At 68.7% G+C, this 54,883-nt stretch carries 60 protein-coding genes and 2 tRNA genes (1 of these 62 only partly in view); 30 read left to right on the forward strand and 32 right to left on the reverse strand.

The window, feature by feature from the left end; all coding sequences use genetic code 11:
- Positions 1–570 precede the first annotated feature (570 nt).
- Positions 571–993, forward strand: coding sequence for a VOC family protein (locus tag BLT62_RS10145; RefSeq protein ID WP_083363949.1), 423 nt, complete (start codon positions 571–573; stop codon positions 991–993).
- Positions 994–1,026: 33 nt separating this feature from the next.
- On the opposite strand, the gene BLT62_RS10150 is transcribed toward BLT62_RS10145, so the two are convergent.
- Complete coding sequence (locus BLT62_RS10150; RefSeq protein ID WP_083365410.1) at positions 1,027–1,464, reverse strand: VOC family protein; 438 nt, start codon at positions 1,462–1,464, stop codon at positions 1,027–1,029.
- A gap of 75 nt (positions 1,465–1,539) precedes the next feature.
- Between BLT62_RS10150 and BLT62_RS17675 the strand changes: the two genes are divergently transcribed.
- Positions 1,540–1,689 (forward strand): hypothetical protein, encoded by a 150-nt coding sequence (locus BLT62_RS17675; protein ID WP_156786306.1) that lies wholly within the window; start codon positions 1,540–1,542, stop codon positions 1,687–1,689.
- Between the two features lie 117 nt (positions 1,690–1,806).
- On the opposite strand, the gene BLT62_RS10155 is transcribed toward BLT62_RS17675, so the two are convergent.
- The 3 genes from BLT62_RS10155 to BLT62_RS10165 form a co-directional block, all read right to left on the reverse strand.
- Positions 1,807–1,890 (reverse strand) — tRNA-Leu (locus BLT62_RS10155).
- 98 nt (positions 1,891–1,988) lie between these two features.
- The gene (locus BLT62_RS10160; RefSeq protein WP_172829682.1) at positions 1,989–2,768 is read right to left on the reverse strand and encodes an alpha/beta fold hydrolase; all 780 of its coding nucleotides are present in this window, start codon (positions 2,766–2,768) and stop codon (positions 1,989–1,991) included.
- 263 nt (positions 2,769–3,031) lie between these two features.
- Positions 3,032–3,115: transfer RNA gene (locus BLT62_RS10165), tRNA-Leu, on the reverse strand.
- Between the two features lie 132 nt (positions 3,116–3,247).
- On the opposite strand from BLT62_RS10165, the gene BLT62_RS10170 reads away from it, so the two are divergent.
- The 4 genes from BLT62_RS10170 (at position 3,248) to BLT62_RS10185 (ending at position 7,699) form a co-directional block, all read left to right on the forward strand.
- Positions 3,248–4,576, forward strand: coding sequence for a M20/M25/M40 family metallo-hydrolase (locus BLT62_RS10170; protein WP_083363951.1), 1,329 nt, complete (start codon positions 3,248–3,250; stop codon positions 4,574–4,576).
- 17 nt (positions 4,577–4,593) lie between these two features.
- The gene (locus BLT62_RS10175) at positions 4,594–5,448 is read left to right on the forward strand and encodes an undecaprenyl-diphosphate phosphatase (RefSeq protein ID WP_083363952.1); all 855 of its coding nucleotides are present in this window, start codon (positions 4,594–4,596) and stop codon (positions 5,446–5,448) included.
- A 123-nt stretch (positions 5,449–5,571) separates the two neighbouring features.
- Positions 5,572–7,008 carry an amidase gene (locus BLT62_RS10180; protein ID WP_083363953.1) on the forward strand — a complete coding sequence of 479 codons (1,437 nt, stop codon included), beginning with the start codon at positions 5,572–5,574 and terminating at the stop codon, positions 7,006–7,008.
- 40 nt (positions 7,009–7,048) lie between these two features.
- Entirely contained in the window at positions 7,049–7,699 is a 651-nt protein-coding gene (locus BLT62_RS10185; protein ID WP_172829683.1) for a TetR/AcrR family transcriptional regulator, read from the forward strand.
- Here the strand turns inward: BLT62_RS10185 and BLT62_RS10190 are convergent.
- Complete coding sequence (locus tag BLT62_RS10190) at positions 7,696–8,607, reverse strand: proteasome assembly chaperone family protein (RefSeq protein WP_083363955.1); 912 nt, start codon at positions 8,605–8,607, stop codon at positions 7,696–7,698. The two genes, BLT62_RS10185 and BLT62_RS10190, sit on opposite strands and share 4 nt — an antisense overlap.
- Before the next feature lie 106 nt (positions 8,608–8,713).
- Between BLT62_RS10190 and BLT62_RS10195 the strand changes: the two genes are divergently transcribed.
- From BLT62_RS10195 to BLT62_RS10245, 11 genes are all read left to right on the forward strand, one after another.
- Complete coding sequence (locus tag BLT62_RS10195; protein ID WP_231919093.1) at positions 8,714–9,403, forward strand: HAD family hydrolase; 690 nt, start codon at positions 8,714–8,716, stop codon at positions 9,401–9,403.
- Positions 9,400–10,464 (forward strand): tRNA (adenine-N1)-methyltransferase, encoded by a 1,065-nt coding sequence (locus BLT62_RS10200; RefSeq protein WP_083363957.1) that lies wholly within the window; start codon positions 9,400–9,402, stop codon positions 10,462–10,464. The genes BLT62_RS10195 and BLT62_RS10200 overlap by 4 nt, the downstream gene beginning before the upstream one ends.
- 67 nt (positions 10,465–10,531) lie before the next feature.
- Positions 10,532–11,497 carry an FKBP-type peptidyl-prolyl cis-trans isomerase gene (locus BLT62_RS10205; RefSeq protein ID WP_156786307.1) on the forward strand — a complete coding sequence of 322 codons (966 nt, stop codon included), beginning with the start codon at positions 10,532–10,534 and terminating at the stop codon, positions 11,495–11,497.
- 19 nt (positions 11,498–11,516) lie between these two features.
- Positions 11,517–12,512 carry a helix-turn-helix transcriptional regulator gene (locus tag BLT62_RS10210; RefSeq protein WP_231919094.1) on the forward strand — a complete coding sequence of 332 codons (996 nt, stop codon included), beginning with the start codon at positions 11,517–11,519 and terminating at the stop codon, positions 12,510–12,512.
- A complete protein-coding gene (locus tag BLT62_RS10215) occupies positions 12,509–13,516 on the forward strand; it encodes a WYL domain-containing transcriptional regulator (protein WP_083363960.1) in 1,008 nt (335 codons plus the stop codon). Before BLT62_RS10210 ends, BLT62_RS10215 begins: the two co-directional genes overlap by 4 nt.
- Before the next feature lies 1 nt (position 13,517).
- On the forward strand, positions 13,518–13,859 hold the full coding sequence (locus BLT62_RS10220) for a hypothetical protein (protein WP_156786308.1): 342 nt from the start codon (positions 13,518–13,520) through the stop codon (positions 13,857–13,859).
- A complete protein-coding gene (gene tatA, locus BLT62_RS10225; RefSeq protein WP_083363962.1) occupies positions 13,852–14,061 on the forward strand; it encodes a twin-arginine translocase TatA/TatE family subunit in 210 nt (69 codons plus the stop codon). Before BLT62_RS10220 ends, tatA begins: the two co-directional genes overlap by 8 nt.
- Positions 14,062–14,064: 3 nt before the next feature.
- Positions 14,065–14,856 carry a twin-arginine translocase subunit TatC gene (gene tatC / locus BLT62_RS10230; RefSeq protein WP_231919095.1) on the forward strand — a complete coding sequence of 264 codons (792 nt, stop codon included), beginning with the start codon at positions 14,065–14,067 and terminating at the stop codon, positions 14,854–14,856.
- 4 nt (positions 14,857–14,860) lie between these two features.
- Complete coding sequence (locus tag BLT62_RS10235) at positions 14,861–17,299, forward strand: DEAD/DEAH box helicase (RefSeq protein WP_083363963.1); 2,439 nt, start codon at positions 14,861–14,863, stop codon at positions 17,297–17,299.
- A 12-nt stretch (positions 17,300–17,311) separates the two neighbouring features.
- On the forward strand, positions 17,312–18,880 hold the full coding sequence (gene lnt, locus BLT62_RS10240) for an apolipoprotein N-acyltransferase (protein WP_083363964.1): 1,569 nt from the start codon (positions 17,312–17,314) through the stop codon (positions 18,878–18,880).
- A complete protein-coding gene (locus BLT62_RS10245; protein ID WP_197675126.1) occupies positions 18,873–19,619 on the forward strand; it encodes a polyprenol monophosphomannose synthase in 747 nt (248 codons plus the stop codon). The genes lnt and BLT62_RS10245 overlap by 8 nt, the downstream gene beginning before the upstream one ends.
- 27 nt (positions 19,620–19,646) lie before the next feature.
- On the opposite strand, the gene BLT62_RS10250 is transcribed toward BLT62_RS10245, so the two are convergent.
- The 4 genes from BLT62_RS10250 to BLT62_RS10265 form a co-directional block, all read right to left on the reverse strand.
- Complete coding sequence (locus BLT62_RS10250) at positions 19,647–20,012, reverse strand: RNA polymerase-binding protein RbpA (protein ID WP_067227200.1); 366 nt, start codon at positions 20,010–20,012, stop codon at positions 19,647–19,649.
- 125 nt (positions 20,013–20,137) lie between these two features.
- Complete coding sequence (locus BLT62_RS10255; RefSeq protein ID WP_083363965.1) at positions 20,138–20,905, reverse strand: glycerophosphodiester phosphodiesterase family protein; 768 nt, start codon at positions 20,903–20,905, stop codon at positions 20,138–20,140.
- The gene (locus BLT62_RS10260) at positions 20,902–21,849 is read right to left on the reverse strand and encodes an SPFH domain-containing protein (protein WP_407937565.1); all 948 of its coding nucleotides are present in this window, start codon (positions 21,847–21,849) and stop codon (positions 20,902–20,904) included. Before BLT62_RS10260 ends, BLT62_RS10255 begins: the two co-directional genes overlap by 4 nt.
- Before the next feature lie 26 nt (positions 21,850–21,875).
- On the reverse strand, positions 21,876–22,355 hold the full coding sequence (locus BLT62_RS10265) for an NfeD family protein (protein ID WP_083363967.1): 480 nt from the start codon (positions 22,353–22,355) through the stop codon (positions 21,876–21,878).
- A gap of 184 nt (positions 22,356–22,539) precedes the next feature.
- Between BLT62_RS10265 and BLT62_RS10270 the strand changes: the two genes are divergently transcribed.
- Positions 22,540–23,298 (forward strand): SDR family oxidoreductase, encoded by a 759-nt coding sequence (locus BLT62_RS10270; RefSeq protein ID WP_083363968.1) that lies wholly within the window; start codon positions 22,540–22,542, stop codon positions 23,296–23,298.
- A 67-nt stretch (positions 23,299–23,365) separates the two neighbouring features.
- On the opposite strand, the gene BLT62_RS10275 is transcribed toward BLT62_RS10270, so the two are convergent.
- Positions 23,366–23,974: an HdeD family acid-resistance protein gene (locus BLT62_RS10275; RefSeq protein WP_083363969.1), complete on the reverse strand. Its 609-nt coding sequence runs from the start codon at positions 23,972–23,974 to the stop codon at positions 23,366–23,368.
- A 289-nt stretch (positions 23,975–24,263) separates the two neighbouring features.
- Positions 24,264–24,803, reverse strand: coding sequence for a hypothetical protein (locus BLT62_RS10280; RefSeq protein ID WP_083363970.1), 540 nt, complete (start codon positions 24,801–24,803; stop codon positions 24,264–24,266).
- A gap of 79 nt (positions 24,804–24,882) precedes the next feature.
- Between BLT62_RS10280 and BLT62_RS10285 the strand changes: the two genes are divergently transcribed.
- The gene (locus BLT62_RS10285) at positions 24,883–25,509 is read left to right on the forward strand and encodes a Pr6Pr family membrane protein (RefSeq protein ID WP_231919096.1); all 627 of its coding nucleotides are present in this window, start codon (positions 24,883–24,885) and stop codon (positions 25,507–25,509) included.
- Positions 25,510–25,540: 31 nt separating this feature from the next.
- Here BLT62_RS10285 and BLT62_RS10290 read toward each other — a convergent pair whose 3' ends face one another.
- The 4 genes from BLT62_RS10290 to BLT62_RS10305 are packed head-to-tail and all read right to left on the reverse strand — an operon-like array spanning position 25,541 to position 27,842.
- Positions 25,541–26,215: a DNA alkylation repair protein gene (locus BLT62_RS10290; RefSeq protein ID WP_083363971.1), complete on the reverse strand. Its 675-nt coding sequence runs from the start codon at positions 26,213–26,215 to the stop codon at positions 25,541–25,543.
- A 17-nt stretch (positions 26,216–26,232) separates the two neighbouring features.
- Complete coding sequence (locus BLT62_RS10295; protein ID WP_083363972.1) at positions 26,233–26,691, reverse strand: VOC family protein; 459 nt, start codon at positions 26,689–26,691, stop codon at positions 26,233–26,235.
- 40 nt (positions 26,692–26,731) lie between these two features.
- Positions 26,732–27,298, reverse strand: a complete 567-nt coding sequence (locus BLT62_RS10300) for a dihydrofolate reductase family protein (protein ID WP_083365414.1) — start codon at positions 27,296–27,298, stop codon at positions 26,732–26,734.
- 49 nt (positions 27,299–27,347) lie between these two features.
- Positions 27,348–27,842 carry a GNAT family N-acetyltransferase gene (locus BLT62_RS10305; protein WP_083363973.1) on the reverse strand — a complete coding sequence of 165 codons (495 nt, stop codon included), beginning with the start codon at positions 27,840–27,842 and terminating at the stop codon, positions 27,348–27,350.
- A 60-nt stretch (positions 27,843–27,902) separates the two neighbouring features.
- Between BLT62_RS10305 and BLT62_RS10310 the strand changes: the two genes are divergently transcribed.
- Positions 27,903–28,295 (forward strand): HsmA family protein, encoded by a 393-nt coding sequence (locus BLT62_RS10310; RefSeq protein WP_083363974.1) that lies wholly within the window; start codon positions 27,903–27,905, stop codon positions 28,293–28,295.
- On the opposite strand, the gene BLT62_RS10315 is transcribed toward BLT62_RS10310, so the two are convergent.
- Genes BLT62_RS10315 through BLT62_RS10325 form a run of 3 tightly spaced genes read right to left on the reverse strand, consistent with a single transcriptional unit; the run spans position 28,288 to position 29,683 of the window.
- Positions 28,288–28,647 carry a VOC family protein gene (locus BLT62_RS10315; RefSeq protein WP_083363975.1) on the reverse strand — a complete coding sequence of 120 codons (360 nt, stop codon included), beginning with the start codon at positions 28,645–28,647 and terminating at the stop codon, positions 28,288–28,290. The two genes, BLT62_RS10310 and BLT62_RS10315, sit on opposite strands and share 8 nt — an antisense overlap.
- 2 nt (positions 28,648–28,649) lie before the next feature.
- Positions 28,650–29,270, reverse strand: a complete 621-nt coding sequence (locus tag BLT62_RS10320) for a dihydrofolate reductase family protein (RefSeq protein ID WP_083363976.1) — start codon at positions 29,268–29,270, stop codon at positions 28,650–28,652.
- Positions 29,267–29,683 (reverse strand): RidA family protein, encoded by a 417-nt coding sequence (locus BLT62_RS10325; RefSeq protein ID WP_083365415.1) that lies wholly within the window; start codon positions 29,681–29,683, stop codon positions 29,267–29,269. Before BLT62_RS10325 ends, BLT62_RS10320 begins: the two co-directional genes overlap by 4 nt.
- A 97-nt stretch (positions 29,684–29,780) precedes the next feature.
- On the opposite strand from BLT62_RS10325, the gene BLT62_RS10330 reads away from it, so the two are divergent.
- The gene (locus tag BLT62_RS10330; RefSeq protein ID WP_083363977.1) at positions 29,781–32,159 is read left to right on the forward strand and encodes an ATP-binding cassette domain-containing protein; all 2,379 of its coding nucleotides are present in this window, start codon (positions 29,781–29,783) and stop codon (positions 32,157–32,159) included.
- Here the strand turns inward: BLT62_RS10330 and BLT62_RS10335 are convergent.
- The 7 genes from BLT62_RS10335 to dhaK all read right to left on the reverse strand — a co-directional run bounded on the left by BLT62_RS10335 (position 32,156) and on the right by dhaK (position 36,499).
- The gene (locus tag BLT62_RS10335; RefSeq protein WP_083363978.1) at positions 32,156–32,584 is read right to left on the reverse strand and encodes a MarR family winged helix-turn-helix transcriptional regulator; all 429 of its coding nucleotides are present in this window, start codon (positions 32,582–32,584) and stop codon (positions 32,156–32,158) included. The two genes, BLT62_RS10330 and BLT62_RS10335, sit on opposite strands and share 4 nt — an antisense overlap.
- A gap of 33 nt (positions 32,585–32,617) precedes the next feature.
- Positions 32,618–33,373, reverse strand: coding sequence for a YidC/Oxa1 family membrane protein insertase (locus tag BLT62_RS10340; protein WP_083363979.1), 756 nt, complete (start codon positions 33,371–33,373; stop codon positions 32,618–32,620).
- A gap of 86 nt (positions 33,374–33,459) precedes the next feature.
- The gene (locus BLT62_RS10345) at positions 33,460–33,756 is read right to left on the reverse strand and encodes a DUF6412 domain-containing protein (protein WP_083363980.1); all 297 of its coding nucleotides are present in this window, start codon (positions 33,754–33,756) and stop codon (positions 33,460–33,462) included.
- A 33-nt stretch (positions 33,757–33,789) separates the two neighbouring features.
- Positions 33,790–34,119 (reverse strand): hypothetical protein, encoded by a 330-nt coding sequence (locus BLT62_RS10350; RefSeq protein ID WP_083363981.1) that lies wholly within the window; start codon positions 34,117–34,119, stop codon positions 33,790–33,792.
- A 42-nt stretch (positions 34,120–34,161) separates the two neighbouring features.
- Entirely contained in the window at positions 34,162–34,854 is a 693-nt protein-coding gene (gene dhaM / locus BLT62_RS10355; RefSeq protein WP_231919097.1) for a dihydroxyacetone kinase phosphoryl donor subunit DhaM, read from the reverse strand.
- Complete coding sequence (gene dhaL, locus BLT62_RS10360) at positions 34,851–35,498, reverse strand: dihydroxyacetone kinase subunit DhaL (protein ID WP_083363982.1); 648 nt, start codon at positions 35,496–35,498, stop codon at positions 34,851–34,853. The genes dhaM and dhaL overlap by 4 nt, the downstream gene beginning before the upstream one ends.
- Positions 35,498–36,499 carry a dihydroxyacetone kinase subunit DhaK gene (gene dhaK / locus BLT62_RS10365; protein WP_083363983.1) on the reverse strand — a complete coding sequence of 334 codons (1,002 nt, stop codon included), beginning with the start codon at positions 36,497–36,499 and terminating at the stop codon, positions 35,498–35,500. The genes dhaL and dhaK overlap by 1 nt, the downstream gene beginning before the upstream one ends.
- 265 nt (positions 36,500–36,764) lie before the next feature.
- Between dhaK and BLT62_RS10370 the strand changes: the two genes are divergently transcribed.
- Both BLT62_RS10370 and glpK read left to right on the forward strand, forming a co-directional pair.
- The gene (locus BLT62_RS10370; protein WP_231919434.1) at positions 36,765–37,490 is read left to right on the forward strand and encodes an MIP/aquaporin family protein; all 726 of its coding nucleotides are present in this window, start codon (positions 36,765–36,767) and stop codon (positions 37,488–37,490) included.
- An 84-nt stretch (positions 37,491–37,574) separates the two neighbouring features.
- Positions 37,575–39,089 (forward strand): glycerol kinase GlpK, encoded by a 1,515-nt coding sequence (gene glpK / locus BLT62_RS10375; RefSeq protein WP_083363985.1) that lies wholly within the window; start codon positions 37,575–37,577, stop codon positions 39,087–39,089.
- Positions 39,090–39,120: 31 nt separating this feature from the next.
- On the opposite strand, the gene trpD is transcribed toward glpK, so the two are convergent.
- On the reverse strand, positions 39,121–40,173 hold the full coding sequence (gene trpD, locus BLT62_RS10380; protein WP_083363986.1) for an anthranilate phosphoribosyltransferase: 1,053 nt from the start codon (positions 40,171–40,173) through the stop codon (positions 39,121–39,123).
- Positions 40,174–40,296: 123 nt separating this feature from the next.
- On the opposite strand from trpD, the gene ctaE reads away from it, so the two are divergent.
- The 5 genes from ctaE (at position 40,297) to BLT62_RS10405 (ending at position 45,505) form a co-directional block, all read left to right on the forward strand.
- The gene (ctaE, locus tag BLT62_RS10385) at positions 40,297–40,971 is read left to right on the forward strand and encodes an aa3-type cytochrome oxidase subunit III (protein ID WP_083363987.1); all 675 of its coding nucleotides are present in this window, start codon (positions 40,297–40,299) and stop codon (positions 40,969–40,971) included.
- Between the two features lie 24 nt (positions 40,972–40,995).
- A complete protein-coding gene (gene qcrC, locus BLT62_RS10390) occupies positions 40,996–41,808 on the forward strand; it encodes a cytochrome bc1 complex diheme cytochrome c subunit (protein WP_083363988.1) in 813 nt (270 codons plus the stop codon).
- A 38-nt stretch (positions 41,809–41,846) separates the two neighbouring features.
- Entirely contained in the window at positions 41,847–42,926 is a 1,080-nt protein-coding gene (gene qcrA / locus BLT62_RS10395) for a cytochrome bc1 complex Rieske iron-sulfur subunit (RefSeq protein ID WP_083363989.1), read from the forward strand.
- A complete protein-coding gene (qcrB, locus tag BLT62_RS10400; RefSeq protein ID WP_083363990.1) occupies positions 42,923–44,554 on the forward strand; it encodes a cytochrome bc1 complex cytochrome b subunit in 1,632 nt (543 codons plus the stop codon). The genes qcrA and qcrB overlap by 4 nt, the downstream gene beginning before the upstream one ends.
- A 99-nt stretch (positions 44,555–44,653) precedes the next feature.
- Positions 44,654–45,505: a putative RNA methyltransferase gene (locus tag BLT62_RS10405; protein ID WP_083363991.1), complete on the forward strand. Its 852-nt coding sequence runs from the start codon at positions 44,654–44,656 to the stop codon at positions 45,503–45,505.
- 304 nt (positions 45,506–45,809) lie between these two features.
- Here BLT62_RS10405 and BLT62_RS10410 read toward each other — a convergent pair whose 3' ends face one another.
- From BLT62_RS10410 to BLT62_RS10430, 5 genes are all read right to left on the reverse strand, one after another.
- Positions 45,810–46,226, reverse strand: a complete 417-nt coding sequence (locus BLT62_RS10410) for a cytochrome c oxidase subunit 4 (RefSeq protein ID WP_083363992.1) — start codon at positions 46,224–46,226, stop codon at positions 45,810–45,812.
- The gene (gene ctaD / locus BLT62_RS10415) at positions 46,226–47,953 is read right to left on the reverse strand and encodes an aa3-type cytochrome oxidase subunit I (RefSeq protein WP_083363993.1); all 1,728 of its coding nucleotides are present in this window, start codon (positions 47,951–47,953) and stop codon (positions 46,226–46,228) included. The genes BLT62_RS10410 and ctaD overlap by 1 nt, the downstream gene beginning before the upstream one ends.
- A 3-nt stretch (positions 47,954–47,956) precedes the next feature.
- Complete coding sequence (gene ctaC, locus BLT62_RS10420; protein ID WP_083363994.1) at positions 47,957–48,844, reverse strand: aa3-type cytochrome oxidase subunit II; 888 nt, start codon at positions 48,842–48,844, stop codon at positions 47,957–47,959.
- Between the two features lie 226 nt (positions 48,845–49,070).
- The gene (gene erpA, locus BLT62_RS10425) at positions 49,071–49,424 is read right to left on the reverse strand and encodes an iron-sulfur cluster insertion protein ErpA (RefSeq protein ID WP_083363995.1); all 354 of its coding nucleotides are present in this window, start codon (positions 49,422–49,424) and stop codon (positions 49,071–49,073) included.
- Between the two features lie 96 nt (positions 49,425–49,520).
- Positions 49,521–50,951 (reverse strand): dipeptidase, encoded by a 1,431-nt coding sequence (locus BLT62_RS10430; RefSeq protein WP_083363996.1) that lies wholly within the window; start codon positions 50,949–50,951, stop codon positions 49,521–49,523.
- A 38-nt stretch (positions 50,952–50,989) separates the two neighbouring features.
- Here BLT62_RS10430 and BLT62_RS10435 point away from each other — a divergent pair, with 38 nt between their 5' ends.
- Positions 50,990–51,577, forward strand: a complete 588-nt coding sequence (locus BLT62_RS10435; protein WP_083363997.1) for a DUF3043 domain-containing protein — start codon at positions 50,990–50,992, stop codon at positions 51,575–51,577.
- A 55-nt stretch (positions 51,578–51,632) separates the two neighbouring features.
- Here BLT62_RS10435 and BLT62_RS10440 read toward each other — a convergent pair whose 3' ends face one another.
- The gene (locus BLT62_RS10440) at positions 51,633–52,703 is read right to left on the reverse strand and encodes an alkaline phosphatase family protein (protein ID WP_231919099.1); all 1,071 of its coding nucleotides are present in this window, start codon (positions 52,701–52,703) and stop codon (positions 51,633–51,635) included.
- Positions 52,704–52,872: 169 nt separating this feature from the next.
- Here BLT62_RS10440 and BLT62_RS10445 point away from each other — a divergent pair, with 169 nt between their 5' ends.
- On the forward strand, positions 52,873–54,883 hold the 5' portion of the coding sequence (locus tag BLT62_RS10445) for a DNA gyrase/topoisomerase IV subunit A (protein WP_083363998.1). 470 nt of this gene lie beyond the right edge of the window; only the first 2,011 of its 2,481 coding nucleotides appear in the window; the start codon lies at positions 52,873–52,875; its stop codon lies beyond the right edge, outside the window.

The following is a 54,883-nucleotide window of genomic DNA, read 5'->3' on the forward strand; positions in this document are numbered from 1 at the left end:
CGGCCGTCGTTACCTGATTGTGACCTTTCGCGGGGAGAGCGTTGCGGGTTGGCTCCGGGGCTTCGCTCGTTCCTCGCTCAGCCGACGTGAGGAGGGGCGCTCAGCCGCCGTGGGACGGGGCATTCTGCCGCCGTGGGTCGGGCGTTCTGCCGACGCGGGGAAGGGAGTCCTGCCGACGTGGGGAGGGGCCGGTCGGCAGAGGGCGGAGGGGGCGAGGACAGGGTGGCGAGGTCGGGTCGCCGGGTCTCGATACGGCGCTGGCGCGCCTACTCGACCAACGGGGGTGGTGGCGGCCGGCCGCAGAGGCCGACCTCCTCACGTCGGCTGGAGGGGGCCGCGCCGCGAGGAACGAGCAGCGCAGCCCCCGAAGCCCTGGAGTCGGCGGGGTGCGGCCGCGCCGACATCCGACCGCGGACAACACCCGCGTTCCGCGGTCGCCACGACTATCGCGGAACGCGTCATCTGCCGCGTGGGCAGCGCCGGGGCGGTCGGCTGGTCGCTGGCGCTCCCTCGAGCCAACGGGGAGAGGAAAAGCATCCGCGCGGCAGCGCCGAGCCCTAAGGTACGAGCATGACCGCAGAGAAGAGAGCAACTCCTGCCGTGCGCCAGCTTCGCCTCGTCGTCGAGGCCGAGGATTACGAGACGGCGGTCGCCTTTTACCGTGATGTGCTCGGCCTCACCGAGGAGGCCGCATTCGACGGTGGCGATGGCGCCAAGGTCACCATTTTCGATGTGGGCCGAGCCACGCTGGAACTGTCCAACCCGGCCCAGGTCCGCATGATCGACACCGTCGAGGCCGACGGCACGCGGAGCGCACGGATGCGGGTCGCGTTCGAGGTCGACAATGCCACCGCCGCGACCGAGAACCTGGTGAGTGGCGGCGCCACCCTCATCGCCCCGCCGCGGGAAACCCCGTGGCGGTCGCTGAACTCCCGGCTATCCGCGCCCGCAGGACTGCAGATCACACTGTTCCAGGAGCTCGACGGGGGTTAGAGCGGGAGCTCAAGCGGGAGCTGGTGCGGGCTCTCAGCCCTTCTGCAGCTCTTCGGCGAGCATCACGAGGATTCCGCTCGGGCCGCGGAGGTACGTCAGTTTGTACACGTCCCGGTATGTCGCCACGCCACGCAGCGGGTGGCAACCGTGGCGCGCGGCAATCTCCAGCGCCTGGTCGATGTCGTCGACGGAGAACGCCACACGGTGCATGCCGATCTCGTTCGGGAGAGTGGGCTCCGTCTCGATCGCAGCAGGGTGGATGTACTCGAAGAGTTCCAGCCACCCCTGTCCGTCCGGAGTTTGCAGCAGCGCGATGTTGGCGTGGTTGCCGTCCAGGCCAACGGCCGTGTCCGTCCACTCGCCGCTGACCGTGTCGCGCCCCGCGACGGTGAGCCCGAGGTCGGTGAAAAAGGCGATCGCTGCGTCAAGGTCGCGCACGGCGATGCCGACGTTCTCCAGTTTTATGACCATGCGCTGCATGGTACCGAGTCGAGCTGCGCAGCGCTGCTGGCCGCATCCGCCCGTCAGGTGGCGCACACTGGGAGAGTGAACGACTTCGATGGCCTCTTCGATGGCCCGCCGTGCCCGGCCTGCGGCGCGGAAATGCAGGCGGATGGCGTCGACACCGCTGAGGGCCTCGAATCCTGCCACCGCTGCCCGCGCTGCAAGCTGGTGCTCGTGATTCCGGGCTACTAGGTTTCGACAAGCTCAACCAGCGGGCCAGGGACAAAACGGCAAAAGAAAAGGGCCGGATCTTTCGATCCGGCCCTTTTCTGCTCTATTTCCTACGAAACAGACTGTCTCAACACAGTGTGCGCGAAGGGGGACTTGAACCCCCACGCCCGTTAGGGCACTAGCACCTCAAGCTAGCGCGTCTGCCAATTCCGCCACCCGCGCATGTGTTTCTGCAGCTGATCTCTCAGCGGCACGTAGGAGAGATTAGCACGTAACTCTGGGAGGAGCCGCACCGTGCACCCATGCCGGGCGTGTCTCGGTCAGTGCTCATCACGCAGCCAGCCCAGCACATACGCCGGCGCCGTGTCGGCGGCCTCGAGACCGAACGCGAGGTGGGACCCATCCATCCAGTAGAGCTCAGAGCCGGCGATGTGCTCATGGGCGTACTCGGCGTTGGACGGCGGCACAGCCGTGTCCGAGCGCCCGTGCACGATCAGCGTCGGGCATGACACGCGCTCCAGCGGGGCGGGCGTGAACGGGGTGAAGTCGTTCTTCATGCCCTGCCGTCGTCGCGCCGAACCGAGCGACGAGCGAAACGTCGCCTCGAGCAGCGCCGTCCGCCCGGGAATCGCCGCGAGTTTGGCCGCCCGCTCGGATCTGACCGCCGTGGACTCGCTGCCGAAAAGCCGGAGCAGCACCCTGAGGGTCGGCTCCGTCGCATGGGCCAGGAGCCAGATCTGCGCCCGGAGGAGCGCGTCCGGCACGCCAATGCCTGCCAGCCCGCCCGGAATCGGGCCGGGGATGCACACGCCGTCGACCTGGACGAGCTTCGCCACGCGGTCGGGGTGCCTGGCAGCAAGCTCATACCCAGCGGGCCCGCCGCCCGAGACGGCGAACGCGATGATGCGGTCGATCTCGAGCGCGTCGAGCAGTGCCGCCAGGGCATCACCCTGCTCGGCGAAGGTGCGCCCCGTCGAGAGTGGGGTTCCCAGGTATCCGGGCCTGCTCGGCGCGATGATCCGAAACCCGTTCAGGCGCAGATACTCGCCCGCCACGAGCCCCTGGTCCCAGCCCCCGGGGGTGCCGTGGAGGGCAAGCACCGGCTCGCCGTTCCCACGCTCGGCACACTCAACCGGTCCTGAGCGCGTCGAAACGACGCGCGGTGACTCCGCCAAGCACCCACGGAGGTCCCCAGAGGTGGGCGATCGCGGCGAGATGGCCATGATCAATAATCGCAATGCGGATGCCTGCCGGCAACGGGGGAGCAGCCGCCGAAATGGGCATGAAAAAAGGCCGTACAACCAAACTTCGGTCATACGGCCTTTTCTCGCACCAAGCTCGAACTGAACCGAGCTTCACACTGTGCGCGAAGGGGGACTTGAACCCCCACGCCCGTTAGGGCACTAGCACCTCAAGCTAGCGCGTCTGCCAATTCCGCCACCCGCGCAGTGTTGTTTCCGGCTGCTGATCTCTCAGCGGCCGAAGACGAGATTAGCACGGATTCCGAGAGGGTTTTGAGCGTTCGCGACACCGGGCGCACGACACGCCGAGTGCGCGAGCGGTCGGGTAGCGTGAATCCATGCCCCAACCCGGTGATTCTTCTGCAGACAATATTTCTGAGCTCGACGCCACTGCCGTCATTGCGCGTGACCTCATCCGCTTCGACACCTCGAACTACGGCGAGGGCAGGGCGAACAGCGAGACAGAGGCCGCCGAGTACATGGCAGAGCACCTGCGCGCGCTCGGCTTGAAGCCGCAACTCTTCGACGCCGACCCCGGGCGCACCAGCGTCGTCGCACGGGTGCAGGGGCGCAACTCCGAGAAGCCGGCGCTCGTCGTTCACGGCCACCTCGACGTGGTCCCGGCAGATCCGGCCAATTGGTCCGTCGACCCCTTCGGCGGCGTCGTCAAGGACGGCATGCTCTGGGGTCGTGGCGCCGTCGACATGAAGAACATGGATGCCATGATCGTCACCGCGCTGCAGGACATCCTCGGCCAGGGGCAGCAGCCGGAGCGCGACCTCGTCGTCGCCTTCTTCGCCGACGAGGAGGCCGGGGGAGTCCAGGGCTCGCACCACCTGGTCAAGAACCACCCCGAGCTCTTCGCGGGGGCCACCGAGGCCATCAGCGAGGTGGGCGGCTACTCCATCACGATCGGCGACAAGCGCTCCTACCTGCTGCAGACGGGCGAGAAGGCCCTGCTCTGGATCAAGCTCGTCGCCCGCGGCCAGGCGGCGCACGGCTCACGGTTGATCCACAACAACGCCGTCACCAAGCTGGCTGAGGCCGTCGCCACCCTCGGCCGGCGCGAATGGCCGATCAAGCTCACCGACACCACCAGCCACATGCTCGCCGAGATCGCTCGGATCCTGGATGCCGACCCGCTGCGGGTCGGTCCGGACGAGCTCGCGCTGGCCACCGGCTCGGCCTCCGGCTTCCTGCTGGCGTCGCTCCGCACCACGACGAACCCGACCCTGCTGCAGGCCGGTTACAAGCACAACGTCATCCCGGACATGGCCGAGGCGCTCATCGACATCCGCACCCTGCCCGGCGAGGAGGAGGCCGTGCTGGCCGAGGTCCGCGAGCTCGTCGGCCCCGACATCGAGGTCGTCATCATGCACCGCGACATCGGGCTGGAGACGCCGTTCAGCGGCTCCCTCGTCGACGCGGTCACCGGCACGCTGCAGCGGCACGACCCGGGCGCCCCCGTTCTGCCCTACCTGCTCTCCGGCGGCACCGACAACAAGGCGCTCAGCCTGCTCGGCATCACCGGTTACGGCTTCGCCCCGCTGCGGCTGCCAGAGAGCATGGACTTCCCCGCGATGTTCCACGGGGTCGACGAGCGCGTTCCGCTGGACGCATTAGTCTTTGGCAGGCAGGTTCTCCGAGATCTGCTCATCACTTACTGACGCGGAGACTGCAGTACATGGATTTCATCAACGCCATCATCCTGGGCCTGGTCCAGGGACTCACCGAGTTCCTGCCGATCTCCTCGAGCGCCCACCTCAGCATCGTGGGGTCGTTCCTCGGCACCGGTGAGGACCCCGGCGCCCGGTTCACCGCGATCACCCAGATCGGCACCGAGCTCGCCGTCGTCATCTTCTTCTGGCGCGACATCGTGCGCATCATCAGCCGCTGGGCGCAGTCCCTGGTCGGCAAGCTGCCGCGCAACGACCCGGATGCCCGCATGGGCTGGCTGATCATCATCGGCTCGCTGCCGATCGCGGTCCTCGGGCTCGTCTTCAAGGACCAGATCGAGACGACGCTGCGCAATCTCTGGATCACCGCGACCATGCTGATCGTCTTCGGCATCCTGCTCGGCGTGGCCGACTACGTTGGCGCCAAGCGGCGCAAGCTCGACCAGCTGACCTACCCGCACGGCGTCGCGTTCGGCTTCGCGCAGGCCCTGGCCCTCATCCCCGGCGTCTCGCGCTCCGGCGGAACGATCACCATGGGCCTGTTCCTCGGCTACGAGCGCGCCGCGGCCGCCCGCTACGCCTTCCTGCTGGCCATCCCCGCCGTCTTCGGCAGCGGTCTCTACCAGGTGTACAACTCGATCACCGACCCCTGCGTCGCCGGGGCGAGCGGATGCCTGCCCGAGGTGTTCGGGCCGCTCGAGACGCTCGTGGCCACGGTCATCGCCTTCGGTGTCGGCCTCGTCGTGATCGCGTTCTTCATGAGCTACATCTCCAAGCGCAGCTTCCTGCCGTTCGTGATCTACCGGATCGCGCTCGGCTTCGCTCTGTTCGGCCTGCTGGCCACGGGAGTCATCGCCGCGTAGCCCCGAATGGAGTGGGCCCCGGGTGGGGCTCACTCCATATGTGAACACTGTTGACAACACGCATCACCTGTTTCTAAGCTGCATGTGCCCGCAGCCGGGCCCGCCCACGAACAGGAGTCAACGATGACGACGCCCCATGCCTACCTCTCCGCGACGGCGGTGCTCGCCCGCTTCCGGGACGGCAGTCTGACGCCCACCGCCTACGCCGCCGAGCTGATCGCGCACATCAACGCCACAGAGGGCACGATCAACGCGACGACGGGGGAGCGCCTCGGCATCGACGAGGCCCTCGCCGAGGCCGAGCGCCGCTACGCTGACGGCACCGCACGCCCGCTCGAGGGCCTGCCCGTCGTGCTCAAGGAGGAGCAGCCCATCCAGGGCCTGCCGGAGACCAACGGCAGCCCGCTGTTCAAGGACAACATCGCCGAGGTCACGCACCCGATCATCACGCGCATCGTCGAGGCCGGCGGCATCCCGCTCATCCGCGCGACGACGCCCGAGTTCTGCATCGCCGGATACACCCGCGGCAAGCTCTGGGGCATCACCCGCAACCCGTGGAACCCGGAGTTCGCCGTCGGCGGCTCCTCAGGCGGAACGGGCGCCTCGCTCGCGGCGGGCTACGCCCCCCTCGGCACGGGCTCCGACATCGGCGGGTCGACCCGCATCCCGGCATCCTTCAACGGCGTCGTCGGCTACAAGCCGCCCTACGGCCGCAACCCCGCGCTCGCCCCGTCGAACCTGGACAGGTACTGCACCGACGGCCCCATGGCCCGCACCGTCGCCGACGTCGCCCTGCTGCAGAACGTCATCTCCGGCCAGCACCCGGACGACCCGGTGAGCCTGCCGTCTGCCCCCACGATCGTGCCCAACGCCGACCTCACCGGCAAGCGCATCGCCCTCGCGCTCACCCTCGGCGACTACGGGGTCCAAGACGACGTGCGGGATGCCGTCGCGGCCAGCCGCGCCTGGCTGGAGGCCGCCGGAGCGACCGTGACCCAGATCACCGTGCCGATCGACCACGAGTTCGTCATGCAGACGGCGTGGACCCACTTCGGCACCATCTTCGTGCCCTGGATCGCCGAGATCACCGAGATGGGCGTCATGGACCAGCTCGAGCCGTACACCCGGCAGGCGATGGAGCTCGCCACCAAGTACATCAACCAGTACGGAGTGCTTGGCGGCATCGAGCGCGAGGTGCAGGTGCACGAGACGATTGCCACGGTGTTCGCCGAGTACGACGCGCTCGTCTGCCCCGTCGCCGGGATTCCCGCGTTCCGCGCCGACGACTACTACCTCGACGGCATCACGGTCAACGGCGTCGAGAACGAGTGCCACATCACGGCGGCCATGACCACCCCGTTCAACATCGCGAACCGCAACCCGGTGCTCGCGGTGCCGGTCGGCCGCTCTGCGGATGACGTGCCGATCGGCGTGCAGGTGGTCGGCGCCCCCTACGCTGAGCAGATCGTGTTCGACGTCGGCGCGGCCATCGAGGCCGGCCGCGGCGACTGGTACCAGGAGGACGCGCACCGCCCGGCATACGGGCTGCGCACGGCGTAGCCGGCCGCCGCAGCGGGCACGAGGAGCGAGGAGCATCGACATGGCAGCACAGAACACCACGCGGGCCAAGCTGTCCCAGGACAGCATCGTCGACGCGCTCCTCGCCCTCGCCCGGGAGGCCCCACGCGCCGAGGTGACATTCCGCATGCTCGGCGCGGAGCTCGGCGTCGCCGCGACGGCGATCTACCGCCACTTCCGCGACAAGGACGAGCTGTACCGCGCCGCCGTCGACCGGCTCTACGCCGAGGCGCTCTCCCGCGTCGACCGCGCGGAGCCGTCCTGGCGGCTGCGCCTTGCGCAGTACTCCGACGCGCTGGCCGCGACCTACCTGGAGGCGCCCGCGATCGGCCAACTCGCGCCACTGGTGGACGGCCGCGGCAGCGGCGAGCTCGCCTCGCTCGACTTCATCTTCGAGGCGCTGGAGCAGGCGGGCCTGTCCGGCCAGCGGCTCATCGACGCCTACGGGGCCTACGCCGGGCACACGCTTGCCTTCGCCGCAGGCATGGCCCTGGAGCTGAGCCGGGAGAGCACCCCCGGCTCGTCGGTGCCGTGGATCAGGATGCTGGACGCGGGATCGCTCGCCCAGTTCCCGCGACTCGTCCGGCTGCGGGGCGACCTGCTCGAGATGGACACCCTGGGCGTCTACCGCGCCGGGGTGCAGGCGATCCTCGATTCGATCGAGGCTGGCTAGCGGGGCCCGCCGGCCTTGCCGTCTTTGCCGTCCTTGCCGTCCGGGTTGGTCTTGCGCAGGTAGCGCTCGAACTCCTGGGCGATTGCCTCGCCGCTGGCCTCGGGGGAGTCCACCGTGTCGCGCGCCTGCTCCAGCTGGGCGATGTAGGACGCCATGTCCTCGTCCTCGCTGGCGAGCTCGTCGATGTTGGCCTCCCAGACAGCAGCCTCGTTGACGAGGTCGCCGCGGGGGATCGTGACGTCGGTCAGCTCCTCCAGCTTGTCGATCAGCGCCAGCATCGCCTTCGGCGACGGCGAGTGGTGCACGTAGTGCGGCACCGACGCCCAGATGGAGAGCGTCGGGATGCCGACCCGCTCGGCGGCGTCGGCGATGACGCTGAGGATGCCGATCGGCCCCTCGTAGTTGCTGCGCTCGATGTCGAGCTCCGCGCGCACCTGCGCGTTGTCGCTCGAGGTGAAGATCGAGATGGGCCGCGTGTGCGGAACGTCGGCGAGCATGGCGCCGAGGAACACGATCCCCCCGATATCGGCGGCGAGCGCCGCGTCGATGACCTCGCTCGTGAAGCCCTTCCACGTGCGGGACGGCTCGGTCCCGAGCAACAGGTAGATGTTGGAGTCGTTGGCGCCGCTCACCTGCATCTCGGCATCCGCGGCCAGCGAGGCGCTCGGCTCGCCGGGGGCGCTCGGGCCGTACATGACGGTGCTCGGCCAGGTCAGGGTGCGCTTGCCGTCGTCGTCGATGCCGATCGTCGGCCGGTTGAACTGGTAGTCGAAGTAGACCTCGGGGTCGACGGAGAAGATCTCGGTGAGCTCGAGTTCTTCCTGCAGTGAGCGCACGGCGCCGGATGCCGCCTCGCCGGCGTCGTTCCACCCCTCGAACGCCACCACCAGGATGCGTCCACTCAGCATTCTGCTGCTCGTCGTCACCGAAACGTCTCCGCTCTTTCTGCGACGGGCCCGTGCAGCCCGTCGTGCTAAGGATATGCCCGGCTCCGCACCTCTAGACTTGATCCCTGTGACTACTGACTCTCCTGCCGCTGTTCTCTGGGACATGGATGGCACCATCGTCGACACCGAGCCGTACTGGATGCAGGCGGAGGAAGAGCTCGTCGGAAGCTTCGGCGGCAGCTGGACGCACGAGGACGGTCTCCAGATGGTCGGCAACGGCCTGGCCGTGTCCGCCGCCATCCTGCAGGATGCCGGTGTGGCGCTCAGCACAGACGAGATCATCCAGCGCCTCACCGGCCGCGTGCAGGAGCTCCTCGAGACCGACGGCGTGCCGTGGCGCCCCGGCGCCCGCGAACTGCTCGCCGAGCTCAGCGAGCGGGGCGTGCCGACCGCCCTTGTCACGATGTCGATGTCGTCGATGGCCGAGCAGATCGTCGATCTGATCGGCTTCCCCGTGTTCCGGCTGATCGTGGCCGGCGATCACGTCGAGAACCCGAAGCCGCACCCGGAGGCGTACCTGCTGGCGGCCAGCAAGCTGGGCGTGCCCATCGAGCACTGCGTCGCCTTCGAGGACTCCGTCCCCGGGGTCGCCGCCGCGGCGGCATCCGGCGCCGTCACCATCGCCGTCCCGCACATCGTCGAGCTGCCGGAGCACCCCGGCTACACCCTGTGGCCGAGCCTGGCCGGCCGCACACTTTCCGACATCGCCACCGTGTTTGTCGAGACCTCACAGAACCAAGAAGTGGTGACCCCATGACTGACCAGTCCGCAGACTCCCGCCCGCAGCACGGCCGCCCGCAGAACAGCGGGCCGTTCCGCGCCGGCGACCGGGTGCAGCTCACCGGCCCCAAGGGCAAGCTGAACACCTTCATGCTCGAGCCGGGCAAGGTCTTCCACAGCCACCGCGGCCTCCTCGCCCACGACGACATCATCGGCCAGCCCGACGGCTCCGTCATCGCCAACAACGTCGGCATCGAGCACCTGGTGCTGCGCCCGCTGCTCAACGACTTCGTCATGGCGATGCCCCGCGGCGCCGCCATCATCTACCCCAAGGACGCCCAGGCGATCATCGGCCTGGCCGACATCTTCCCCGGCGCGACCGTCGTCGAGGCCGGCGTCGGCTCCGGGGCGCTCTCGCTCTGGCTGCTGCGCGCCATCGGCCCGGCCGGCACGCTCAAGTCCTTCGAGCGCCGCGAGGACTTCGCCGACGTCGCCCGCGGCAACGCGGCCACCTTCTTCGGCTACGACCCGGAGAACTGGTCGATCACCCTCGGCGACCTCTCGGATGCCCTGCCAGAGGTCACGGAGCCGGGCAGCGTCGACCGCGTCGTGCTCGACATGCTCGCCCCCTGGGAGTGCCTGCCGGCCGTCTCGACCGCGCTCAAGCCCGGCGGCGTGCTGCTCTGCTACGTCGCCACCGTCACCCAGCTCTCCCGCGTGGCCGAGGCGATCCGCGCCACCGGCGACTACACCAACCCGGACTCCAGCGAGACGATGGTGCGCGGCTGGCACGTCGAGGGGCTGGCCGTGCGCCCGGACCACCGCATGATCGGCCACACCGGATTCCTGCTCACCGCCCGCCGCCTCGCACCCGGAGCCGAGCTGCCAGAGCTCAAGCGCCGCCCGTCCAAGAGCGACTTCAGCGATGAGGACGTCGAGCTGTGGACGCCGGGCAGCCTCGGCGAGCGCAGCGTCAGCGCCAAGAGCCTGCGCAAGCGCGTCCGCGCCGCAACGGCCGGCGCCGAGCTCGCCAAGGCCCGCACCGACGACGACGCCGAGCCCGCCACAGACACTGAGCCCGCACCAGACACTGAGTAAACTGGCCGGGGCCACCAGGCCCACGGCATCCGAATACCTGACTTCCCCTGCATCGAAACGAGGACTCGTGCGCAAGCTTCCCGCACTGCTCATCACCGCCGGACTGCTCACCGTGGGCCTGACCGCCTGCGCCCCGAGCGCCGGCCCCGGCTGCGAGAGCCCCGTGCCGTCCGGCTCGTCCTCGTCGATCGTCGAGGTCACCGGCGACGCCGGCACCGCGCCGCGCGTCGAGTTCCCGACGCCGCTGAAGGCGGAGCACACCGAGCGCACCGTCGTGCGGGAGGGCGAGGGCCCCGGCACCGTCGAGGGCCAGCAGGTCGTGCTCGACTGGAGCGTCTACAACGGCACCAGCGGCGAGCTCATCGAGAAGTCGGCATACGACGGCTCCTCCGATCTGTCGTTCTCGCTGACGGAGGGCCAGCTCATGGCCGGCATGCAGCAGGGCCTGCTCTGCGCGACGGAGGGCTCGCAGATCACCTTGGTGATCCCGCCGGCCGATGCCTTCGGCGAGGCGGGCAGCCCGCAGCTCGGCGTCGCACCCGAGGACTCGCTCGTGTTCGTCATCGATGTCAACCGCGCCTTCCTGCCCAAGGCGAACGGCACCCCGCAGGCCGCCGTCGACGGCCTGCCGTCCGTCGTCCTGGACGCCGACGGCGTTCCCGGCGTGACCATCCCGTCCGCCGACGCGCCGACCGGCCTCGAGGTTGCCGTGCTGAAGCAGGGCGACGGCGCCACCGTGCAGGAGGGCGACCAGATCGTCGTCCACTACACCGGAGTGCTCTGGGACACGAAAACCGTCTTCGACTCCAGCTGGACCCGCGGCGCCCCGGCCCGCTTCGCCGCGGCCCCCGGCTCGGCGACCGTGCAGAACGGCGTCATCCCCGGCTTCGCCGAGGCGCTCGTCGGCCAGCAGGTCGGCTCGCAGATCATCGCCGTCATCCCGCCAGAGCTCGCCTACGGCGAGCAGGGCAACGGCAGTGTTCCGCCGAACGCGACGCTCGTCTTCGTCGTCGACATCCTCGGCATCGTCTAGTCGCATGGAAGCAGGGGGCGTGGTAGCGGTCTCGGTCGAGGAGCGGCTGTTCAGCCTGGTCCTCGCCCTCCTGGCGAGCGAGCAGGGTCTCGGCAAGTCCGAGATCCTCTCCACCGTTCAGGGCTACCGCCAGCGCTACGTGCTGGGCGGCGACAACGCCAGCCTCGACCGGCAGTTCGAGCGCGACAAGGACGACATCCGCGAGCTCGGCATCCCGCTGGAGACCATCGACGCCCCCGACCGGCCGGGCGACAGCCAGAGCGCCCGCTACCGCATCCCGCGGGCGCTCTACGAGCTGCCGGCCGACGTGACGTTCTCGCCAGCCGAGAACGCCCTGCTCGGCCTGGCCGCCGCGGTGTGGCGCGACGGGTCGCTCTCCGAGGACTCCCGGCGGGCCATCACCAAGCTGCGCTCGCTGGGCATCGAGACGGATGACGCCGTCATCGGCTACGCGCCGCGCCTGCGCGTGCGCGAGGCCGCCTTCGGCCCGCTCAAGCTCGCATTGGACCGCCGGCAGCGGGTGAGCTTCCTCTACCTGAAGCCCGGCCAGAAGAAGCCGCTGCTGCGCACCGTCGACCCCCACGCCCTCGTCGTGCACGAGAGCCGGTGGCACCTGAGCGGCTTCGACAAGCGGGCGCGCGCCCCGCGCACCTTCCTGCTCTCCCGCATCGTCGGGCCGGTGAAACCGCTGCCCGGCGAGACGTTCGACGCCCCGGCCGCCGGTGCCGCCGAGCGCTCCCTCGCCGACTTGCAGCGTGTCTGGCAGGGCAACGTCGCCGTGCTCGGCATCGTCGCCGGCAGCGACGCGGAGCTGCGCCTGCTGAAGCGCTCCGGCGTCAGCCCCACCGATTCCGGCAGCTACGAGCTGCACTTCACCGACCTCGACATCCTCGCCGACGAGCTGGCCGGCTTCGGCCCGGAGGTGCTCGTGCACGCACCGGCGGAGCTCCGCGCGGCCGTGCGCTCCCGCCTGCTCCAGGTGAGCGCGACGCACCAGGATGGAGGCAACGCATGAGCGCCCAGCCGTTCCGCGCCCAGGACAAGCTCGCCCTGCTGCTTGCCCTGGTGCCCTACCTGCTCGATCAGCGCCGGGTGAGCGTCGCGGATGCCGCAGCGCACTTCGCCGTCGCCCCCGAGCTGATCCGCGACGCGGTCTCCCTGATCGCCGTCTCCGGCGTGCCGGGGGAGACCAAGCAGTACCAGCACGGTGACCTGTTCGACATCGACTGGGACGCCTACCTCGAGCGCGACACGATCGTGGTCACCCACCAGGTCGCCATCGACGACACCCCGCGCTTCTCGGCCCGCGAGGCGGCCGCCCTCATCGCCGGCCTGCAGTACCTGGCCGCCCTGCCGGAGCACGACAACCGGGAGGCCATCGCTACCCTGATGGCCAAGCTCACCCGCGGCGCGTCCGCCGCGCCCAGCCAGCTGGCCGTCGCGGAAACCGCCACGGCGGGGGAGGCCAGCGCCGAGGAGATCGCGACGCTCCGGGCCGCCATCAGCGCCGAGACGCAGGTCGAGTTCGACTACCTGAACGCCCGCGGCGAGCGGGAGTCCCGCGTCGTCGACCCGCTCCTGATCGAGTCGATCGACCAGGACTGGTACCTGCGCGGCTGGTGCCACCTGCGCCACGCCGTCCGCACCTTCCGGCTGGACCGGATCAGCGCCCTGCGCGGCACCGACCGCCCGATCTCGACGCACGGCGACGACGTCGACGTGCCCAGCCGCCTGTTCGATGTGTCGGCCGACGACCTCCGCGTGCAGCTCGAGCTGCCGGCCGACGCCCTCCCGCTGATCAGCGACTACGTGACCCCGGGCGCGCGCACCGTCCGCCACGGCGACAAGGTGCGGCTCACCATCCGGGTCACCCACTTCCACGGTCTCAAACGCCTCGTCAGCGGCCTGCCCGGGCTGGTCGAGGTGCTCGCACCGGCCGAGGCGCGCGCCCTCGTCGCCGAGTGGGCCGCCGCCGGCGCCGCCCAGTACGCCGCGGATGACGCAGGGGCTGGCGCCTGACATGCCGTGGTGGAGTTGGTGGTTGATCTGGGGCGGGCTCGTGCTGGCCCTGGTCGGCATGCTCGCCTACTTCGGCGTCACCCTGTTCCGCAAGACCGTCGCGGCCGCCCACGAGCTCGGCGAGCTCGGCGACGCGCTCAGCATCCTGGACGCCCAGCTGGACGAGCTGGCGCCTGACCGCACGCCCTCCGCCGTGTTCCGCGACCAGGCCGAGCTCGCCCTCCTCGTTGAGGGCAATCGCAACTCGCGGATCCTCCACAGGCAGCAACGCCGCGATGCCCGACTTGCGCGGGGTAAACTACTCGTACGCTCGACCGAGAATTGGACTCCACCTCATGCTTAATGGACTCACCGGATGGCACGCAATCGTCATCCTCGTTATTGTCTTGCTTCTCTTCGGCGCACCCAAGCTCCCCGCTCTGGCCCGCAGTCTCGGCCAGTCGATGAAGATCCTGAAGTCCGAGATCAAGCCGGATGCCGCCAAGGACGCCGCGGGCGAGGCCACCCCGGCCAGCACCGACGGCGACGCGACGCCCAAGCCGTAACGAGTGACCGAACGCGACACGCGCCGCAGCCGCGAAGGCAAGATGCCGCTTGGCGCTCACCTTCTGGAGCTGCGCAAGCGGCTCTTCCTCGCGGCCATCGGCATCCTCCTCGGGGCGATCGTCGGCTGGGTGTTCTCTGAGTGGATCTGGGAGCAGCTGCGCGGACCGGTGACGGCCCTCGCCGAGAGCCGCCGGGCGGAGATCAACTACCCGAACATCACCTCGGCGTTCGACCTGCGCCTGCAGGTGGCGATCTACTCCGGCCTGATTCTCTCGAGCCCGATCTGGCTCTACCAGGTCTTCGCGTTCCTGACCCCCGGCCTCACCAAGACGGAGAAGCGCTACACCTTCGGCTTCTTCTTCACCGCCGTCCCGCTGTTCTTCGCCGGGTGCGCGGCCGGCTGGTTCGTGCTGCCGAACATCGTCAACCTGATGGCGAGCTTCGCCCCCGTCGACACGGTCACCTACTTCGAGGCCAACGCCTACTTCAACTTCGTGCTCAAGCTGATGCTCGCGATCGGCATCGCCTTCGTGCTGCCGGTGTTCATGGTGCTGATGAACTTCGCCGGCGTGCTGAGCGCGGCATCCATCATCAAGTCCTGGCGCATCGCCATCCTCGTCATCTGCCTGTTCACGGCGGTCGCGACCCCCGCAGCCGACGTCGTCTCGATGTTCCTGCTGGCCATCCCGATGGTCGTGCTCTATTTCGCCGCCTACGGGGTCGCCGCCCTGCACGACTGGCGCGCCGCCAGACGGGCGCGTGCACTCGAGGCCCAGTACGCCGATCTAGGCTGAGCCTGTGAGCACACTCTCCCCGGCCGAGCGGTACGCGGCCTCCCGCAGCAACCGCCAGACCCCACTCGTCCAGGCGTTCAGAGAACTGCAGCGCTTCGACCTGGACCCGTTCCAGCGGGCGGCCTGTGCCTCGCTGGAGGCCGGCCGCAGCGTGCTGGTGGCCGCACCCACCGGCGCGGGCAAGACGATCGTCGCCGAATTCGCCGTCTACCAGGCCATGCAGGACCCGTCAGCGAAGGTGTTCTACACCGCGCCGATGAAGGCGCTCAGCAACCAGAAGTTCCAGGAGTTCGTCGCCGACTACGGGCCGGAGAACGTCGGCCTGCTCACCGGTGACACCAACATCAACTCGGGCGCGCGCATCGTCGTGATGACCACCGAGGTGCTGCGCAACATGCTCTACGCCGACTCCGACCTGCTCGCCGACCTCGCCTTCGTCGTCATGGACGAGGTGCACTACCTGGCCGACCGCTTCCGCGGCGCCGTCTGGGAGGAGGTCATCATCCACCTGCCCAGCGAGGTCAGGCTGGTTGCGCTGAGCGCCACCGTCTCCAACGCCGAGGAGTTCGGCGACTGGCTGCAGGCCGTCCGCGGCGACACCGACGTCATCGTCTCCGAGGAGCGGCCGGTGCCGCTGGAGCAGCACGTGCTGGCGCGCGGCAAGATGCTCGACCTGTTCGACTCCTCCGGCGTCGCCGCCACGAACCGCGTCAACCCGGAACTCGTGCAGCTGGCCAAGGGCGGCTCCCGCTCCATCCACGCCCGCTCCACCCGCGGTCGGCGCGGCCACGACCGCGGCGGCTGGAGCCCGCAGCCGCCGGCCGCCAAGCTCGACCGCGCAGCCGTCGTCGCCATGCTCGACGGCAAGAACCTGCTGCCGGCGATCTTCTTCATCTTCAGCCGGGTCGGCTGCGACCAGGCCGTCCGCCAGGTGCTTCGCGCCGGCGTCCGCCTCACCCAGGCACACGAGCGCGACGAGATCCGCGCCATCGTCGAGGAACGCTGTCGCCCCCTGCTCGACGAGGACCTCGCCGTGCTCGGCTACTGGGAGTGGCTGGAAGGGCTGGAGCGCGGCGTCGCCGCCCACCACGCCGGCATGCTGCCCGCCTTCAAGGAGGTCGTCGAGGAGCTGTTCCAGCGCAAGCTCGTCAAGGCCGTCTTCGCGACGGAGACGCTCGCCCTCGGCATCAACATGCCCGCCCGCACCGTGGTGCTGGAGAAGCTGGAGAAGTTCAACGGCGAGGCCCGCGTGCCGATCACGCCGGGGGAGTACACCCAGCTCACCGGGCGCGCCGGGCGTCGCGGCATCGACGTGGAGGGGCACGCCGTCATCCACTGGCAGGACGGCCTCGACCCGCAGGCGGTCGCCGCCCTCGCCTCGCGGCGCAGCTACCCGATGAACTCCAGCTTCCGGCCGACCTACAACATGGCGGTCAACCTGATCGAGCAGTTCGGCCGGCAGCGCGCCCGCACCATCCTGGAGTCGTCGTTCGCCCAGTTCCAGGCCGACCGCTCCGTGGTGGACCTGGCCCGCACCGTGCGCCAGCAGCAGGAGTCCCTGGACGGCTACGAGGCGTCGATGCACTGCCACCTCGGCGACTTCGCCGAGTACGCGGGCATCCGCCGCGCCCTGACCGAGCTGGAACGGCGCGCCTCCCGCGCCGAAAACCAGGAGTCGCGCGCCGCGAAGGAGAAGGTGCAGCGCGAGCTCAACTCGCTGCGCAGGCAGAGGCGCGCCCACCCCTGCCACAACTGCCCGGACCGGGAGGCGCACGCCCGCTGGGCCGAGCGCTGGTTCAAGCTGCGCAAGCAGAACGACGCCCTCCGCGCCCAGATCCGCTCCCGCACGGGCGCCGTCGCCCGGGTCTTCGACCGGGTGACCGAACTGCTGCTCGGCTTCGGCTACCTGGAGAAGGACGCCAGCGGCAAGCTCAGCGCCAGCGCCAGCGGGCGGATGCTCCGCCGCATCTACGGAGAGCGCGACCTTCTCGTCGCGGAGTCGCTGCGCCGTGGGCTCTGGAACGAGCTGGACGCGCCGAGCCTCGCCGCCATGGCGACGACGCTCGTCTACGAGCCGCGCCGCGACGAGGGCAACCTCTCCGAGCGCTACCTGCCCCGGGGCGCCTTCGTGCGCGCCTTCGACGCCACCGGCACGCTGTGGAGCGAGCTCGACGACCTGGAGCGCTCGCACCGGCTGCCCGGCAGCGAGCCGCCGGCCACGGGCCTCGCCCTGGCCATGTGGAAGTGGGCCAAGGGCGCGCCGCTCGGCGAGGTGCTCGGCGACGCCGACATGGCCGCAGGCGACTTCGTGCGCTGGACCAAGCAGACGATCGACCTGCTCGACCAGCTCTCCGTCGTGGCCGACAATCCCGTGGCGGCCAACGCCCGCCTGGCGATGGACTCCGTCCGCCGCGGCATCGTTGCGTACTCCTCGGTCGCCTAGGCTGTACCGGTGATGTTGAAGGGGGTTGAGGGGCACTCTGCGCTGCGCCTCCCCATCTACCTTGCGGTCCCGCTCGCGGCGGCATCCGGCATCATCCTCGACGGCGCATTCCCCGACCGGGGCTGGTGGCCGTTGGCCCCGCTGGCCGTCGCGCTGCTCTTCCTCACCCTCCTCGGGCGCGGGCCGTGGGTGGGCGGGCTGCTCGGCCTGATCGCCGGGCTCAGCTTCTGGCTGACACACATCCACTGGCTCACGCTCTACCTCGGCGCACTGCCCTGGGCGGCCCTGGCCGTGCTGCAATCCATCTTCTTCTCGATCGGCGTCGCGCTCATCGCCGTCGTGCTGCGCTGGGGGCCGCGGCTCTGGCCGACCCCGCTCGGCCGGCTCGGCATGGTGCCCGTCGTCGTGGCCGGGCTGTGGACGGCAAGGGAGGCCATCTCGGCGGTCTGGCCCTACGGCGGTTTCGCGTGGGGGCGTCTGGCCCTCTCCCAGACGGAGGGGCCCTTCGCCGGGCTGCTCAGCCTCGTCGGCGCCTCCGGCCTCAGCTTCCTGATCGCGCTGCTGGCCGCGCTCCTCGTGCAACTCGCCCGGGAGCAGGCGGTGGCACTCGGCTGGCGCGCCGCCATCGCGGTCGCCACCGTCGCGCTCCTCCTCGCCGTCCCGGCCTGGCCGACGCTGCAGACCGGCACGACCCGCCTGGCCGCCGTGCAGGGCAACTCGAACGCCGGCCTGTTCGCCGAGTACGTGCCGGGCGAGATCCTCAACAACCACGTCGCCGAGACACTCCCGCTGATCGGCGAGGACGTCGACATGGTGGTCTGGCCGGAGAACGGCAGCGACATCGACCCGTTGCGGAGCCCGCAGGCGGCCAAGACCCTCGACTATGTGAGCACGCAGATGCGCGCCCCGCTGATCGTCGGTACCATCACGCTGCGGGATGACGAGTATTTCAACAGCTCCCTGCTCTGGAAGGCGGGGGAGGGTGCCGTGCAAATCTACGACAAGGTGCACCCGGTGCCCTTCGCCGAGTACATGCCCGACCGGGAGTTCTGGCGCCCATTCGCGCCCGACCTGATCGACCTGATCGGCCGCGACTACTCGATCGGCACCCAGCCGAACGTCTTCGACGTGAACGGGATCCTCGCCGGCATCGCCATCTGCTTCGACATCGCCGACGACCAGCTGGTCAAGGAGATGATCACCGGCGACGCCGAGATCATCCTGGCCCAGACGAACAACGCCGACTTCGGCAGTGCGGCGCACTACACCGACGAGAGCGCCCAGCAGCTGGCCATCGCCCGGATGCGGGCGATCGAGGCCGGCCGCACGGTCGTGAACATCTCCACCGTCAGCTCGAGCGCCATCATCCTGCCGGACGGCAGCACGCTGGCCTCCATCCCCGACTTCACGGCCGGCTCGATGCTGGAGACGGTGCCGCTCAGCGACACCGTGACCCCGGCCATGGCCGCGGGACGCGGCATCGAATGGCTGGTGTCCGGACTCGGCCTGGCCGGCCTGGCGCTGGCAATGACGTTCGCGGCCCGCTCCCGGCGCACGGCAGGGCGTGGCCCGCGTGGCTGAGCGCACGCTGGTCGTCGTGCCCACCTTCGAGGAGAGCGCCAGCATCCGCTCGATCCTCGCCCGGATCCGCTCCGCCGTGCCCGCCGCCGACATCCTCGTCGTCGATGACAACAGCCCGGACGGCACCGCGGAAATCGTGGCACGGCTGGCCCGCACCGACCCGCGGCTGGCGGTGCTGGTGCGACCAGACAAGAGCGGGCTCGGCCGGGCGTACCTCTCCGGGTTCCGCTACGCGCTGGAACACGGCTACGACTACATCGTCGAGATCGACGCCGACGGCTCGCACGACCCGGCTGAGCTGCCGCGGATGCTGGAGTTGGCGGAATCCGGCCACGACCTGGTCATCGGCTCGCGCTGGGTCCCCGGCGGTCGGGTGAGCAACTGGTCGCGGGTCAGACAGGCGATCTCGCGGGCCGGAAACGGCTACTCCCGCTTCATGCTGGGCTCCGCGGTGCGCGACATCACGGCGGGGTTCCGGGTGTTCCGGGCAGACACCGTGCGGCTGCTGCTGCGGGAGCCGACCTCCAGCCAGGGGTACTGCTTCCAGATCGAGATGGCCTGGCACACCGAGCGCGCCGGGCTCAGCATCGCCGAGCACCCGATCACCTTCGAGGAGCGGGCGGAGGGCGTCTCCAAGATGCACCTCGGCATCGTCGCGGAGGCGCTCTGGCGGGTCACCGTCTGGGGGGTCCAGAAACGCCTGTCGCCGGGCCAAGTGGCCCGGCGATCAGAGGGGTAGCGGCACACGGCCGCTGAACCGAGGGTCTTAGACGCTGACCTTCTGCGTGCCGCGGCGGGCGCGCAGGGCGACCAGACGCTCCTCGAGCAGCTCTTCGAGCTCCTCGATGGTGCGACGCTCCAGCAGCATGTCCCAGTGCGTGCGCGCGATCTTGTCCTCGGAGTGGTCGATGACCACGGGCTTGGAATCAACGATCAGGCTGGCCTCGTGGCCGCAGTGCTTGCACTCCCACGCCTCGGGGGCCTCGGCCTCGGCCGAGAAGGTCATGACCGTGTCACGACCACATGTTCCACAGCGGTAGCTGTGATTGACGCGCGGTGAGAAACTGACGCCCTCTTCGCTCTGCAGGCTTTGTGCGCCCAGTCGCATTCCACGCAAACTACGATCTGCCATTGTGTGGTCTCCTCTCGCAATGCAACCTCCGTTATAGCGGCTCAAGCTGTGCGTTAGCTTGCGGAGAAGACCCGCGCACGGCGGGTTCCCCGGCCTTGCCAGAAGACTCCCAGTCTCGCGCTCGCTCAGCCCCGGGCGGCGAGCAGGCGGACGGCCAGATCGGCCCGATCGGTGACCAAGCCGTCGACGCCCAGGTCGAGCAGCGCGCTCATCTCCGCCTCGTCGTTGACCGTCCAGACGTGCACCTCGACACCGGCGCGGTGCATCGCGGCGATCACCCGCGGCGTCGTGATCTTCAGCGGCCCGGCGCTCTGCGGCACCTGCACGGCGACCAGACCAGCCAGGGCCCGGCGCACCACGGGGGAGAGGCCGAGCTTGGCCGCGATCAGGGCGATGGCGAATCGGGACGACGACGCCGAGCTGGCCACGCCGGGCAACAGCCGCACCGTCTCCCGGCGGCGCCGCTCCGAGAAGGAGGTGATCAGCACGCGGCTCGTGGCCTGGGCCGCCGCGACCGCCGCCGCCGTGGGCGCGACCGCCGCGGCATCCTTCACATCGATGTTGAAGCGCGCCGTCGGGAAGGCGATCAGCGCCTCCTCCAGCGAGACGAAGTGCTGCCCGTCGCCCAGGTCGATGGCGGCCAGCTCGGCGAAGCTCAACTCGCCGACGGCGACCTCGCGGGACGCCAGCCGGCTGAGGTCGGCGTCGTGGCAGATCACGGCGACGCCGTCCCGGCTGGCGTGCACATCCGTCTCCAGATAGTCCACGCCCTCTGCGAGTGCGTTGCGGAAGGCGAGGAGCGTGTTCTCGGGGGCCCCGGTGGCCAGGCCGCGGTGCGCGAGGACGCGCGGGCCAGACTGATCGAGGTAGTGCGGGGTGGTGTCGGCGTTCAGAGCGCTTGTCCTGTCGGTGGTGCGGGCGGGGGAGTGGGCGCCGGAGTGGGCTGGACGACGGGCGGGGCGGCATCCGGGGCGGTCGGGATGAAGGCCCGACTCATGCCCTTCAGCGCCTCGGTGAGCTCGCTGGGCACGATCCAGAGCTTGCTGGCCGGGCCCTCGGCGATCTTCGGCAGGGTCTGCAGGTACTGGTAGGCGAGCAGCTTCGGGTCTGCGTCGCCCTCGTGGATGGCGCGGAACACGGTCTTGATGGCCTCGGCCTCGCCCTGGGCGCGCAGCACGGCGGCCTTGGCGTCACCCTCCGCGCTGAGGATGGCGGCCTGCCGGGCGCCCTCTGCGGTGAGGATGGCCGACTGCTTGGTGCCCTCTGCGGTGAGGATCAGCGCGCGGCGGTCGCGCTCTGCGCGCATCTGCTTCTCCATCGAGTCCTGGATGGAGTGCGGCGGGTCGATCGCCTTGAGCTCGACCCGCGACACGCGGATGCCCCACTTGCCGGTGGCCTCGTCGAGCACGATGCGCAGCTGGCCGTTGATGTTGTCGCGGCTGGTCAGCGCCTCCTCGAGGTTCAGCCCGCCGACGACGTTGCGGAGGGTCGTCGTGGTGAGCTGCTCCACGGCGCCGAGGTAATTGGCGATCTCATACGTCGCCGCCCGGGCATCCGTGACCTGGAAGTAGACGACGGTGTCGATGGAGACGACGAGGTTGTCCTCGGTGATGACGGGCTGCGGCGGGAAGGAGACGACCTGCTCGCGCATGTCGACCTGCTTGTGCACCCGGTCGACGAACGGGACGAGCAGGTTCAGGCCGGGCATGAGGGTCTTGTGGTAGCGGCCGAGGCGCTCCACCACGCCGGCGTAGGCCTGCGGGATGATCTTGATCGAGCGGAACAGCAGGACGAGGACGAAGACGACGATGACGACGATGACCGCGGCGAGGACGATCTGCGACACGGTATCCGGTGAGAGGTTCACGGCTGCACCCTTTCGACGGGGACGATGACGGCGGTTGCGCCGTCAATGCTGGTGACGAGCACCCGCTCGCCGGCCGCGACGGTGCGCTGCTCGGTGATGGGGGACAGGCGCGCCGTCCAGGTCTCGCCGTTGGCGAGTTTCACCTGGCCGATGCCGAATTCGCCGCCGATGGATGCCACGACGGTGCCGTCGATGCCGAGCAGCGCGTCCACGTTGCTGCGGGCCGGGTCGCCGCCGCTGCGGAGCCGGCGGAGCAGCGGGGGCCTGATCACCGTCAACAGCAGGACGGCGAGGATCGCGGCGACGATGAGCTGCAGCCACCAGGGAGCGCCGAAGAGACCGGCGACCAGGCCGCCGATGCTGCCGACGGCGATCATCAGGAACGTCAACTCGAGAGTCACAATCTCGATCGTGAGGAAGAGCAGGATCAGAACCAACCAGATGATCCACCCATACGAGGCAATGAAGTCATCCATGACCACTCCTCCCGACGCCGTGAGTCACCTCTGAGATGAAACTATCAGCTGGGGGAGAGGCAATGGCGGTTCCGCGCTGGGAGTTCCTGAGTGTCCGGGCCTTGGTATCCTCGATCGGACGCCTCTTCTGCAGGGGCGCTCCCGTCGTCAGGCACAATCCACCCGCAACACCGAGGAGACCTCTGTGACCAATCCACTCGCCCCGCAGCTCTTGGCCGGCAAGACTGCGCTCGTCACCGGATCCTCCCGCGGTATCGGCGCAGACACCGTGCGCTACTTCGCCGAGGCCGGCGCCAACGTCGTCATCAACTTCCGCAACAAGGAGGCGCGCGCCCTCAAGCTCGCCGACACGCTGCGCGCGGGCGGGGCGAACGCGATCACCGTGGGCGCAGACCTGACCGACCCGGCATCCGTCGCCGCCATGATCGACACCGTGCAGGCCGAGTTCGGCGGCATCGACATCCTGGTCATGAACGCCTCCGGCGGCATGGAGTCCGGCATGGCCGAGGACTACGCCATGGTGCTGAACCGCGACTCGCAGCTGAACCTGCTGGAGACCGCGCTGCCCGCCCTGAACCCGGGCGCCCGCGTGGTGTTCGTCACCAGCCACCAGGCGCACTTCATCAACAACACGGCCACCATGCCGGAGTACGAGCCCGTCGCCCGCAGCAAGCGCGCCGGCGAGGACGCCCTGCGCGCCAAGCTGCCCGAGCTCACCGCGGCCGGCGTCGAGTTCGTCGTCGTCTCCGGCGACATGATCGAGGGCACCATCACTGCCACGCTGCTCGAGCGGTCGAACCCGGGCGCCATCTCGGCCCGCAAGGAGTCCGCAGGCAAGCTCTACAACGTGGGGGAGTTCGCCGCCGAGGTGGCCCTCGCCGCCGTCGAGCCGGTGCCGGAGAACAACACCCGCTACGTCGGCGACGTCTCCGACTTCAGCTAGCACCCGAAGCACGAAAGAAGGACGGGCCCTCCGCGTGGAGGGCCCGTCCTTTCTGTCTGGCGCCGGCTCAGGCCGGGGTGACGATGCCCTTGCCGAAGGTGAACGCGCGCACGAGCTGGATGATGCCGAGCACGATCAGGCTGATTCCGGTGAGGATGAACAGCAGCACGGCGCCCCAGAGCGGGGAGAAGAGCAGCACGATGCCGGCGATGATGCTGAGCAGACCGAAGAAGATCGACCACCCCTTGGATCGTGAGTCGCCCAGCTGCACGAGCGCCACGACGCCCTCGACGATCCAGGCGATTCCGACCAGGATGCCGAGGAACACGCCGAGAACCGCGGCGGTGCCGCTCAGGTTCGTGAAGGCGAGGACCGCGGCGACGACGAAGACCACTCCCAGAATTATGTCAAGTACGCGGGCCCAGCCGCCGATGCCGCGGGAGAAGATGCCGATGCCGAGGTAGGCGATGCCGGCGATCAGGAGGTAGATGCCGAGCAGCACGGCGATGCCGGCCGCCGCGCCCTTCGGCCAGAAGGTGATGAGCACGCCGATGATGAGCGCCGCGGCGCCCGAGACGCCGAGAGCGATGCGGACGCCGTTGATGGCGGACTTCGTCAGGTCTTTGCCGTCGAGCGAAAAGGCCGCGAAATACGCGCCCTGCTGTGGTGTTGTCATGGTGTGCGCCTGTTCTGATCGTTCGGAACTGCTTTTGCGCCCAGAGTATCGCCCACGCGACGTCTGTGGTGGATAAAGTCACTGTGGCGCGTCGCCCGCCTGCGCAGCCGTCGGCCCCTGGCGTCGCAACGCACTCCGACGACGTGACATTACGTACGGAGCCGAGCAGGAAAGCTGCTGGCCAGCGCCCCTTTCCGCACTCTCGGCATTGCGCCGATAATGCACATTATGTCAAGTCATCCGTCGGGACCCCTCCCCGTTCGCCAACGCACCTCGTCCTGACATGGTGTCAGTGGGCGTCGTCGTTGCCCATGACGTGGACGGCGTAGCCCCAGCACCCAGCGTCCTCCCACCTGTAGTCGCCGGGAGTTTGGCGTGGGCCGTCGAGCGCCACCCCGGCGGCAGCCTGTTGTTCCGCGGGCAGCTTCGCTATCCAGCTCGGTTCCGCGCTCCAGGCCCAGTTCGGAACGAAGGTGTAGTCGTATCCCTTCTCCCCCATGCATTGCGCCGTGATGACGTTTGTCTGCACCCACTCGCGAGCGTGAGCGAGTTCGGCGGCCGTCATGCTCGCGGGGTAATCCACGGCGTCGACGTCTGTGGACCCGTCGAACACAACCAGGGCCGGAGCGACATCCGCCAGTTCAGGAATCGACGCCTGCGCAGTCGGCGTCGACACGTCGGCACTCGGCGGTTCCACGGTCGCTGTGACGAAGGGGGCGGCAGACGGACGGGGCTCATCGGTGGCCGCAGCGCTGCAGCCGACAAGCGTGAGGACAGACAGCGTGAGCAGCACAGTGAGGGCAGTACAGCCTGTTCTCGTCGTCAACATGCCGCGACTCTAGTGCATCCGTGTGGTTGACTCACGGAGCGAGAGGAGTGAATTGCCAGCAACCATCGAATGGCGTCTGGTGTCTCCTCGTGCGGTCGGGTTGTGGCGTGTCGGCAGCGGGGTGCTCGTGCTCGCGGTGCTCGCGTACGCGTTCTCCGAGCGGATCGCGGCCGGCGACGACAACCCGTTCGACTTCTTCGGCTACTTCACCAACCTCACCTGCCTGCTGACGAGCGCCGTGCTGATCGCCGTCGGGGCACGCGGTGTCACCGCACGGCGCGTCCCGAACTGTCTCATCGTCGCGCGCGGTGTCGCTCTCGCCTCCCTCATCGTCGTCGCGGTGATCTACAACGTGGTCGTGCCCGGAACTGGCTCCGCACCACCCTGGGTCAGTGCGGTGCTCCATGTGGCGTTCCCCGTTGCCGTCGCGCTGGATTGGCTGCTCGTCGGCGACCGGCCGCCGCTGCCCTGGAGGACTCTGTGGCTCGTGCTTCCGTATCCGCTGATCTGGCTCGCGGTCGTCCTGGTCCGCGGAGCCACCGATGGCTGGGTGCCGTACGGATTTCTGCTCCCTGAGCGCGGCCAGCTCGCCCTGGCGGGCACGGTCGGCGGTCTCCTCGCTGCATTGCTCGCTGCCGGCGTCCTGACCTGGAGTGTGAGCAGAGTGCCAGCGCTCCTGCCCCGCCCGGCTGCACCCGGGCGGTGAGCAAAGCCGGCCTTCAACAGGCTCCGACGCTTCACTCCGCACTCGCCGGGAGCGTCTTCATGACCTCGCGACGGATGCGGTCGGGCAGCGCGGGTCCCATGCGAGCGAGGAACTCCCGCACGGCATCCGGCGCGACGGCCCCGGCGTGCCGGAGCGCGATTCCCACCGGCTTGTTGACCAGCGGGTCAGGGTCGGCTGCGAGCATCTCCGCAATCCTCAGCAGGTCTGCGATCCCCGCGCGGTGCAGCGGGCGGGTGTAGGCCAGCGGTGCGGTCATCGCTGTGCGCCGGCGCAGCGGGTCCGCTGAGACGGCCAGGTCGAACAGCGGATCCCTCGACCGCTCGCGCAGGAACATGCCGACGACGCGCGGGGCGGCGCGGTCCACCATGTCCCAGGCATCGATCGCGTCATGCCTGTCGAGGTACAAGCGGTAGCGCGCCTCCCGCTCACCGCTGGGCAGTCGGGCAGCGCGAACCTGGAAGTCCAGGATGCAGAACGCGGCCATGCGGCTCTCATACGGATCCTCGTCGAGCAGGCGCCCCACCTCGGCCAACGGCATCCCACTGTTCCGCTTGGCGATGTCGAACACCGTGCCCATGCGCACGCCGAGCACCCCGCGGGTGCCGGTGTAGTGGCGGTTGGGGTGCGCGGCGAGGTCCGCGGCCGCAGCCAACTCGCCGATGACGCTGCCTGCCGATGACGTCATGATCCGATCACCGAGCGCTAGCCGGCCCCGCTCCCCTGCTGCCGCTCCCCCGCGGCGTCGAGCACCTCGAGGTAGTGGGGGTTGTTCATCACGCCGAGCAGGTTGCCGAACGGATCGACGACGGAGGCCGTCACGAAGCCCTCGCCGCGCACCGTCACCGGCTCGTACTCGGCGGCGCCCAAGGCCAGCAGCCGTTCAATGGTGCCGTCCAGCTCATCGACGTGCCAGTACATGACTGCGCCGTTGGGCGCACTGCGCGCGCCGTCGGTCGCGGAGTGCGCGGGGCGGTACCGGTTGTCGATGATGCCGAGCTCGTGCTGGTAGTCACCGATGCGGAACTCGGCGTAGGCCAGCTTCCCGTCGGGCCCGGATCGGGTGAAGTAGGGCTCGATGCCCAGGAACTGGGTGTACCAGTCGGCGGCCGCCTGAACATCGTCTGCCCAGAAGTTGATGGTGCTGAATCCTCGCAAGCTCATGGTTCTTCCCTTTCTGTCGATGGGTTGGATGCCGGGCGGCTCACTGCGCGATCTCGTACCGGAGCAGCACGACACCGTTCTCGAACGGGGTGGCCTCGAGTAGCGTCAGATCGTGGCGGTCATCGAAGACGCGCCGCCCCGCGCCGCGCGAGGTGGGACACACGAGCATCCGGACCTCATCGACGAGGCCGGCATCCATCAGTGATCGCATGAGGGTGAGACTCCCCCACAGCCAGAGGTCGCGGCCGGGCTGCGCCTTGAGCTCCCGGACCGTGGCGGCGGCATCGGGTGCCACCGTCGCGGCGGGAAAGGCGCCCCACGGCGCTTCCGACAGGCGGGAGGAGGCGACCACCTTGGCCAGGGAGTTGAGCTTCTCCCCGTACTCGCCCTGTTCGGCGGCGTGCGGCCAGTACCCGACCGACTGCGCGTAGGTGTTCGCGCCGAGAATCATGGTGTCGACCGAGTCGATGAAGCCCATCAGGTTCGCCTGGAACGGGCTGGTGTCGGTGTCGGAGAAGGGCTCGCCGGCGACGAAGCTGAGCCCGCCGTCCTCCTCCGCTGCGATGTTGTCGACGGTCACCCACTGTTGAACGATGAGTTTTCGCATGGCGCCACTGTAGTTCGCGGGCCCGGCGACCACTACCGGTCGGATGCGGTCAGCGACGGATCATGCGCAGCTCCCGCACACCGTGCCCGAGCTTGGAGGCACCGTCCGGAACGAAGCCATGCCTCAGATAGAACGCCTGGGCGCGCGCATTGGGGTCGGCGACCCACAGGCCCGCGCTGGTGCCCGGTGTCAGGACCGCCTCGAGGAGCGCCGGTCCGGCGCCCGCGCCGTGCACGGCTGCGCAGGTATAGAGGACGTAGAGGTCCGCGGACCAGTCCGCGTCCGCGTCGCGAGGCGGCCCCGCCATCGCGACGCCGATGACCTCCCCGCCGCGTTCCGCGACGGCCGCCCGGTTGCCCGCGTGGGCCGGGTCGGTGAGCGCGGCGCGCCAGAACAGCTCGCGGCGTGCGACGGCGCCCGGATCATCCAGCACGGAATCGTCCATCAGCCCGCGGTAGGTCTCGCGCCACGACTCCACGTGCAGGCGTGCGATCTGCGCGATGTCGCGCTCGTGCGCCGGCCTGACCGTGATCACCGTGTCCATGGCCCGATGGTAGCGACTCGAGCGCTGGCTCGAAGCTCCGGGGAGGGTCAGAATGGGGGCATGCTCGTCTTCGCCATCGTCCTCATCACCGCCGCCCTGGTGTTCTACACGATCGGGGTCTGGGCCGAGCACCGCCAGCGCGTACTGAAGCCCTGGCACGCCGTCTTCTTCGGCATCGGCCTGTTCTTCGACGCCAGCGGGACGTTCGCGATGAGCCGGCTGGCCGATTCCGGCACCTCGGCGACCGGCCTCGCCGGCGGGCTGAACACGGTGATGATCGTCACCGGCGCCATCGCCATCGCCCTGATGGCCATCCACCTGGTCTGGGCGATCATCGTGCTGGCGCGCAACCGCGAGTCCGAGCGCACGCAGTTCCACAAGTTCTCGCTGATCGTCTGGGCAATCTGGCTGATTCCCTACTTCGCCGGTGCCATCGGCGCCAGCATCAGCTGAGCGCGGGCGGCTCCCACAGCTCGATCGCGAGCCCTTCGGGGTCGTGGATGCGGGCGAAGCGGCCGTATTCGGACGCTTCCCAGTCCGGCCGACGCTCGATCGGGATGCCGGCCGCCTCGAGCGCGGCGAGCAGCGCGTCCAACTCTGTGACGCGCAGGTTCAGCATGAATGCCTGATCCGCCGCGAAGTAGTCGCTGTCTGCGGGGAAGGGCGCGAAGACGGTCATGCCGGCCTGCTGCTGCCAGAGGCCGTCGCCGCCGGCCTCGATCCCGAGGTGCTCGCGATACCAGGCCGCACGGGCCTCCGGGTCGCGGCTGCGGAAGAAGAGTCCGCCGATGCCCGTGACGCCCATGCCTATCCCCCGCCCTTCTCGGCCGCCGCGCGGCGCCGGTACGTGTTGACCAGTATGCCGGTGGGCAGCGCCCGCGACTCCGTGAGGGTGAGTTGGGTGAGCGGGAAGCCCTCGGAGAACAGCCGTTTCCCGGTGCCCAGCACGAGCGGGTAGACGACCAGCCGGTACTCGTCGATGAGGTCGTGGGCCGCCAGCGTCTTGATCAGGTCGCCGCTGCCCCAGACGCGGATTTCGCCGCCCGGCTGCGCCCGCAGGGCCGCCACCGCGGCCGGCACGTCGGGGCCGAGCAGGTGCGAGTTCTTCCAGTCGAGCGTGGTGAGCGTGTTCGACGCCACATATTTCGGGACACGGTTGTACCGCCTGGTCAGCTCCCCCGTCAGCCCGTCGGCGTTCTCGTCCCACACGCCCCAGGCGCCGGCGAAGATCTCGTAGGTCTTCCGGCCGAGCAGCAGCGCCTCTGTCTTGCTCTCCCACTCCCCCACGAACTCGTTGTCCTCATCCGGGTGGTAGCGGTCCTGCCAGCCGCCGTGCTCGAAGCCGGACTCGGCGTCCTCGTCCCGGCCGCCGGGCGCCTGGACAACGCCATCGAGGGTGACGAAAGCCTGCACGACGATCTCACTCATGAGTGTTCCCCCTCCGTGACGATCACCGCGGCGATGGCGCTGACCTCGATGAGCGCCCCGGGCACGCCGAGCCCGGCCACCCGCGCCGCCGTGACGAGGGGCGGCGCCCCCGCTGTGGCCAGCTTGGGCGCGATGGCCCCGTAGGCCGCGCCGAGATCGGCATCCGAGGCGATGAGGACGGTCCACTGCACGACGTCGGCGAGCGTCGCCCCGGCCGCCTCGAGGGCGATGCCCGCGTTGTCGACGGCCCGGATCGACTGTTCGGCGACATCCGCCGACACGATCGCCCCGCTGGCGTCGATGCCGTTCTGGCCGCCGACGTAGATCGTGGTCGCGCCGGGTGGCACGATGGCGACATGGCTGAATGCCGGGCTCATCACGAGACCGGCCGGTTGCACTCGAGTGATCTCCATGGCGGCCATGATTCCACCCGCGTGGCGCGAACGCCAGCGCTGCCGTCGAGCCCCGAATACTGCTTAAATCGACTGAGCGCACCACGAGGGAGACAGCATGAGCACGGAATCCGCGGCCCACCCGGCAGACAGCCACGACCTGATCCGGGTGCGGGGTGCACGCGTGAACAACCTGAGAGACGTCAGCATCGACATTCCGAAGCGCCGGTTGAGCGTGTTCACCGGTGTCTCCGGCTCGGGCAAGAGTTCCCTCGTGTTCGGCACCATCGCCGCCGAGTCGCAGCGGATGATCAACGAGACGTACAGCGCCTTCGTGCAGGGCTTCATGCCGGCGCTGGCCCGCCCCGACGTCGACGTGCTGGAGGGGCTGACCACCGCGATCCTCGTCGACCAGGAGCGGATGGGCGCCAACTCGCGCTCCACCGTTGGCACCGCCACCGACGTCAACGCCATGCTGCGGATCCTGTTCAGCCGGCTCGGACAGCCGCACATCGGCTCGCCGCAGGCCTTCTCCTTCAACGTCGCCTCCGCCACCGGCGCCGGCGCCATCACCGTCGACCGCGGCACCGCCGCGACGAAGGAGCGCCGCGACTTCACCATCACCGGCGGCATGTGCCCGCGCTGTGAGGGCATGGGCAGCGTCACCGACATCGACCTCACCCAGCTCTTCGACGAGGGCAAGTCCCTCGCGGGCGGCGCGATCACCGTCCCCGGCTACACGGCCGACGGATGGTCGGTGCGGATGTTCACGGAGTCCGGCTTCCTCGACCCGGAGAAGCCGATCCGCGACTTCAGCGAGACGGAACGGCACGACTTCCTCTACCGCGAGCCGGTGAAGGTGAAGATCAACGGCATCAACATCACGTATGAGGGGCTCGTTCTCAAGCTGCAGAAGTCCCTGCTCAGCAAGGACCGCGAGGCCATGCAGCCGCACATCCGCGCCTTCGTCGACCGGGCCGTGACCTTCACCGCCTGCCCGGACTGCGGCGGCACCCGGCTCAACGAGGGGGCGCGCTCCTCCCGCATCGCCGGGCGCAACATCGCCGAGTTGTGCGCCATGCAGATCAGCGACCTGGCCGACTGGGTCCGCACCCTCGACGAGCCCTCCGTCGCGCCCCTGCTCGACGCCCTGCAGGAGACGCTGGACTCCTTCGTCACCATCGGCCTCGGCTACCTCTCCCTCGACCGCCCCGCGGGAACGCTCTCCGGCGGTGAGGCGCAGCGCACCAAGATGATCCGCCACCTCGGGTCCTCCCTCACCGACGTCACCTACGTGTTCGATGAGCCGACCATCGGCCTGCACCCGCACGACATCCAGCGGATGAACGAGCTGCTGCTGCGGCTGCGCGACAAGGGCAACACGGTGCTCGTCGTCGAGCACAAGCCCGAGATGATCGCCATCGCCGACCACATCGTCGACCTCGGCCCCGGCGCGGGCAGCGCCGGCGGCACGGTCTGCTTCGAGGGCAGCCTGGACGCGCTCCAGGCCAGCGGCACCCTGACCGGCCGGCACCTCGGCGACCGGGCATCGCTGAAGGATGCCGTGCGCACCCGCACCGGCACCCTCGAGGTGCGCGGGGCCACCGCGCACAACCTGCAGGACGTCGACGTCGACGTGCCGCTCGGCGTGCTCGTCGTCGTCACCGGCGTCGCGGGATCCGGCAAGAGCTCGCTCGTGCACGGCTCGCTGCGCGCGCAGGCCGGCGCCGGCCAGGACGTCGTCTCCATCGACCAGGGCGCCATCCGCGGCTCCCGGCGCAGCAACCCGGCCACCTACACCGGGCTGCTGGAGCCGATCCGGAAGGCATTCGCGAAGGCGAACGGAGTGAAGCCGGCGCTGTTCAGCGCCAACTCCGAGGGCGCCTGCCCGAACTGCAACGGCGCAGGCGTCATCTACACCGACCTCGGCATGATGGCCGGGGTCGCCACCACCTGCGAGGTGTGCGAGGGCAAGCGGTTCCAGGCGTCCGTGCTCGAGTACACCCTCGGCGGGCGCGACATCAGCGAGGTGCTCGGGATGTCGGTGGCCGAGGCGGAGGAGTTCTTCCGCGCCGGCGAGGCCCGCATCCCCGCCGCCCACGCCATCCTGGCCCGGCTCGCGGATGTCGGCCTCGGCTACCTGTCGCTGGGCCAGCCGCTCACGACGCTCTCCGGCGGGGAGCGCCAGCGGCTGAAGCTCGCCACCCAGATGGCCGAGAAGGGCGGCGTCTACGTGCTGGACGAGCCGACGGCCGGGCTGCACCTCGCCGACGTCGAACAGCTGCTCGGCCTGCTGGACAGGCTCGTGGACTCCGGCAAGGCGGTCATCGTGGTCGAACACCACCAGGCCGTCATGGCGCACGCCGACTGGATCATCGACCTGGGGCCGGGAGCCGGTCACGACGGCGGCCGCATCGTGTTCGAGGGCACGCCGAAAGACCTCGTCGGCGCGCAGTCGACCCTGACCGGGCAGCACCTGGCGCGCTACGTCGGCTAGCCCCGCAGGCTCTGCACCACGCGGTCGAGACCGGCGGAGAACGTCTCGAGCTCGTCACGGGCCCAGCCCGCGAAGAGCCGCTCGGTGAACTGCTCCTGCTCCCGCGCGATCGCCGCGACCACGGCCTTGCCGGTGTGGGTCAGCGTGACCAGGGTGGCGCGCCGGTCGTGCGGATGCGGCTCGCGGCTGACGAAGCCGTCGGCCACGAGCGCATCCACCAGGCCGGTGACGTTGCGCGCGCTCACCCGCAGGGATTCCGCGAGCTCACGCTGCGTGCGCGGGCCCGCAGCGGAGATCACCCAGAGCACGGGCGCTCGCGAGCTGGAGAGGCCGTGGCGGGCCAGGCTCTCGTCGTTGTCGCGGCCGAGCAGCACGGTGAGCTGTCGCAATCGATCGAGTGCACCGGAGGAAGCCGCATCAGTCATATTGTGATGTTACATCACTATGTGCGAGCATCATCACGAGCGCTGTTCCCTGGCCTCCGCCCGCCGGCGCAGGACCGCCCGTTCGCCGAGCGTCCACGTCGTCGTGACCGTGAGGTAGATCGCGGCGGCCAGCGGCACGATCGCGGCGAAGACGACGGTGATCAGCGGCATCCAGCTCAGCACTCCGCTGACCCTGGCCATGGCCGCCGGCATCTCCGCGCCCGACTGCGCCTGCTGAGCCAGCATCACGCGCCGAGAGGTGAGGGCGACCGCGGCGATCACGGCGAGCAGCCCGAGGAACACGGCCGCGCCCGGCCAGAACGAGCCGCTGTTCAGCAGGGAGAGGAAGGAGGTGCCGAGCGGCACGCCGAACAGCGTCTCGCTGAGCAGGGCGTTGGGGTGGCCGTTGATCGTCGGCAGGATGAACAGGCCGTAGACGAGGGAGAGCACCGGCGCCTGCGCGAGCGCGGGCAGCATGCCGGCGAACGGGGAGGTCTTCTCCTCGGCGTACAGCTCCATGGTGGCCCGCTGCAGCTTCTCCGGGCTGCCCGTGTGCCGACGCTGCAATGCCTGGAGCTTGGGGGCGAGACGGCGTCTCGTGAGCTCCGCGCGGGCCTGCGCCATGCCAACGGGGATCAGTGCGACGCGCACGAGGATGGTCAGGGCGACGACGGCGAGTGCCATGGCCGGAGCCCCGGGGATCGGGGCGAAGAGAGCGGCGAGGCCGTTGACGGCGGTTGAGGCGAGTTCGAGCAGCGCCGCGATGGGCGCGAAGGCATAGAGGTCCACGAGGAGGTCCAATCAGGCAGAGGGATGTGCGGTCACATGTGCGACCACGCCCGCTGCCCGCGACTCTCACGAATCGGGGGTTTTGGTTATGCGGTCGCCTCTGCCCGGGACGGGGCCCGGGTGCGGGGCCTACCCGCCGTGTTGGGGTGTTGCGGCTCGATGAGGGTGGAGAGCACCTCGCGGTGCGCGCGCGAGCGTGCTCCGACGTGCAGCTCCCCCGCCGTGATGGCGACCGCGAGATAACGGGCCCCGAGCGCGATGGCTGCGGCCAGCATCACGGCGCTCGTCAGCAGGGCGGCATCCGGCGGCGTCTGCAGGATCAGCGCGTACGCGACGAAGGCAACGGTCAGTGTGACCGCCAGTCGTTCCTGCAGCGCCTTCATGCCCCTGAGTCTAACCGCAGGAGCGTGCGGCGCTCAGTCCCGTTTGGCCAGTTTCTCCAGCCGTTCGGCGGATGCCGGCATACCCAGCTCCCCCAGCGGGTCGTGGCGGGCCGGGCTCGGCCGCCGCTCCTCCTCCGGGATCGGGCAGCGCACGAGCACGTTCGAGGTGGACTCGTCGATGACGTGCTCACGCATCTGATGCCCGCAGAGCGGACACGTGCGCAGGGCGACCGGCACTTCTTCCTCGCCCCCGGACTCCGAGATCGGCGGCGAGCCGATGGCTTTCTCGACTTGCCTGTTCACTTTCTCAAAGAAGCGCACGAAGGCGTTCTCTTCTGACTGCGTGACGTTGTCCCGGCTCATGGCGATATACTACGCCCGGCACGGCGCGGGGCAACAGCCCCGCTATGCCTCCCCGAAACCGGTCTCGATCAGCCCCGCGAGGGCGTCGACGGCCTCGGTGCCGGCCGGGTCATCGCTGGCCAGCACGACGGTGGCGCCCTTGACCAGGCCCATGGCCATGATGCCGAGGAGGCTGCGCGCATCGGTGCCGTTCACCGTGACCTTGGTGGGGAACGTGTTCGCCAGCTTGACGAAGTCCGCGGCGGGCCGCGCGTGCAGGCCGTCCTTGTTGATCAGCGTGACCGTGCGGCTGTAGCCGCCGGGCTCCTCCACCGGCGCCGCGGCGGCCACGGGGCTGGAGCCGCCCGCGGACTCCGCCGCCTCGACGACGGAGAGCAGCGACCCGCCGACCTCGCTGGCGACCGCCGCGGCGACGCCGCCCTCGACCAGCGGCGCATCCACGATCCGCACTTTCTCGCGCACGTCGTCGTCGAGGAAGTCCAGCGCGGTCTCGGCGGTGAGGATCGCCGATCCGAGGTCGCAGAGCACGACGACGCCGACGCCCTGGTTCACCGTGGCGATGCCGGCAGAGACCTTCTCAAAACTGGTTCCGATGCGCCCGTCGTCCGTGCCCCCCGCGCCGGCCAGCGGGGCGTTCTGCGCCATCTGCCTGGCCAACTCGAGCAGGCCGTCCGCGATCTTCTCGCTGTGCGACACGTAGACGATTCCGACGCGGGCAGCGGACTGCTCGCTCACGAGGATGCTCCGGCCGCGGTGGCGGCCGCGCGCAGCAGCAGCGCGCTGGACTGGGCCCCCGGGTCACGGTGCCCGACGGCGCGCTCGCCCAGGTAGCTGGCTCGCCCCTTGCGGGCCACGAGCGGCTCGGTGGCGACGGCGCCAGCCTCCGCTGCACCCGCAGCGGCGGCCAGCAGCTCGCTCGCGTCAGAACCGGCCGCGACGGCCGCCGCCGCGGCGTCGACGGCGGGGGTCCACGCGTCGATCATGGTCTTGTCGCCGAGCTCCGCCTTGCCGCGCAACACGATCCCGTCCCTGGCGGCCGTCAGCGCGGCCAACAGCGCCGACGAGTCGAGCTCGGGTGCCGCGCCGGCGGACAGGGCGGCCTTGAGGAACGCGGTTCCGTACAGCGGGCCCGCCGCACCGCCGACCGTGGAGATCAGCGTCGTGGCGACGATCTTCATCACGTCGCCGGGGGTGGCGTCAGCCGGCAGCTCGCCCATCCGCTCCAGCACGGCTTGGAAGCCCCTGTCCATGTTCTCGCCGTGGTCGCCGTCGCCGATCTCCCTGTCCAGGTTGATCAGCTCGACGCGGTGCTCGGCGAGAACCTCTGCGGCCGTCGTGATCCAGTTCCTGGCCCACGCAGCGTCGACGGTGCCGCTCATCAACGCCCCCAGCGCAGCGCCGCGGTCTGCACGGGTGCGTCCCAGAGCGTGGTCAGCTCGGCGTCGAGCTTCAGCACGGAGATCGACGCGCCCTGCATCTCGAGCGAGGTCGTGAAGTTGCCGACCAGCGAACGGGTCACGCGCACGCCGCGCTCCGCGAGCAGCTCGGCCGCGCGGCGGTAGACGATGTAGAGCTCGACCTGCGGCGTGCCGCCCATGCCGTTGACGAGCAGGAGCGCCTCCTCGCCTGCGGCGAATGGCATGTCCTCCAGGATTGCCCCGAGCAGGCGGTCGACGATGGCGTCGGCCGGCTCCAGCTTGATCCGTTCGCGGCCAGGCTCGCCGTGGATGCCGATGCCGATCTCGATCTCGTCGTCGGCGAGGGTGAAGCTCGGCTCCCCCGCGTGCGGGACGACGCACGGGGTCAGCGCGACCCCCATCGTGCGCACCCGCGAGTTGACCGTGGCGGCGACCGCCGCGACGGCGGCCAGGTTGTCGCCGCGCTCGGCTGCGGCTCCCGCGATCTTCTCGACCAAGACGGTGCCGGCGACGCCGCGCCGGCCGGCGGTGTAGAGCGAGTCCTTGACGGCGACGTCGTCGTCGACGATGACAGAGACGACCTCGATCCCCTCCGCGCCGGCCAGGTCGGCGGCCGTCTCGAAGTTGAGCACGTCGCCGGTGTAGTTCTTCACGATGTGCAGCACCCCTGCTCCCCCGTCGACGGCCTTGGTCGCGGCGACGATCGGATCGGGCGTTGGCGAGGTGAAGACGGGGCCGGGCACGGCGGCATCCAGCATGCCGAAGCCGACAAAGCCCGCGTGCAGGGGCTCGTGGCCGCTGCCACCGCCGCTGACGATGCCGACCTTCCCTGACCGCGGGGCGTCTGCGCGCGCGACGAACACGGGGTCGAGCTCGGCGCGCACGATGTCGCTGTGCGCCTGCGCGAAGCCGCTCACCGCCTCGACGACGACGTTCTTCGGATCGTTGATGAGCTTCTTCACAAGCTTTCCTTCCGTCGGAGGCCTCCGCACATCGACGTGGCGAAGACGAATCACTCGGCTACTCTGCCCAAACTACGGGCAAATCCCGTTGTGCGGTAGCCCAGACCGGCGTTTCAGACTGGTCATTCCCAACGGGGCCGCGCGCCGCTATGTTGTAGGCACTGGAGCGTTGCAACGCCCTTACTTGGCCGCGCAGCGACGAACAAGAAAGGTCAACGTGGACAATCTCGGAGTTCTCTTCCTGTCGGAGCTCGTCGGCACAGCCATGCTTGTACTGCTCGGCTGTGGCGTCGTGGCTAACGTCGCACTGGCCAAGAACAAGGGTCTCGGCGGCGGCTTCCTGATGGTGAACATCGGCTGGGGCCTCGCGGTCTTCGCCGGTGTCATCGTCTCCTACGCCTCTGGCGCACACATCAACCCGGCCGTCACCCTCGGCCTCGTCGCCAACGGCGCCACAGAGTTCGGCAACGCCGCGCTCGGCACCACCGTCGCGGTCTCCGCGGTCTCGGTGCTGGCCTATATCGGAGCCCAGCTGATCGGCGCCATCCTCGGCGCCGCCATCGTCTGGCTGGCGTACAAGCAGCACTTCGACGAGGAGCCGGAGCCGGCCAACAAGCTCGGCGTCTTCTCCACCGGCCCGGCGATCCGCTCCTACGGCTGGAACCTCGTCACCGAGATCATCGGCACCTTCGTGCTGGTGTTCGTCGTGATCGGCTTCGGCCGCAACGGCGACGGCGGCGGCCTGGCCGCCCTCGGTGCCCTGCCCGTTGCCCTGCTGGTTATCGGTATCGGTGCCTCCCTCGGTGGCCCGACCGGTTACGCCATCAACCCGGCCCGTGACCTCGGACCGCGCATCGCGCACTTCCTCCTGCCGATCAAGGGAAAGGGCAGCTCCGACTGGAGCTACTCCTGGGTGCCAATCGTCGGCCCGATCATCGGCGGCATGCTCGCCGGCTGGGCCGCGCTGGTCCTCCTGCCGGTTCTCACCTAACCACCAGGGCCGACTCGGCATCGCCGAGTCGGCCCTCTCTTTTTCTCGTCATCCGTCACACCCCTCTCCCGAAGGAGCAACCCCATGGCCGACTACGTTCTCGCCATCGACCAAGGCACCACCAGCTCGCGTGCCATCATCTTCGACAAGGCCGGCTCGATCGTCTCGACCGGGCAGCTCGAGCACGAGCAGATCTTCCCGCAGGCCGGCTGGGTGGAGCACAACGCCACCCAGATCTGGGACAACGTTCGCGAGGTGATCGGCCAGGCCCTCGCCAAGGCGAACCTCACCCGGCACGACATCGCCGCGATCGGCATCACCAACCAGCGCGAGACGGCTGTGGTGTGGAACAAGAACACCGGCCGCCCCGTCTACAACGCCATTGTCTGGCAGGACACCCGCACGCAGCCCATCGTCGACCGGCTCGCCGCCGACGGCGGGGTCGAGCGCTTCAAGCAGCAGGTCGGCCTGCCGCTGGCCACGTACTTCTCCGGCACCAAGATCGTCTGGATCCTGGAGAACGTGCCCGGGGCCCGCGAGGCGGCGGATGCCGGCGAGCTCATGTTCGGCACCACCGACTGCTGGGTGCTGTGGAACCTGACCGGAGGGGTCGACGGCGGCGTGCACGCCACCGACGTCACCAACGCCAGCCGCACCCTCTTCATGGACCTGGAGACGCTGCAGTGGGACGACGGCATCCTCGCCGCCTTCGACGTCCCCCGCTCGATGCTGCCCGAGATCCGCTCCTCGTCCGAGGTGTACGGCGTCGCCAGCGACAACTCGCTGCTGCGTGAGACGCCGATCGCCGGCATCCTCGGCGACCAGCAGGCGGCGACGTTCGGCCAGGCCGCCTTCGACACCGGCGAGTCCAAGAACACGTACGGCACCGGCAACTTCCTCATCTTCAACACGGGCGAGGAGATCGTGCACTCCAAGAACGGGCTGCTCACGACGCTCGGCTACAAGCTCGGCGACGCCAAGCCGCACTACGCACTGGAGGGCTCCATCGCCGTCACCGGCTCGCTGATCCAGTGGCTGCGCGACAACCTGGGCCTGTTCAGTTCGGCGGCCGAGGTCGAGGCGTTGGCGAACACGGTCGAGGACAACGGCGGGGCCTACTTCGTGCCCGCGTTCTCCGGCCTGTTCGCCCCGTACTGGCGGGCGGACGCCCGTGGCGCCCTCGTCGGCCTGACGCGCTACGTGAACAAGGGCCACATCGCGCGTGCCGCACTGGAGGCCACCGCCTTCCAGACCCGCGAGGTGCTGGACGCGGTCAACGCCGACTCCGGCGTCGACCTGACCGAGCTGAAGGTGGACGGCGGCATGATCGCCAACAACACGCTGATGCAGTTCCAGGCCGACATCCTCGGCGTGCCGGTGGTGCGCCCCGTCGTCGCCGAGACGACGGCGCTCGGCGCCGCGTACGCCGCCGGTCTCGCGGTCGGCTTCTGGAGCGGCCTGGACGAGCTGCGGGCCAACTGGCAGGAGGACAGCCGCTGGACGCCGCAGATGGACAAGGCGGAGTCGGACAGACTGCTGCGCAACTGGAAGAAGGCCGTCACGAAGACCCTGGACTGGGTCGACGACGACGTGATCTAGCGCGCAGCACCTCCCACCCGGGTCGGGGCGTCTACTCCTTGGACGCCTCGACCCACTGCGTGAGCTTGGCGGCACCCGCACCCGAGTCGATGACCTCGGCCGCGAGGGCCATCTTCGAGCTGAACCGCTCGAGGATGTTCACCTGGCTCTGTGCCGGGTCGTTCGCCAGGTCGAAGGAGACGAGGCCGGCCGCCGCATTCAGCAGCACGATGTCTCGCACCGGGCCGCGCTCCCCCTGCAGGACGCGGTGCACGACCGCCGCATTGTGCTCCGCGTCACCGCCGAGGAGGTCGCTCATCTTGGCGCGCTTGATGCCGAGGTCACGCGGGTCGATGTCGTGCTCGGTGACCAGGCCGCGCGAGACCTCCCAGACGTGGCTGTGGCCCGTCGTGGTCAGCTCGTCAAGACCGTCGTCCCCGCGGAAGACGAGCGCCGTGGCCCCCCGGGTCTGGAACACGCCGACGAACAGCGGCACCCTGTCCAACTGCGCAACGCCGACGGCGGAGGCCTCCGGCCTGGCCGGGTTGCAGAGCGGGCCCAGGTAGTTGAAGACCGTCGGGATGCCGAGTTCGGCGCGCACGGCGCCGGCGTGCCGGAACCCAGGGTGGAACGCCGCCGCATAGGCGAAGGTGATGCCGGCCTCGAGCAGGATGTCCGCGACCCGATCGGCGGAGAGCGTCAGGTCGATGCCGAGGGCTGCGAGCACGTCAGAGGAGCCGGATGCCGAGCTCGCGGCGCGGTTGCCGTGCTTGATCACGGGCACACCGCTGGCCGCGCAGACGATCGCCGACATCGTCGACACGTTCACCGTGCCGAAGCGATCGCCGCCCGTCCCGACGATGTCGAGCGCCATGGAGTCGACCGCGAGCGGCACCGCGTGGTCGAGGATCGCATCGCGGAAGCCCACGATCTCGTTGACGGTCTCGCCCTTCGCGCGGAGCGCGACCAGGAACGCGGCGAGCTGGGCCGGGGTCGACTCGCCCGTCATGACCTGGTCCATGCACCACGCCGCGTCGGCAATACTCAGGTCTTCGCCGTTCAACAATGACGTGAGGACGGATGGCCACGACTGAATCTCAAGCATGTGCCAATCCTAAGAGCACAATGATTCACTGCGAATACACGGCTACTCACCGCGTATTCTCAGCGTTCTGGGGTTGAAACTAAGGCTGCCCTAACCAAAGAAATAGGTGACAGACCGCGTTGAATGGGAAAACCCTGCGAGTATTTCGGCCATAATGGAGGAGTGACGAGCACTTCAATTACTCAGCCGGCAAGCGCCCCTGCCATTAACCGGCCCAATACCGTGGCGGTGGGTACCATCGTCTGGCTGGGCAGCGAAGTCATGTTCTTCGCCGGCCTCTTTGCCATTTACTTCACCTTGCGCTCTACGAGCCCTGAGCTGTGGGAGTTCGAGACTAACCGTCTGAACTTCCCATTCGCACTGGGGAACACGCTGATCCTGGTCGCGTCTTCCTTCACGTGCCAGTTCGGCGTGTTCGCAGCAGAGCGGATGCAAGCGAGATCCACAGGATGGAAGCCCACGCAGTGGGGCGCCGCCGAGTGGTTCTTCCTCACCTACGCGATGGGCGCGATCTTCGTCGCGGGCCAGATCTTCGAGTACGCGACGTTGGTCTCCGAGGGCATCTCGCTCTCCTCCAACGCGTACGGATCTGCCTTCTACCTGACAACGGGCTTCCACGGCATCCACGTGACCGCCGGCCTGTTCGCCTTCCTGTTTGTGATCGGCCGCATCTTCTCGGTTCAGAAACGCAATTTCGGTCACCGCGAGGCCACCAGCGCCATCGTGGTCTCTTACTACTGGCACTTCGTTGACGTCGTCTGGATCGGGCTCTTCCTGGTCATCTACGTTCTCAAATAGGAATACAGGAGCGGATTACTTCTCATGACCGAGAGCACAAAGCCCAAGGTTCGCGCAGCGCGCAAGACGGGGCGCCGGCACCCGCTGGCCACCGTCGCGCTGCTGGCGATCGGCTTGGTATTCACCGGCGGTGCCTACACCGCCTTCAGCGCGAGCACCGCGTCGGCTGACACCGACATCACCTCGCAGCAGACCATCGATGAGGGCAAGAAGCTCTTCACCGCGAACTGCGCCACCTGCCACGGGCTTGAGGCCCAGGGCACCGGTGACGGCCCCAGCCTGATCGGCGTCGGCGCCGCCGCTGTCGACTTCCAGGTCGGCACCGGACGCATGCCGATGCAGATGCACGGCCCGCAGGCCGAGGTCAAGCCGGTTCAGTTCACCGACGAGCAGATCAAGGCCCTCGCAGGCTACGTCGCTTCGCTGGCCCCCGGGCCCTCGATCCCCTCCCCCGAGCTCGTCGACGGCGGCGGCAACGCGGCCAACGGTGCCGAGCTGTTCCGCATCAACTGCGCCATGTGCCACAACGTGGCCGGCGCCGGTGGAGCGCTCACCGAGGGCAAGTACGCCCCGGCCCTCTCCGGAGTGAGCGGAACGCACATCTACGAGGCCATGGTTACCGGCCCGCAGAACATGCCCGTCTTCAACGACATGAACATCAGCCCTGAAGACAAGCGCGACATCATCACGTACCTCAAGTACATGCAGGACAACCGCTCGCCCGGTGGTTTCGAACTCGGTTCGCTCGGCCCCGTCGCAGAGGGTTTGTTTATCTGGATCTTTGGTCTCGGCACGATTGTCGCCCTGACCGTGTGGATCACGGCAAAGTCCAACTGATCTACGCACAGCAATGAAACAGCGTGAAAAGGAGAACCATGGCACAGGACGATAACGGCGGTAAGGACATCACCGCTGCCGATTCGTCGGGCCTCGCCCATGCGGAGGAATCCGCAGGCCTCGCCGTTATCGCGCGCGACGCCCTGACCGACCCGGGACTGCCGCCGCACCACGAGCGCGTCACGGACATCGATCCGAAGGCAGAGAAGCGCGCAGAGCGCACCGTCTACACCCTCTTCTACTTGTCGATCGTCGGCAGCATCTGGGCGGTCGCCGCCTACATGCTGTTCCCGATGGAGTCGCACAACGTCGGAGACGTTCGACTGAACAACATGTTCATCGGACTCGGCATCACCCTCGGGCTCCTGGCGCTCGGCATCGGTGCCGTGCACTGGGGCAAGGCCCTCATGTACGCCCACGAGGGCATTGACGTGCGCCACCCCACCCGGGGAACCGAGGAGACTCGGGCTCGCGCCGTCGAGATCTTCCAGGAGGCCAACGAGGAGTCCGGCTTCGGCCGGCGCACCCTGATCCGCAACACGCTGATCGGCGCCCTCGTCGCCTTCCCGCTCCCCGCCGTCGTGCTGTTCCGCGGTCTCGCACCGCAGGACCAGAACCCGGTCGAGCTGCTTTCGCACACCATGTGGGCCAAGGGAACTCGCCTGGCTCTGGACCCGAGCGGCGCCCCGATCAAGGCATCCGACGTCACCCTCGGAAGTGCCTTCCACGTCATCCCCGAGGGCCTCACGGACCTCGGCCACGGCGATGGCTACCTGGAGGAGAAGGCCAAGGCCGTCGTCCTGCTGATGCGCCTCAAGCCGGAAGACCTGCACGAGCTGCCGGAGCGCAAGGACTGGTCGTACGACGGAATCGTCGCCTACTCCAAGATTTGTACCCACGTCGGCTGCCCCGTCGCACTGTACGAGCAGCAGACGCACCACCTGCTCTGCCCCTGCCACCAGTCGCAGTTCGACGTAGCCAACCACTGTGAGGTCATCTTCGGACCGGCCGCACGCGCGCTGCCGCAGCTGCCGATTGCTGTGGACGACGAGGGCTACCTCATCGCGCAGAGCGACTTCACTGAACCCGTCGGCCCGAGCTTCTGGGAGCGTCATTGAGCACCGCAACTACCACGAGCGCCCCGAACTCCACGGAGTCGGCGGCGAAGAAGCCCGGTGGTTTCACGGCCGCCGCAGCCAACTACATTGACGAGCGCACCAGCGTCTCCGGTGCCGTCAAGGAGTTCGGTCGCAAGATCTTCCCCGACCACTGGTCGTTCCTGCTCGGTGAGGTCGCGCTCTTCGCGTTCGTCGTCATCCTGCTCTCCGGATCGTTCCTGACGTTCTTCTTCCAGGCCTCCATGGTCGAGGTGCACTACGACGGCTCCTACGTGCCGCTCAAGGGTGTCCCGATGTCCGTGGCGATGTCCTCGACGCTGGACATCTCCTTCGACATCCGCGGTGGCCTCCTGATGCGTCAGATCCACCACTGGGCTGCGCTGCTGTTCGTGGCAGCCATCGGGCTGCACATGCTGCGCATCTTCTTCACGGGTGCGTTCCGCAAGCCGCGCGAGCTCAACTGGGTCATCGGCTTCGTGCTGTTCATCCTGGCCATGGCAGAGGGCTTCACCGGCTACTCGCTTCCGGATGACCTGCTCTCGGGCAACGGCCTCCGCATCATCGACGGAATCATCAAGGGCATCCCGCTCGTCGGAACCTGGATCTCGTTCCTGCTGTTCGGTGGAGAGTTCCCCGGCGACCAGATCGTCGGCCGCCTCTACACCCTGCACATCCTGTTGCTGCCCGCGATCGTCGTCCTCTTCATCGCGCTGCACCTGGTGTTCGTCGTCGTGCACAAGCACACGCAGTACCCCGGTGCGGGCAAGAACGAGCAGACCGTCGTCGGCTACCCGGTCATGCCGGTCTACGCCGCGAAGGCCGGTGGATTCTTCTTCATCGTCTTCGGCATCATCGCGCTGATCGCCTCGCTGTTCACGATCAACCCGGTCTGGAACTACGGCCCGTACGACCCCTCCCCGGTGTCGGCCGGTACGCAGCCCGACTGGTACATCGGATTTGCCGATGGGGCCCTGCGCCTCGTTCCGCCGGGCTGGGAGTTCGTGCTGTTCGACCGCACCTGGTCGTTCAACATCCTCGCCCCGCTGATCATCATCGGTGTCTTCATCGTGCTGGTCCTGATCTACCCGTTCATCGAGGCCTGGATCACCGGAGACAAGCGCGAGCACCACGTGCTCGACCGCCCGCGCAACGCCCCGACCCGCACCGCCATCGGTGCAGCCGGTGTCACGTTCTACGCGGCAATGTGGGCAGCAGCCAGCTCCGACCTCATCGCGACGCACTTCAAGCTGACGATGGAAGGCGTGATCCACGCCCTCCAGGCGATGCTGATCCTCGGCCCGATCGTTGCGTACTTCATCACGAAGCGCATCTGCATCGCGCTGCAGAAGAAGGACCGCGAGATCGTGCTGCACGGCTTCGAGTCCGGTCGCATCGTCAAACTGCCCGGCGGCGAGTTCATCGAGGTGCACGAGCCCCTCGACGAGTACGAGCGCTGGCGCCTGGTCGACTACAAGGACTACAAGCCGCTGATGATCCGCCCGAACGCCAAGGGCAAGATCACCGTGGGCCAGCGCCTGCGGGCCTCGCTCTCGCGCTGGTTCTTCGAAGACCGCATCGCTCCCGTCACCAAGACGGAGATCGAGCAGTCGCACGGAGACCACCACTAAGTAGGCGTCACCGTGAGAGGGGCGTTGGAGACGTGAAAACGTCCCCAACGCCCCTCTCTCATTTCCCCACGCCGATGCCGCGCCCCGGAAGGACCCGTCATGACTCTGCACACGCTCGCCGAGTGGCTGCGCTGCCCACAGTGTGCCGAGCCGCTCCAGGCCCGTGAGCCGCTCGCCCTGGCCTGCCCGGCCGGCCACAGCTTCGACGTGAACAAGCGCGGCTTCGTGAACCTCGTTCCCGGCGGCAGCCGGATGATCGGCGACTCCCCCGCCATGCTGGACGCCCGAGCGTCCTTCCTGGGCGCCGGGCATTTCGGCCCGGTGCGTGCGGCGCTCGTCGCGGCGGCGGGGGCAGGCGCAGCGCCACGGCGCATCGTGGACGCCGGCTGTGGCACCGGCTACTACCTGGACGGCCTTCTCACACCCGGTACGACTTCTTCCGCGCTGGCCATGGACATCTCGCCGCATGCCGTCGCACGCGCGGTGCGCGGTGGGCGCGCGCTGCTCGAGGGGTCGGACGGCGCCGTCGACGGACTCGTTGCCGACATCTGGCGCCCGCTCCCGCTGCGCGATGCGAGCGCAGATCTGTTGTTCACCGTCTTCGCCCCGCGCAACCTGCCCGAGTTCCACCGGGCGTTGGCCCCGAGCGGTCGGCTGGTCGTCGTCGTTCCCACCGCCCGGCACATCAGGCAACTCCGAGAGGCGGGCCAGGCCCTCGACATCCCGGCCGAGAAGGCCGAGCGGCTACAGGCCGAGGCCGCTCCGCTCTTCACCGCTGTCGGCCGGGCCGCCGTTGAGTACGACATCGTGGTCTCTCCGGCCGACGCGGCGCGGCTTGTCGGCATGGGACCGTCGGCTCATCACTCCGGCGCCGAGGCGGATGCCGGCGCAGACGCGGCCGACATGACGGTCACCGTGAGCGTCGACGTGCTGAGCTTCGTTCCCCGCTAGGCCACTCCCCCTGCGCCGGGGCACCCGAGTGGGCGCCTGCCGGCTCCCCCGCCGTTCCGCGCCCCGCGTCACGGAGCGCAGCACTGCTGGCTGAGCTACGCGCCTGGTCGCGAACGCGGCGGCCCGTCGACGCCTGCCGCCGCGCTGTGGTGGGTGGCGCCGTTGCCACGTTCTGCGACCTGTGCTGCATGGAGAAGCTCCGCTGATCGGCAGCCGCTCGTCGATGGCGGCAGCCGGCCCGTTAACAGAGCGAAGGCCCCATCGTGATTCGTCACGATGGGGCCTTCCCTGTGGTGCGTGTGGCCTAGCGGGCGAAGAGTCCGCGGTAGTACTCGTAGACCCAGCCGACGAGGCTGATGACCAGGATTCCGACGGCGATGAACGACATCCAGAATCCGGCGGCCAGGCCGAGCATGAACAGCGTCAGCGAGGCGGCGACCATGATCGGCCACCAGCTCCACGGGCTGAAGAAGCCGAGCTCGGCGTCTCCATCGTCGATGTTCGAGTCGAGGCGGTCCTCGGGCAGCTCGCCGCCCTGGGCCGCGTAGACGCGGTCAAGGTAGAAGGCGACGAAGCCGGTGAGAACACCACAGAGGGCGATCGCGATGGTGCCGACCCACTCGAGGTGGCCGTAGTCGATGGCCGTCCAGACGCCGTAGAGCACGGCGACGAGTGCGAAGAAGACCGTCAAGATCCAGAGCATTACGGAATTGACGCGCATTACTTGATCCTCTCCGAAGCGGCGTCGAAGGTGGGCGCATCGGGTGCGTCCTTAGCCGGGCCGATGCCAATCGGGAGGGCTGCCTCGGGGTGGTTCAGGTCGAAGGCGGGGCGCTCGGAGCGGATCCGCGGGATCGACGTGAAGTTGTGGCGCGGCGGCGGGCACGAGGTGGCCCACTCCAGCGATCCGCCGTAACCCCAGGGGTCGTTGACGGTGACCTTCGGAGCGTTGCGCGCGGTGACGTACACGTTCAGGAAGAACGGGATCATCGACGCGGCCAGCACCATCGAGCCAATGGTGGAGAGCTCGTTCATCCAGGTGAAGCCATCGCTCGGCAGGTAGCTGGCGTAGCGACGGGGCATGCCCACGACGCCGAGCCAGTGCTGCACGAGGAAGGTCGTGTGGAAGCCGAGGAACAGCAGCCAGAAGTGCCACTTGCCGAGACGCTCGTTGAGCATCTTTCCGGTCCACTTGGGCCACCAGAAGTAGAAGCCACTGAACATGGCGAACACGACGGTGCCGAAGACGACGTAGTGGAAGTGGGCGACGACGAAGTAGGTGTCGGAGACGTGGAAGTCCAGCGGCGGCGAGGCCAGGATGACACCGGTGAGGCCACCGAAGGTGAAGGTCACGAGGAAGCCGATAGCCCAGAGCATGGGGGTCTCGAACGTCAACGACCCTCGCCACATGGTACCGATCCAGTTGAAGATCTTCACACCCGTCGGCACGGCGATGAGCATTGTCATCAGCGAGAAGAAGGGCAGAAGCACGGAGCCGGTGACGTACATGTGGTGGGCCCACACGGTGACGGAGAGGGCGGCGATCGCGATCGTCGCGTACACCAGCGTCTTGTATCCGAAGATCGGCTTGCGGCTGAACACCGGGAAGACCTCGGAGACGATGCCGAAGAACGGCAGCGCGATGATGTACACCTCGGGGTGGCCGAAGAACCAGAACAGGTGCTGCCAGAGGATGACGCCGCCGTTGGCCGGGTCGTAGATGTGCATCTCGAAGACGCGGTCGCCCGCTGCGGCCAGCATGGCGGCGGCGAGAACCGGGAACGCCATCAGGACGAGGATCGAGGTGACCAGCGTGTTCCAGGTGAAGATCGGCATGCGGAACATGGTCATGCCCGGCGCGCGCATCGTGATGATCGTGGTGATGAAGTTCACCGCACCGAGGATGGTTCCGAAACCGCTGAGTCCGAGGCCGAGCATCCAGAGGTTGCCGCCGAGACCCGGCGAGAACGTCGTGGACGCCAGCGGCTGGTAGGCGAACCAGCCGAAGGATGCCGCACCCTGCGGGGTGAGGAAGCCGGCGACGGCCATCAGGCTACCGAAGCTGAACAGCCAGTAGGCGAACGCGTTCAGTCGCGGGAACGCGACGTCGGGTGCGCCGATCTGCAGCGGCATGAGCACGTTGGCGAAACCGGCGAACAGCGGCGTCGCGAACATGAGCAGCATGATCGTGCCGTGCATGGTGAACAGCTGGTTGTACTGCTCCTTGGTGGCCACGATCTCGAGGCCCGGAGCGAACAACTGCGCGCGGATGATGAGGGCCATCACGCCGCCGATGCAGAAGTAGATGAACGAGGTGATCAGGTACATGTACCCGATGACCTTGTGGTCAGTGGAGGTGATCCACTTGACCATGATGTTGCCCTTGTGCTCGACCTTCGAGGCGCCGAGCGGCGCCGCGGTCGGAGCGGGTGCTGTGGTGGTGCTCATGGCCTAGTGTTCCTCCTTGAGCTCGGGCGCCCCGGTACCCGGCAGGTTCTGGTTGCGATCGAATTCGAAGCCAAGCTGGCCTTCCTGACCGGCGTCGCGGAGCGACTGGATGTAGTCGTCGTACTCGGCCTGGGAAACGACCTCGACGTTGAATAGCATGAGCGAGTGGTACTCGCCGCAGAGCTCGGCACACTTGCCCTTGTAGGTGCCCTCCTTGGTGGGGGTCACGTACATGTAGTTCGACTTGCCGGGGAACATGTCCTTCTTGTACAAGAAGTCGATGACCCAGAACGAGTGGATGACGTCGCGGCTGTCGAGACGGATCTCGATCTCCTTGTCGACGGGCAGCACGAGCGTCGGGAGTCCGGCCTCGTCGATGGCGCCGGGCTCGCCGCCGTCGGCGGGCTGTGCCTGGATGCCGGGCGAGTAGACGTCCTCGTCGGTGTAGTTGAAGTCCCACGCCCACTGCTTGGCCATGACCTGGACCTTGACATCGGGATCCGCGTACGGCGTCTCGATGGCGGCCTGGTCACGTGCGGTGAAGGCGAAGAAGCCGAGCACGAGAATCAGGGGCACGATCGTGTAGAAGATTTCGATCGGCATGTTGTAGCGCAGCTGAACGGGAAGGCCAGTCTGGCCCTTCCGGCGGCGGTAGACGATGACGGCCCAGATGATGAGCCCCCATGTGATGAGGCCCACAATGAGCAGGACGATCCAGGATGTGGTCCAGAGACCAGACACCATTGAGGTGTTCGACGTGACAGGGTTTTCACCCTCCACGAATCCGGGGAGGAAGCCATTGAGCTGTGCCTGGGTACACCCGGCAAGAACTACGGCTAACGTCGCTGCGATTGGAATTGCAGCCCATCGGAGTCGGCGATTGTTGCGCACCGGTGACCTTTCGGGAGACTCGAAGACACTTCACAGGGAAGTGCCATTGACCGTTTCTACCCTACTCCGGTCTGGGGCCGACATTGTGCATTTACACGGCGATGGCCCGGTCTTTTCACAAGAATCCGGGGTAGATCCCGCTTAAAACGCCTTGGGAGGGCATCCGCGTGGATGCCCTCCCAAGGAAGATGCGTTAGGACGCGCGTCGAGGCGCGGCCCGTGCCGACTAGTGGAACGAGTCGCCGCAGGCGCAGCTGTCGCCGGCGTTGGGGTTGTCGATGGTGAAACCCTGCTTCTGGATGGTGTCCTCGAAGTCGATGGCGGCCCCGTCCAGGTAGGGCACGCTCATCTTGTCGACGATGACCTCGACGCCGTCGTAGTCGACGACCGCGTCGCCGTCGAGCATCCGCTCGTCGAAGTAGAGCTGGTAGATCAGGCCGGAGCAGCCGCCGGGCTGCACGGCAACGCGCAGGCGCAGGTCGTCGCGACCCTCCTGGCTGAGCAGGCTCTTCACCTTGGCGGCCGCCGCCTCGGAGAGGCCGACCTTGTGCTCGGCTGTCGGTGTGCTTGTGTCGGTCATGCTGCTCCCTGTTTCTGAGACCCAATGGGCATCTGAGACCTGTTGGTCGTGAAATCTACTGAGATTCTACCTGCGTCAACCCGGAACGGGCTGTGCTCATTCCCGGGCGTTCAGACGGGCCAGGAGCAGCGCCTCGCTGAGCACGGCCCGCTTGAAGACGCCGAGGTGGAGGGACTCGTTCGGGCTGTGCGCCCGCGAGTCGGGGTCCTCGACGCCGGTGACCAGGATCTCGGCCTGCGGGAACTCGCGCACGAGGTCGGAGATGAACGGGATGGACCCGCCGATGCCGGTGTCGACGGGGTCGACGCCCCAGGCGTCCGCCATGGCCTGCTTGGCCTCGCGGACGGCCCAGCCGCTGGTGTCAACGAGGAAGGCCTCCCCCATGTCCACCTCGCTGATGGTGAGCTCGGCCCCCCACGGCGCGTGCGCGCGCAGGTGCGCCTCGAGGGCGGCGAAGGCCTCGGCTGCCGGCTGGCCCGGCGCCACACGGGAGCTGATCCGGACGCTGATCGCCGGGGCGAGCGTGTTGGAGGCGTTGGCGACGCTCGGTGCGTCGATGCCGGTGACCGTCACCGTCGGCTGCGCCCAGATCCGGCTGAGGATGCTGCCCCGGCCGATCGGCGAGACGCCCGGCAGCAGGCCGGTCTCGGCGCGCAGGTGCTCCTCCGAGTAGGCCGGCGTCTCGGTGTCGTGGCTGCTCAGGCCCTCGACCGCGACGGAGCCGTCGGCGTCGTGCATGGTGGCCAGCAGCCGGATCGTGGCGAGCATGGCATCCGGCACCGCGCCGCCGAACATGCCGGAGTGGGAGGCGTGCTCGAGGGTGCGCACCGTGAGCTTGAACGTGACGTTGCCGCGGAGGGCGACGGTGAGGGCGGGCGTGTTCACGTCCCAGTTGCTCGAGTCGGCGACGACGATGGCGTCGGCCTGCAGGGCGTCGCGGTTGTCGATGAGGAAGTTGGCGAAGGAGCGGGAGCCGAACTCCTCCTCCCCCTCGATGAACAGGGCGATGCCGAGGTCGAAGTCCTCCCCGACGGCCTCGACCAGGGCGCGGACGGAGGCGACGTGCGCCATCACGCCGGCCTTGTCGTCGGCGGCGCCGCGGCCGTAGAGCCGGTCGCCGCGGACGACGGGCTGGTAGGGCTCGGAGTCCCAGTCGGCGTCGTCGCCGGGGGGCTGCACGTCGTGGTGCGCGTAGAGCAGCACGGTGGGGCGGCCGTTCCGGGCGGCGCGGGTGGCGAGCACGGCGGGCTGGCCGAGCTGGCCGGCGTCCTCGCCGTCGGCGATGGCCGACCGCTTGATCTCGACGGTCTCGAAGACGCCGAGCTCGCGCACGAGCGCCGCGACGGCCTCGGCACTGGCCTGCACCTGGGCGGGGTCGAAGGCCGACCAGGCCACGGAGGGGATCCGGACGAGGCTGGAGAGCTCGGCGATGGTGCGGGGAAGGTCGAGTTCGACGCTCTCGCGCACCGCCTCCTCAATCTGTGCCTGGCTGTGAGTGTTGGGGGGCGTCTGCGTGGTCTCGCTCATGCCGCTAATCTTAAGGGAACTGACTTCAAGGACTTGATGTGGCAAAGAACCAGGCCGGCAACGGCAGCGACCCTGTAACAAGCGACGTTCCCGCCGAGGAAGCCGCTCCCACCGTTGGCAAGGGCGCGCCAACCCCCACCCGCAAGCAGCAGGAGGCGGCCAACCAGCGCCCCCTCGTGGTCGGCGACCGCAAGGAGGCGGCCAAGGCCGCCCGTGCCAAGCAGGCCGAGGCGCGAGAGCGCGCCCGCATCGGCATGGCCAACGGCGAGGAGAAGTACCTCCCGATGCGCGACCGCGGCGTGCAGAAGCGCTACGTGCGCGACTACGTCGACGCCCGTTTCAGCATCGGCGAGTTCATGATCCCGGTCATGTTCCTCGTGATCATCCTCACCTTCATCCCCAGCCCCGAGGTGCAGACCTACGGCATCCTCGCGCTCTGGGCGTTCTTCATCGTCGCCGTCGTCGACAGCGTCATCCTGGGCTTCACGCTCACCCGCAAGCTCGCGGCCAAGTTCGGCAAGGACAAGGTCGAGAAGGTGCGCTGGTACGCGGCCATGCGCGCCCTGCAGCTGCGCGCGATGCGACTGCCGAAGGCGCAGGTCAAGCGCTTCCAGTTCCCCGAGTAGGGAATCTGTACGAGAAGGAGGCGGTCGCTCTGCGCGACCGCCTCCTTTTCGTGCTCTAGCGGGAGAACGCGCCCAGCCGCACCAAGGGGATGCGCATCTCCTCGTCACTCAGCGAGCCGTGCTGGCCGATCATGCTGCGGCCGGAGCGGGTGATGTCGCGCGAGTCGTAGTAGGCGACGAGCTTGCGGGCGGCCACCAGCACATCGCCGATGCGCGGCTCGGCACGCGGGTCGACGTCGCCGAACAGGCCGTCGGCGATGGCCTCCGCGCGGGTGGAGACCCAGACGCGGTCGCCCTCGACGCGGCGCCAGCTCTCGGCGAGCTCGTCGGCCGCGGATGCCGGCAGGCCCGGCTCCAGGTACAGCTGCAGGCAGCGCGGCTCGCCGCCGACGTGCCGCACGCCCGCGATGAGCTCCGGCACGGTGTCGTAGAGCACGTGCTTGTCGAGGGGCACGTCCACAATGCCGTGGTCGGCCGTCAGCAGCACGCCGACGCCCTTGCGGAGGCCGCCGGCGAAGCGGGCCAGCGCCGAGTCGAGCTTCTCCAACTCCCCCAGCCACTTGTCCGACTCCCAGCCCTTGGCGTGCGCCGCCATGTCCAGCTCGGCCACGTAGAGGTAGACGATGGCGCGCTCTGTGCTGTCGATGACGCGCTGGGCCGCGGCGAAGCGCTCCTCCAGCGTGTCGGCGCTGACATAGCTCGCCCCGCGCAGCACGGCGTGGGTGAGCCCGGAGTCGGCGTACCGGGCGGTGCCGATCGCGAACGCCGGCACCCCGGCATCCTGCGCCTGCTCGAACACGGTGCGGCGCAGCTGCCAGCTCTCCGGGCGCATCTGGGCGTCCCAGCCCTTCAGCTGGTTGACCAGCCTGTCGTTCTCGGCATCGAGCACGCTGTAGCCGACCATGCCATGCTCCCCCGGCGCGCTCGCGGTGGTCAGCGTCGCGATGGCGGACGCCGTGGTCGCCGGGAACACGCCCTCGATGACGTCGCTCTTGGCCATCCGGGAGGCGAGGAACCGGGCGTGGCCGGAGCGGCTGCGGAGCGCGGAGGCGCCGAGGCCGTCCACGAGCAGCACGATGGCGTGGCTGCTCGCCGGCAGGCTCAGCACATTCGGCTCGGCGCGCACACTCTGCAGGCAACTTCGGAGAACATCGGCAAGGCGGGGGCCGCGAGAAATGCGGGCGGGTAGCATGGGCATCGCGCCCAGTCTGGCATAAGCACACCCGACACGCTCAGGCGGCGCATTGCCCCGAATTCAGGTGCGGCCCGCCGCCCGGCACGACGAGAAACAACGGATGACCCGCAACAGTTCGAACACCACAGGCACTGGTTCCGACTTCACCGAGCGCATCGAGGACGTCGACGTCGCCACCGAGATGCAGGGCTCCTTCCTCGAGTACGCCTACTCGGTGATCTACTCGCGCGCCCTGCCCGACGCCCGCGACGGCCTGAAGCCCGTGCAGCGCCGCATCCTGTACCAGATGGCCGAGATGGGCCTGCGCCCGGACAAGGGCCACGTCAAGTCGGCCCGCGTCGTCGGCGAGGTGATGGGCAAGCTGCACCCGCACGGCGACACCGCCATCTACGACGCCCTGGTGCGCATGGCGCAGGCGTTCACCCTGCGCGTGCCGCTGGTGGACGGGCACGGCAACTTCGGCTCGCTGGATGACGGGCCAGCCGCGCCGCGCTACACCGAGGCCCGCCTGGCCGCCCCCGCGCTGGCCATGACGGAGGGCCTGGACGAGGACGTCGTCGACTTCGTCCCCAACTACGACAACCAGTTCATGCAGCCGGACGTGCTGCCGGCCGCCTACCCGAACCTGCTCGTCAACGGCGCGAGCGGCATCGCCGTCGGCATGGCCACGAACATGGCCCCGCACAACCTGATCGAGGTCATCGGCGCCGCCCGGCACCTGCTCGCCCACCCGAATGCCACGCTCGACGAGCTGATGGAGTTCGTGCCGGGCCCCGACCTGCCCACCGGCGGCACCATCGTCGGCCTGGCCGGCATCAAGGACGCCTACGCGACCGGCCGCGGCAGCTTCAAGACCCGCGCCCGGGTGAGCGTGGAGGCGATCACCGCCCGCAAGACCGGGCTCGTCGTGACCGAGCTGCCCTACCTCGTCGGCCCGGAGAAGGTCATCGAGAAGATCAAGGACGGCGTCAACTCCAAGAAGATCAGCGGCATCTCCGATGTCACCGACCTCACCGACCGCACCAACGGCCTGCGGCTGGTCATCGGCATCAAGACCGGCTTCAGCCCGGATGCCGTGCTGGAGCAGCTCTACCGGCTGACCCCGCTCGAGGACTCCTTCAACATCAACGCCGTCGCCCTCGTCGACGGCGGCCCGCAGACGCTCGGCCTGCGCGAGCTCCTGCTGGTCTACGTGGACCACCGCATCAAGGTCGTCACGCGCCGCTCCGAGTACCGCCTCGCCCGCCGCCGCGAGCGGCTGCACCTGGTCGAGGGCCTGCTCGTGGCGATCCTCGACATCGACGAGGTCATCCAGGTCATCCGGGGCAGCGACGACACCGCGCAGGCCCGCACCCGCCTGATGGACGTGTTCGAGCTCAGCCTGATCCAGACCGACTACATCCTCGAGCTGCAACTGCGCCGGCTCACCAAGTTCTCCCGGATCGAGCTGGAGGCCGAGGCCGACAAGCTCCGCGCCGAGATCGACGAGCTCGTCGCCCTGCTCGGCAGCAAGGCCGCCATCAAGGCGCTCGTCTCGCATGAACTGGCCGAGGTCGCGGAGCGCTTCGGCACCCCCCGGCGCACCCTGCTCACCGACGCCCGGCCGAGCATCGCCGGCGCGGCTGCCAAGCGCGCAGCCGCGATCCTCGAGGTCGCCGACGTGCCCTGCCGGGTGTTCCTCAGCACCACCGGCCGGATCGCGCGCGTCGACCTGCCCGTCGGCGAGGAGGGCCAGGCGAGCCTCACTCCCCCCGCCCGGCGCAGCAAGCACGACGCGATCCGCAGCTCCATCGACACGACGAGCCGCGCCGAGATCGGCGCCGTCACGAGCCTCGGCCGCGTCATCCGCTTCACACCCGTCGACCTGCCGATGCTGCCCCCGACCTCGGTGCAGCTGGCGGCCGGCGTGAAGATCGCCGACTACCTCTCTCTGCCGAACAAGGCGGAGAAGGTGCTGGCGCTCGTCTTGCTGGAGTCCGACCGCTCGATCGCGCTCGGCACCAAGCAGGGCATCGTCAAGCGGGTCGCCGTCGGCGCCTACCCGAACAAGCCGGACTTCGAGGTCATCGGGCTGAAGCCCAAGGACGAGGTCGTCGGCGCCGTGCAGGGCG

It is taken from the genome of Microterricola viridarii (assembly GCF_900104895.1).
Lineage (GTDB): Bacteria > Actinomycetota > Actinomycetes > Actinomycetales > Microbacteriaceae > Microterricola > Microterricola viridarii.

Coding starts and splice junctions, on each gene's coding strand:
- BLT62_RS10145 (WP_083363949.1), top strand. CDS start 571: ATGACCGCAGAGAAGAGAGCAACTCCTGCCGTGCGCCAGCTTCGCCTC.
- BLT62_RS10150 (WP_083365410.1), bottom strand. CDS start 1,464: ATGGTCATAAAACTGGAGAACGTCGGCATCGCCGTGCGCGACCTTGAC.
- BLT62_RS10170 (WP_083363951.1), top strand. CDS start 3,248: ATGCCCCAACCCGGTGATTCTTCTGCAGACAATATTTCTGAGCTCGAC.
- BLT62_RS10175 (WP_083363952.1), top strand. CDS start 4,594: ATGGATTTCATCAACGCCATCATCCTGGGCCTGGTCCAGGGACTCACC.
- BLT62_RS10180 (WP_083363953.1), top strand. CDS start 5,572: ATGACGACGCCCCATGCCTACCTCTCCGCGACGGCGGTGCTCGCCCGC.
- BLT62_RS10185 (WP_172829683.1), top strand. CDS start 7,049: ATGGCAGCACAGAACACCACGCGGGCCAAGCTGTCCCAGGACAGCATC.
- BLT62_RS10190 (WP_083363955.1), bottom strand. CDS start 8,607: ATGCTGAGTGGACGCATCCTGGTGGTGGCGTTCGAGGGGTGGAACGAC.
- BLT62_RS10200 (WP_083363957.1), top strand. CDS start 9,400: ATGACTGACCAGTCCGCAGACTCCCGCCCGCAGCACGGCCGCCCGCAG.
- BLT62_RS10215 (WP_083363960.1), top strand. CDS start 12,509: ATGAGCGCCCAGCCGTTCCGCGCCCAGGACAAGCTCGCCCTGCTGCTT.
- BLT62_RS10220 (WP_156786308.1), top strand. CDS start 13,518: ATGCCGTGGTGGAGTTGGTGGTTGATCTGGGGCGGGCTCGTGCTGGCC.
- tatA (WP_083363962.1), top strand. CDS start 13,852: ATGCTTAATGGACTCACCGGATGGCACGCAATCGTCATCCTCGTTATT.
- lnt (WP_083363964.1), top strand. CDS start 17,312: ATGTTGAAGGGGGTTGAGGGGCACTCTGCGCTGCGCCTCCCCATCTAC.
- BLT62_RS10250 (WP_067227200.1), bottom strand. CDS start 20,012: ATGGCAGATCGTAGTTTGCGTGGAATGCGACTGGGCGCACAAAGCCTG.
- BLT62_RS10265 (WP_083363967.1), bottom strand. CDS start 22,355: ATGGATGACTTCATTGCCTCGTATGGGTGGATCATCTGGTTGGTTCTG.
- BLT62_RS10275 (WP_083363969.1), bottom strand. CDS start 23,974: ATGACAACACCACAGCAGGGCGCGTATTTCGCGGCCTTTTCGCTCGAC.
- BLT62_RS10280 (WP_083363970.1), bottom strand. CDS start 24,803: ATGTTGACGACGAGAACAGGCTGTACTGCCCTCACTGTGCTGCTCACG.
- BLT62_RS10290 (WP_083363971.1), bottom strand. CDS start 26,215: ATGACGTCATCGGCAGGCAGCGTCATCGGCGAGTTGGCTGCGGCCGCG.
- BLT62_RS10295 (WP_083363972.1), bottom strand. CDS start 26,691: ATGAGCTTGCGAGGATTCAGCACCATCAACTTCTGGGCAGACGATGTT.
- BLT62_RS10300 (WP_083365414.1), bottom strand. CDS start 27,298: ATGCGAAAACTCATCGTTCAACAGTGGGTGACCGTCGACAACATCGCA.
- BLT62_RS10305 (WP_083363973.1), bottom strand. CDS start 27,842: ATGGACACGGTGATCACGGTCAGGCCGGCGCACGAGCGCGACATCGCG.
- BLT62_RS10310 (WP_083363974.1), top strand. CDS start 27,903: ATGCTCGTCTTCGCCATCGTCCTCATCACCGCCGCCCTGGTGTTCTAC.
- BLT62_RS10315 (WP_083363975.1), bottom strand. CDS start 28,647: ATGGGCGTCACGGGCATCGGCGGACTCTTCTTCCGCAGCCGCGACCCG.
- BLT62_RS10320 (WP_083363976.1), bottom strand. CDS start 29,270: ATGAGTGAGATCGTCGTGCAGGCTTTCGTCACCCTCGATGGCGTTGTC.
- BLT62_RS10325 (WP_083365415.1), bottom strand. CDS start 29,683: ATGGAGATCACTCGAGTGCAACCGGCCGGTCTCGTGATGAGCCCGGCA.
- BLT62_RS10330 (WP_083363977.1), top strand. CDS start 29,781: ATGAGCACGGAATCCGCGGCCCACCCGGCAGACAGCCACGACCTGATC.
- BLT62_RS10335 (WP_083363978.1), bottom strand. CDS start 32,584: ATGACTGATGCGGCTTCCTCCGGTGCACTCGATCGATTGCGACAGCTC.
- BLT62_RS10345 (WP_083363980.1), bottom strand. CDS start 33,756: ATGAAGGCGCTGCAGGAACGACTGGCGGTCACACTGACCGTTGCCTTC.
- BLT62_RS10350 (WP_083363981.1), bottom strand. CDS start 34,119: ATGAGCCGGGACAACGTCACGCAGTCAGAAGAGAACGCCTTCGTGCGC.
- dhaL (WP_083363982.1), bottom strand. CDS start 35,498: ATGAGCGGCACCGTCGACGCTGCGTGGGCCAGGAACTGGATCACGACG.
- BLT62_RS10370 (WP_231919434.1), top strand. CDS start 36,765: ATGCTTGTACTGCTCGGCTGTGGCGTCGTGGCTAACGTCGCACTGGCC.
- glpK (WP_083363985.1), top strand. CDS start 37,575: ATGGCCGACTACGTTCTCGCCATCGACCAAGGCACCACCAGCTCGCGT.
- trpD (WP_083363986.1), bottom strand. CDS start 40,173: ATGCTTGAGATTCAGTCGTGGCCATCCGTCCTCACGTCATTGTTGAAC.
- ctaE (WP_083363987.1), top strand. CDS start 40,297: ATGGGAAAACCCTGCGAGTATTTCGGCCATAATGGAGGAGTGACGAGC.
- qcrC (WP_083363988.1), top strand. CDS start 40,996: ATGACCGAGAGCACAAAGCCCAAGGTTCGCGCAGCGCGCAAGACGGGG.
- qcrA (WP_083363989.1), top strand. CDS start 41,847: ATGGCACAGGACGATAACGGCGGTAAGGACATCACCGCTGCCGATTCG.
- BLT62_RS10405 (WP_083363991.1), top strand. CDS start 44,654: ATGACTCTGCACACGCTCGCCGAGTGGCTGCGCTGCCCACAGTGTGCC.
- BLT62_RS10410 (WP_083363992.1), bottom strand. CDS start 46,226: ATGCGCGTCAATTCCGTAATGCTCTGGATCTTGACGGTCTTCTTCGCA.
- ctaD (WP_083363993.1), bottom strand. CDS start 47,953: ATGAGCACCACCACAGCACCCGCTCCGACCGCGGCGCCGCTCGGCGCC.
- erpA (WP_083363995.1), bottom strand. CDS start 49,424: ATGACCGACACAAGCACACCGACAGCCGAGCACAAGGTCGGCCTCTCC.
- BLT62_RS10430 (WP_083363996.1), bottom strand. CDS start 50,951: ATGAGCGAGACCACGCAGACGCCCCCCAACACTCACAGCCAGGCACAG.